We start from the raw sequence: 49,499 nt of genomic DNA, 5'->3' as shown, positions 1-49,499 counted from the left end.
TTTACCGTAATGCTCTGTCTCGTCATACTTGTTTAAGAAAACCTACACTTGTAAGCCTTGACCAGCTCCCACACCTGCCGCGCTGTTATCCGACTCTGTTTCAGAAAGTTGCTCACCACATCGTGGCTGACATCGTCCAAATGCTCGGCCAGGTTGAAACAAGTGTAGTTGATCGGCGTGCAAATCAAGTATTCTACGTAACGGTATTTCGTAATCATACCTGTTAACATAACCTATACGACTAGGGTTGCGAAAGTCCTAATGTATTAAATTTCACAAGGTTGTTGTGTGAAAACATGAGTAGTTTTAAACTCATCGAAGCAAGTACAAAAGTTATATTAAAATTTAAAATTTAATTGCAGCAGCATAAGTTTTTTTATTAGATCCCAATATTAATCAACGCCTTATATTGGCTTGACAGGCGTTGATTTCCCTCCCCGTCGCTCATTGTCTCTCCATATTAGATTTATCCCTAAGAATGTCCATTTATAACAGGGCATTGATTCAATTTTATTAAGTATTTTATTCGGCTGGATATATCTAAAAAAATTATCTAAGCTCGATTAGTCTCTGTTTAATATAGTTTGCAATGGATTCCTTTAGGGTATTTTTGCTTAGTGCTTGCTGGTAGGCTTCGCGGGTAAGTTTTAGATTACCGAGCTTTTCTTGTGATAGGGCTAGACCCAGCCAATTTTCGGCTTTTTCCGGATTGATGGTTACCAGCCTTTGGTAGACTTTAGCTGCATTATCAAAAGATTGCAGTTGTTGATAGGTCGCCGCCAATAAAGATAAATAAGTTTCAGTGGAACTGTTTGTTACTTCAATACGCTGTAGAGTTTTAAGCGCACCGTTGGGATTTTTTTGTTGCAGGTATAGCTGAGCACGGGTGTTAATAAATTGTAAGTTATCAGGAAATAAGGCAAGACTTTGATCTAGAAACTCGGCAGTTTTGCTAGCTTGTCCCTGATTATGTAATGTTTTAGCTAATAATAAGCGAGCCTTCAGATGTCGCGGATCAAGCTTAAGGGCTTGTTCCAGTTTGTAAGTTGCCGAGTAGTCTTCAGAATTATTTTCTGCTTGGCGATATAGTAAATCCGCTTGCTCTTTAGCGGTTGTTAACTTGACCAGCGCCGGTGGTTTGGCGCTGGTGGGAGTTTTTTTTATAGGCGACTCGGAGATAATCTCAGGCGCCGTCTGAACTACTGGAGCCGTTTGGACCGTTTGAGTTGGCGGCGTGGGTTGAACCATTGGTGCTACTGTTTCGGGTTGAGCAACAGAGGCTGGCTGATTTGTTGTATTTTCGGACGGTTTAAGTTCGATTTTTGGCGTAGGGTCGGTAACGGCGTTTGGCGCAGCCAATACCTTTTCATAAGGTGCAATAGGAACCGGATCTTTTTTAATATTGTCGGTAACAATTACTGGAGGAGTTTTAGTCAGTGTTTTACTGTATTTATAAGCCGAATAAATGCCGCTCATCGCAATAATAGCCAATAGGCTCCACGCCAGGAAAGGTGTTTTCGCCGCCGCGGGTTGCGTTACCTGAATATTGTGTTGCAGAGTTGGTGCTGCATTATTGGGCGTGTTGCGACTTTCCAGGTCGCGCAGCATTTGATTGATCAGACTCATAATATAGATGTCATGGGTGTCCATAAGTAGCTTGCAATTGCTAGTATCAATAACAGCAAGTAGCGTTTACGGATGCCAAAAAGTTTAAATTTTGTGTTGGCATCTTCGGTATCTAACGCGGCTAGATAAACCTGTTTTACACCTATTGATGAATGGCCTTTGCCATAAGCAGAGAGCATCGCTTTATTAGCTAAAATATTAATCAGTCTTGGTATACCCCGGCTATAGTGGTGTATGGCTCGGATAGCTAATCTGGAAAAAATGCTGATATTGCCCATGCCAGCAATACGTAGTCGGTGTTGAATGTAATCAGCAACGTTCTGTGACGTGAGAGGTTTAAGTGCGTAACTAAAGGTGATGCGCTGTCTGAGTTGCCGTATGGCTTTATTATGCAGTTGTTCGTCAAGTTCGGGTTGACCAAATAATACAATTTGCAACAGCTTTTGTTTTTCGGTTTCCAGATTAGTGACAAGTCTCAACGCTTCTAATGTTTCAATCGACATGGATTGAGCTTCATCGATAATCAGTACCGGTTTTTTTCCGTTAACAGCATTATTAATAAGAAAATCGTTGATTAGACTCATTAGCCCGTTTAGCCCAATGTGACGGGAATATTCAATACCCATTTCATTCGCAATTGCCATGAGTAAACCCACTGGTGGTAAATGAGGATTGGGAATGTATGCGGTTTCGAAAGGTTCCGGTAATTCATTGAGTAATTTGCGACAAAGCATGGTTTTACCTGTACCGACGTCACCGGTAATTTTGATAAATCCTTCGCCGTTATGCAAAGCAATCAGCAATACGTTAAGTGCTTCTAAATGGGAGGGCAGTTCACAAAAGAACTGTGTGTCGGGCGTTAAGCCGAATGGCTGACTATTGAGACCAAAGTGTGTTTTATACATAAATAACTTTTAAAATATTTTTTATGGAGATAGTGCCATTATTGCAGGTTGGGTACGCTTGATTCATGTCCCTATTAACACCAGGCCGCATTTATAAAGGTATTTTAGGTGATGCAAGAGCGATATATCTGTCCATATTTTTGTATAATTTATTTCCAACGCGGCTGTGAATCAAGCCTTTCAATGCGTTGTTTACTGGAATTTATCTCCTTTTGCCAGTCCGTATCGCTGCCAATAAAGGAGGCTTTAAGCAATATAATCAGTTCTGATTTTTGGCTGGAGCCCGTGTTGACTCTAAACAGGTTGCCGATATATGGAATTGCTGCTAAACCGGTAACACCTTGCTTATTTTCATTATCATTCTCTTGCATCAGGCCACCTAACACAATAACCTGGCCGTTTCTAGCCTTGACTATGCTATCAGATTCTCTGACAGTGGTGAGTGCCAACGGTAAAGCGCCTATGGCATTGCCAAAAGTTTTACTTACTTCTTTAACCTGGGTAATGGAAGGGTGGATATGCAGAGTAATGTCCTCATTGTCATCTATCTGCGGTGTAACATCTAGGGCTATGCCGGAAAAGAAAACATCCAGCTTGGGATAAGGTGTGGTGATAATGTTTGTGTTGGTGCCGGTAGGAGAGTTACTGGTTTGAATATCATAGGCGAAATATTCATCCTGGCCGACTTTAATAATGGCTGTTTGATTATTTAAAGTCGAAATCCTTGGGCTGGATAAAACATTAGTTTTTCCTTGGGTCCCCATCAATTCGACAAATGCGCGGAAATCACCGGAATGAGCGCCTAAGGTAAAAACAGAAGTAAACAAGCTAGGATCCATAACGCCGCCTATACCAGTTAAAAGCGGGGCTTTGTTGATGCCTTCTTTAACGATACTTTCCCAGTTAACACCATCTTGATGTTTATCATCTAGGGTAACTTCCAGTATTTTGGCTTCAAGAATGACTTGCCGGCTGATTTGAGTTTGGGTGGCAGACAGGAAGCTTTCGATTTCCCTTAACTGCATGGGTTTTGCACGGACAATCACGATGCCCGATTGCTGGTTAATATCTACAGTTGCTTGTGGATCGACTTTAATAAGGCTATGTAAAGAGTCTTTCATTTCGCGCCAGAAGTCTGTGTTTGTTGTCGTGCGAACTGAACTACTTGATGAGCTGGAGTTCTGAGAATATCCCATTGAACTGTTTCCCATTGGGCTGTTCCCCAAAGGGCTGCCGCCTTGATTACTGCTGCCTTGTTGGCTCCCTGTGGAGCCTTGTGAGTTGTTTTGACTGGCTTGTTTGCCGGATGATACGCTGGTATTTGAATTGCCAACCCTGAGCAAATCCAGCCGGTCTATTTTAAAAGTCTTGGTTTGCAAAGTTGCAGGATAGATGATGTACCCCATATCATTTTTTTTGTAATCATAGCCATAGAGTTTTTGCGCTGCATCAAGAACTTGTGCAATAGTTACATTCTTTAAGTCCAGCGAGATTTTGCCGGTTACTTCGGGATGTACCATCATGTTTTCTTCGGTATCTACAACCAAGCCCATAAAAAATTCACGGGCATCCACTTCATAAACGGAAATATTTAGGCGTGTTTGCTGCGCCGTGTTTTGTGAGGTGGACAGGGTTTGATCGAAATCAGGGATCAGTGCATCGGTAACGGCTGACGGAGCTTTTGCATTATTACGCGCTTGCGGAGCGGCATCAGAAAATGCATTGGCAACATTGGATGACTTTGTTGGTTGAAGTGGAGCGCAGGATACCAGTAGTAATGTCAATGCCGTGGTAATGACTAGATGATTGTTATTCATTTTAGTGTGTACTTGGTATTTATTGTGTTTTGTAGAGACGTTGCACCAGTTGCAAGGTCTTAAGTTCGCCATTTTGAGTGATGGTGACCGAGTTTTTGTGAATACTGATGATTTTAACCGTGATTGAGCGCGCCGGTGCATAGGCTGGTTCCGGATGTTGAGCAGCATTTGGTCGTTGGTGGATACCGGTTTCTATGGGCTGGCTCTGTCCCTGAAGCTGAGGAATGTCCATGCTCCCCATTGCGGTTGCAAGCAGCGGAGCAATCATGTTTCCTAGCGGAGACATTATGTTTTCTTGCGCGGGATGATTTGTTTTCGTGTTTGCGTATTCCATTGCATTATTAAACAGCTCATTTTTTTTATCAGTAATTGGCAAGGTGCTAGCAGGAGCTGTTAGCGCAGGTTTTAAAACCGGAGTTTGTTCAATTACTATGGTCTGACCTTGTTTAGCAGAGACACCGTTAATGGTTACTCGTCTTGATTTTGATGAAATCCAGATGGCCGATAAAACCAAGTCATCGTCGCTATCGGCAGTATCAGGGGATGTTGCCGACGGCAATGGATAGGCCGGTTGGGTCGGATCGCGGAATTCAGCGCTGCATGGCATGGTAGCTAGTCCTGCAAGCAATAGTATTATTTTAAACACCAAGCCAGCTCTCCTTAAAGCTAAGTGTGTAAGCTCTCAGTGTCGTTTCCGCTGTCGGGTAATCTTTAACCTGATAGTCGATGCTTTCCCAGACAAAACGCCAAGGTAGAGACTCCAATGCTTTTAAGTAATTGAGAGTATTTAAATAACTGCCGGAAAAAGTGATTGTCAGTCCGTGTTTGTATATCGGGTTTGCTTGCGATTGTTTGGATTCAAGTAGAGTAGTTACCGGTAATGTATCAAGCTTTATCAGGGTTAATTCATTGTTCTTGGTAAGTATATCGCTTAATGCGACAGCCATTAATTGTGGAGGGACAAGGCTTTTGTCGTGCATTATAAGTTCTTGCAGGCGGTTATATTCGGCTTTTAATTCAACCAGCTTATTACGGTTAGCCAAGTTAGGGTCTGTATGGGAGCTGTTTTCAAGCTTGATTGTTGCCAGTTGTTGAGCGGTTAATTGCTGCTTAAGGTCGGTCAGTTGCAGCAGAAGCGCCTGATGTTTTTTTTGAGTCGGTTGGTAGAAGAAGCTATCCCAGCCGACCCATAAGCCAATCAGTATTGCCACGACCACGATGATTTTTTCACGTTGGGTCAGCGCTTCAAATTTTTCTTGAAGATTATCGAGCATGATCTTTTTTATCTGGCGCTTCCAGAATGGTATTGAGTTTAAAATCCATTTGATCCGGTATCTCTTCTGATTTCTGCATAATCAGTTTGGCGAAAGTGTGTCCATTAAAGATAGGTTCTTTTTGCAATTGTTGCAGAAAATAAGGGATTTTCTCCGGTTTAAAAGTGCTACCTTCAATGTTGATAATCTGCCGTTGTTCGTTAAGATACAGTGCGCTGAGCCAAACATCAGGAATCGACTGGTTGGAGAGCGCCTGGAAGTAGCTTGAAAAGCCGGGTGATTGATCGGTAATTTTACTCGATAGCAACTGCATGGTTTGTGTTAACTCGTCCAGCATGTTTTGCCATTGCGCGACTTCTTCTGCGAGTTGTGCGTCGATGTCCTGCTTGGGGATTTTCGATGAGATGAGATTTACGCGAGTTTGTTCGGCCTCTAGATTCTGGCGAAACTGTTGTATTTGAGTTTCGGTGCTTTTTAAACTCCATATTACGTATCCACTGAAACCGGCAAACAGCAGGGCTACAACCGATAGGCCGGCCCAGTATAAGTTAATGCCTGATTTCTTCCGTCCCTGATTAAGGATATCCTGATATAAGTTGACTTGTTGTATCATGCGGCTGCTATTGCATAACGTAATGTTGCGCCGATAACTGGAGCACAAAGCGATTGAGTCTGTGCATCCACTAGAATATCGCAATCGATAACAGTCGATAAATCTATCATCCGGGCGACAATGCCAAGATTACTGCTCAGGCTGTCAAGCAAGTTATGAGTGTTTTCTGCCAAGGGAATGACGGCTAATGTTGAAATAGGCGGAATCCCGTAATAACTTTCCACATAATCGAGTGAGCGTTGTATTTCCAGTGCAAGGTTGTTATGAGCATTTGCGGTCACACTTTCGCTGGAAAATGGATCGTCTAATCCCAGTTTTTTATAACCGATTTCAAATTTACGCGAAACATAAATAGTCGCGTCTTTTTGTATCAGTAAGGTGCCGGAAAACTCCAACAGGTACAAAAGGGCAATGCCGCGTTCGTTTTCCGGTAATTGCGCTGCCAGATTACGTAAGGTTGTTTCATGAATATCAACCACTTTGAGCTGTAATCCTGCCTTGGTGCATTTTTCGACTTGTTCTCTGATGATGTCAATAGGGCTGGCGATGACTTCCAGCATTTTGCTGCTATTTGCGCGAACAGCTATGGGTACTTGATAGTAATCAATGACAGCTTTGTCAACGGGGAAGTCAATGAGATCATGAATTTTCCAGCGAATGGCCTCAATAATTTCGTTTTCAGCGACAGCGGGAGCTTCAATGTTGATGCGGCGGTAATTGTCAGTAGTCAGTACCAAATGGCAGTCATATTCGGCAAGATTATGTTGCGCAGCAAGTTCTCCGAGTAGGTCTTGTTGATCTTCAGGTTTCCTGGCGTCAATGAATTCACAATGTATAAGTGTTAGCGTACTGCTTTCCGAAAACTTCGAAACAGCAACAGAGATGCCGTTCTGTAAAAAACTGATACCGACAATACCCTTGCAAACGTTTTCTTTTCTAAAGAACCTTTTTAACAGTTGCACGATAGGTAATCCGAATCGATTTTATAAGAAAAGTGCTATAAACTTCACAGTTTACATAAAATTAACTGATATTTCTCATTTTATTTTTAAGTTCCGCTTTTCCAAGGTAGCTATTAAAATAAATGAACATCACACGTCTTCGCTTAAGGACAGCACTATTTCTTGGACTGATTTAGGGTCTATTTTGAAACCGCGCATTTCTAAAACACCTTTGGTATTAAGCGAAATGATCAGGTAAAGAGCTTCGGGATAAGATGCCAGCTTTAAATCGATGGCTGATGGTATGGCTGGCGCGGTCGGGTGGGAATGGTAAATGGCAAATAGTTCTTCCCCTTGATCACGCATTTCGGCCATGGCTGAAATTTGCTGTCCGGCATCAAGCTGGAAACGCTGCTGAGGCTGTTCAGCAATGTTCTTTATGGGATAGCAAGTGCTCGGCAGTCCGTTTTTGCCGCCAATAAGTCCGCATATTTCAAGGTCTGGCGAAATTTGCGCAAAATGCAGCAATTTATTGGTTATTTTGCGGGGAATTTGGATGTGTTCTTGGGTCATAATATTCGGTCTCAGGTTGTCAAATCTGTTTGAAACAGATTTGAAGGATATCAGGGCTGGGCAGCCTGATATGAGTTCCATTGTCCATAAGTTACACGGGGTTGCCCGGATAAGTCTGTATAGGTTTGTACCTTATCATAATGTAAATCTTTAAAAAGAGTTTGAACTTGCTGCAACTGGTTGTAGCCATGTTCAATCAGCAAATGCCCGCCAGGTTCCAGATAATTACGAGCAGCATCGGCAATAATTCTAATGTCGCGAAGTCCATTTTCTTCGGCGCGCAAGGCTGTTTGCGGTTCAAACCGGACATCGCCTTGCTGTAGATGGTTATCGTCTGCTGCAATATATGGCGGGTTGCTGATGATCAGGTTAAATTTTGTATCTGTAATGTCGGTAAACCAGTCGCTTTGATAAAACTGAATATTGTTGATATGGTGTTTGGCGGCATTGAGTTGAGCGATGTGTAATGCAGCCAAGCTAAAATCAATGGCGCTGACCTGTGCATGCGGACATTCAGCCGCCAGTGTAATGGCAATAATGCCTGAACCCGTACCTAGGTCAATGATCTTGAAAGGTTCGTCGGCCGGTATCAGTTTTAAACTGAGTTCAATAAGCAGTTCGGTGTCCGGTCTGGGAATCAATACGTCCGGTGTGACTTGGAAATCCCGCGACCAGAATTCCCGGTTGCCGGTGATATAGGCAATAGGTATGCCTTTTTGACGTTGTTCAAGCAACGTCCTGAAAATGTTTAAGTGCTCGGATTGCAGTTGCTGGTCCGGCCACGCGCGAAGGTAGGAGCGTGGCTTGTTAAGCGCCATGCACAATAAAACTTCCGCATCTAATAAGGCTGAATCGGAAACTGCTGCTAATATGCCGACAGCGTCATGCAGCACCGATTTAATACTTTGCATTGATATTAGTCTTCGCCTAGCTGGGTGAGCAGTTCGGCTTGATGTTCGCTGATCAGCGGCTGAATGACTTGCTCCAGTCCGCCCTGCATGATGTCGTCCAGTTTATACAGGGTCAGGTTGATGCGGTGATCGGTTAATCGTCCTTGAGGGTAGTTGTAGGTACGGATGCGTTCGGAACGGTCACCGCTGCCGACTTGCAGTTTTCGGGTGGCCGATTGTTCCGCGTGGTGTTTTTCCTGCTCGGCGGATAATAGGCGGGATGCCAATAAAGACATGGCTCGGGCGCGGTTTTTGTGTTGCGAGCGCTCGTCCTGGCATTCCACGACGACACCCGTTGGGACGTGGGTAATGCGTATTGCAGATTCTGTTTTATTGATGTGCTGCCCGCCCGCTCCAGAGGCACGGAAGGTGTCGACTTTAAGGTCGGCGGGATTTATGTCGATAGCATCGACTTCGTCGACTTCCGGCATGATTGCGACGGTGCAAGCCGAGGTGTGGATACGGCCTTGCGACTCGGTTTCAGGTACGCGCTGCACCCGGTGTGCACCGGATTCAAATTTTAATTGGGAATAAACATCTTTGCCGGCAACGCGCAGTATGACTTCTTTGTATCCGCCGTGGTCGCCGTGGCTTTCGTTGATAATTTCTGTTTGCCAGCCTTTGCGCTCGGCATAACGCTGGTACATGCGGGCAAGATCGCCGGAGAAAATCGCCGCTTCATCGCCGCCTGTTCCGGCTCGTATTTCTATGAAAATGTTACGATTATCGTTGGGGTCTTTGGGAAGTAATAACACTTGCAATTCATGTTCGATTGCGTCCAGCTGGTTTTCTGCGTCGCTCACCTCTTCTTTAGCCATTTCCCTTAACTCGGGGTCGTTGTCATTGGCCATTTCTTTGGCTGACGCCAAGCTTTCCATGGTTTGTTGATAGCGTTTATAGCAATCAACCAGTGGGTTAATTTGGGCGTATTCCTGGCTCAGGGAGCGGAATTTGTTTTGATTGCCCTGTACTTCAGGTTCCGAAAGTAGGGCGGCAATTTCATCATAGCGTTCGCACAGATTTTCGAGTTTATGTTGTATGGATTGTTTCATTGAGAATTGGTTAATTTAAAGATTTCACGGGCTGCGGCAATCAAATCGTGGCGTTCGTTTTCGGCGGCGGTTCTGATTTGGGCGCTGGGCGTATGAATAAGTTTGTTGGTCAGGCTGTGGGCCAGCCGGTTAAGGACAAGTTCTGCGGGAGCCCCGCTTTTTAATGAGGCCATGGCTTTTTGCAAGGCTTCGTCACGGGCTTGTTCGGCCTGGTGGCGATAATCCTGAATAGTGGATTGAGCGCCTTGGGCACGTAACCAGGTTAAAAAATAATCAACTTGAGTGTCGATTATTTCTTCGGCTTGTTCTGCCGCCAAACGACGGGAGTTCATATTTTGATCTATGATGTTTTGTAGATCGTCAATGGTATAAAGATACACATCCCTGAGTTGCTCAACCTCCGCTTCAATATCCCGAGGCACCGCAAGGTCTACCATGAACATCGGTTTGTGCTTGCGCTTTTTGAGGGCGCTTTCAACGCGGCCCTTGCCGAGTATAGGAAGTTGACTGGCGGTTGACGAGATAACGATGTCGGCTTCGGCCAGATGTGCAGGCAATTCGGATAAGGCGATCGCATAGCCGTTAAACTGCGAGGCCAATACATGGGCTTTATCATAAGTGCGGTTGGCGATAATGATGCGGCCAATGCCTTGTTGGGACAAATGTCGAGCGGTCAACTCAATGGTCTCACCGGCCCCTATTAGAAGGGCGGTTTGTTCGCTGAGTTTGTCGAATATTTGTTGCGCCAATTGCACAGCGGCAAAGGCAACCGATACCGGGCTGGAGCCAATGGCGGTGTCTGTGCGTACTTTTTTGGCGGCAGTAAAAGTATGCTGAAAAAGTTTACCCAGGCGCTTGCCTAAAGTCCCTGCTTCATAGGCGGCCTGATAAGCCGTTTTCATTTGCCCCAGAATTTGCGGTTCACCCAGAATCATGGAATCCAGGCCGCAAGCGACCCGAAACATATGGCGGATCAGGTCGCTATCGGTATGGCAATATAGATAAGGCGTAAAATCGGCGGCACTGATTTGTTTGCTTTGAGCGACCCAGTCAATCAGGATTTGTTTATTTGCTGTGGTTGATGTGCAGTAAAACTCGGTGCGGTTACAGGTTGACAGTATGGCGGCTTCATTAATTTCTTTGATGCGCCACAGCTCCTGCAACGAAGATTTTAGAATTTCGGCAGGGAATGACAGTCGCTCACGGATTGAAACCGGTGCGGTATTGTAATTAATCCCAACTGCAAGAAGTGTCATGTGATTAGGTTCATGGTAAAGGGCTCAAGGTTCAATATATACGGTCGGTTTTTAAATCACGAACTTTTTACCTTGCGCCTTAAGGTATGTATTATGTCAGTGTATTCTAAGAAATATAATGGCTTTATCCAAATGGAATAAATCAGCTATCCGACTCGACTGATTTTTCTGATAATCTATAGTGAAAATATTTGTAGGCAATAAATAGGACGATTGTGTGTTAATTTTTAGATTGTTTTCAGTGATAATCCTCGTTTTTCTTAATGGCTGCGCCAGTTCGCCTGAAAAATCGAGTGCTCAGGAAGAAGTGGTTGAGCCTGTCAAAATAGCCGAGCCCAAGAAAAAAACGCAACAAAATGAAGTAAAGACAGCGATAAATCCTGATGTGATGTATATGCTAATGGCGGCAGAGCTTGCGGGGCAAAGAGGTCAATATGCCGTTGCGCTGGAAGGATATATGGAAGCTGCCAAGCGTGTTAATGATCCAAGATTTGCAGAAAGGGCAGCAAAAATTGCTATGTATATGAAAGATAGCAATAAAACGGACGAGGCTATTTCTTTGTGGTTAAAGGAAGACCCTAAAAATCCTACGGCAAGAAAAGTTGCTGCATTATCAGCCTTGAGGGCCGGCAATAAACAAGCTGCTGTTGAGCACTTAAATGCAGTACTGAAAGGCGATCCAGCTGGATTTGAAAAGACTGCGCTTGAATTGGCGAATGTTCTGCAAAGGGACGGCAAGTCAGATTTTTTTTATCAGGTACTGGAGGCTTTAGCGGAGAAAAATCCTGATCAAGCGGTGGTTTATTTTGTGCAGTCATTATTAGCTATGGAAATGAAAAACGGTGCGCTGGCTGAAAAGAAAGTGCAGCAAGCTTTGGATATTCAGCCGGGATGGGATAAAGCTTTAGTATTTCAGGCGCAGATAGCAGTGTTTTCCGGGGATTTAAGTAAAGCAAAAATTTTGCTAAGAAATGCATCAATTAAATATCCTGAAAATGACAAATTTAAAAAACTGCTAGCCCAAGTCTTGATAAAGGCGGCGGAATATGATGCAGCAGGTGAGGTTTATCAAGCCATAGTCTTGTCCAATCCGAAAGATGCTGAGAGTCAGCTTGCACTGGCATTAGTGGATTTGCAATTGAATCATGACAGTAAGGCCGAAGATATCTTTAAGCAGTTACTGGATCAACCTGAATGGCGGAACCAGGCTAGTTTTTATTTAGGAAAAATAGAAGAAAAACGTGGGCATACACAAAAAGCGTTGGCATGGTTTGATAAAGTGGCTGAAGGGCCGTTGGTTTTTGAGTCGGCGATTTCGGCAGTTTCATTACTGGTAAAGGAAAAGAAGTTTGACGAAGCCGATTCGCGATTGAATCTATTGTCGGACCAGTTTCCAAAACAAAAGCTACGCATTATTTTGATGAAGGCCGGGTTGTATAGTCAGCAAGAGCAATATGAAACAGCTTTCAAACTGTTGACTGATGCGTTAGTCGGTGAGCCTGATCAAAGAGACTTGCTTTACACGCGTGCGTTGATGGCTGAGCGGATTAAGAGGCCGGATGTGCTGGAAGCAGATTTGAAAAAAATATTAGCTAAGTATCCCGATGATGCAGAGGCATTGAACGCATTGGGCTATAGCCTGCTGGGCCATGCTGAGCGTTATGCCGAGGCAGAAAGATATTTGCAGAATGCGCTTAGGTTACAGCCGAATGAGGCGGTGGTTATGGACAGTTTTGGCTGGCTCCAGTTTAAACTTGGCAAGCCTGAGCTGGCCTTGGATTATCTTGAACGGGCCTATGCAAAGCAAGAGGAGGCAGAAATAGCGGCTCATCTTGCCGAGGTACTGTGGACCTTAGGCAGAAAAGAGGAGGCTAAAAAGGTATTTAATAAAGCTATTAAAAAAGCTCCGGAAGATGAATATTTATTGAGTTTTCAAAAGAGACTGTTGGAAGGCGAAGAATAGGGTGTTACGTTTTAAAGTGGGGTTATTGGCCAGCGGGTGTCTGGTCCTTTTATTGTCGGCTTGTTCGGTTGTTCCTGTTGAGCCGAGCGTTCATTATTCAAGGGTGGCGATGCTTCCTCTTTATGATCTGGAGCGCTGGTCATTTGAAGGTCGATTGGCGTTAACGGGACAAAATGATTCCTGGTCGGCCAATATAAGTTGGGAGCATAGTCCTGAGGCGGAGAAAATAAAGTTATTCGGCCCCTTGGGTCAGGGGGCGGTGTTGATCTCGTTAAAAGGAAATGTTGTTACCATTGATCGAGGTGGGGATGATGTGCAGTCATCGACGCAGCCGGAAGAGTTCATTAATCAACAACTGGGTATGTTTGTTCCTGTGCGGTCATTACGGTATTGGGTAGTGGGTTTGCCGGAGCCGTCGCTTTCCTATAAAGATACCGATAGCGGATTTAATCAAGCGGGATGGTTGAGTGAATACAAACAAATGCAGTCCGTTGATGATGGCACTATGCCGCTCAAAATGATGGTCATGAATAATCAGGTCAAGTTAAAGTTAGTCATCGATCACTGGGTTTTAAATGACGCAAAATCAAATTAATCAATCCGCATGGGCGGAAAAATGGCCCGCGCCGGCAAAATTGAATTTAATGTTACGGATAACCGGACAAAGAAGCGATGGTTATCATTTGCTGCAAACAGTTTTTCAATTCATAGAACTATGTGATTGGATAACATTTCACCCGGTTGATGATGGGCGGGTTAGTTTGCAAGAACCTATCCCTGGAGTTCCTGAATCGGATGATTTGACGGTTAGGGCTGCAAAGTTGTTAAAAGCAGAAACGGGCTGTGAGCAAGGTGTGCGCATTGAGGTCAAAAAAAATCTGCCTATGGGCGGAGGGCTTGGCGGCGGCAGTTCTGATGCGGCAACGACGTTGGTCGTGCTAAATGTGTTATGGGGGCTGCAATTGTCAATGGAAAGGTTGATGGAATTGGGCTTGACCTTGGGTGCAGATGTGCCCGTGTTCGTATATGGCTATTCGGCATGGGCAGAAGGTGTTGGGGAAAAACTCAAGAGAATAGATATTCCCGAACAGTGGTTTGTGGTGATAAAGCCAAACTGTCATGTAGATACTAGAGAAGTATTTTTATCTAAAGATTTGACAAGGAATAGTAAATCGATCAGAATAGCCGACTTTATAGCGGGCCAACACCAAAACGATTGTCTTGGGGTAGTTCGTGAGCGTTACCAGTTTGTTAAAGACGCTTTGGTTGAATTGTCTGAATTTTCTGAGGCAAGGCTAACCGGGACGGGGGCTTGTGTTTTTGCGCAGTTTGATTCAGAAGCAGCTGCCGCCAGTGCTTATCGGTCACTTCAAAAGAAGTGGCAGGTATATCTGGTGAAAGGAGTGAATGAATCGCCTTTGTTTTCAAAGCTAAATAATGGTAGCTATATATCTTGATTATTGGGTCGTCGCCAAGCGGTAAGGCACGGGGTTTTGATCTCCGCATACCAAGGTTCGAATCCTTGCGACCCAGCCAATTACCTCCGCTAAGTTAAATTCTATTTGGGAGTGCTTGATGAGTGACACCTCTATTATGGTGTTTTCTGGAAATGCTAACTTGGCTTTGTCAGAGGGTATAGTAAAGAAACTCAATATGCGCCTTGGAATGGCGACTGTCGGTAGATTCAGTGATGGGGAAATTGCTGTAGAAATTGAAGAAAATGTTCGTGGAAAGGATATTTTTGTTATTCAACCGACTTGTTCTCCAACCAATGAAAATTTAATGGAGTTGCTGGTGATGATGGATGCTCTTCATCGGGCTTCGGCATCACGAATAACTGCGGTAATGCCGTATTACGGTTATGCGCGGCAGGACAGAAGATCGCGGTCGGCTCGAGTGCCGATTAGCGCAAAGCTGGTTGCAAAGATGATTGAGCAAGCAGGTGCGGATCGGGTGTTGACGGTTGATTTGCATGCGGATCAGATTCAGGGTTTTTTTGATATACCTGTTGATAATGTTTACTCGTCGCCTATCCTTCTTGGGGATGTGTGGCGGCAAAAATATAAAGACTTGATTGTTGTTTCGCCAGATGTTGGTGGCGTTGTCAGGGCTAGAGCGCTTGCAAAGCGCTTGGATGATGCTGATCTGGCGATTATAGATAAGCGTAGGCCCAAGGCTAATGTTGCAGAGATTATGCATATAATTGGCGATGTTGATGGGCGTAGTTGCGTATTGATCGATGATTTGGTTGATACGGCCGGAACATTATGTCATGCAGCTGAAGCATTAAAGAAGCATGGTGCGATCAAAGTGGTTGCATATTGCACTCATGCGGTATTATCCGGTTCTGCTTTAAAAAATATAAACAACTCGGAGCTTGATGAATTGGTTGTTACTGATACCATTCCTCTGAGTCACCAGGCTGTAGAATCGGGTAGGATAAGACAGTTAAGTGTAGCAGAAATGCTGGCTGAAACCATAAGGCGTATAGCTGCTGGCGAATCAGTTAGTTCGCTGTATGTAGATTGACGATTGTGGATTGTAAAATTTAATTTGTTGTGCTTGATGGCACGGGGTTGAGAGGAAAATGTCTAACGTATTTGAGTTTGTTGCCGAAAGTCGTGGGCAATCAGGTAAGAGCGCGGCCAGAAGAGTGCGTCGCACGGGTAATGTGCCTGCGGTAATATATGGTGGGCATGGCGAGCCTCAAATGCTTTTGCTGAGTCACAATGAGGTGATTAAACATCTGGCGCATGAAGCGGTTTATTCGCATATTTTAGATATTAATGTTGATGGAAAAACTGAAAAGGCTGTTCTGAAGGGTGTTCAGCGTCATCCTGCCAAGTTTCAAATCTTACATATGGATTTTCTTCGGGTGACGATGTCGGAGGCATTAAAAGTGCATGTGCCATTGCATTTTATCAATGAGCAAATATCTGTTGGTGGAAAGAAAGGTGGTATTGTGGCTCATGCCATGATTGATGTTGAAGTTTCCTGTCTGCCGGGGATTCTGCCTGATTATATTGAGGTGGATCTGGGTCGTCTGGATATTGGTGAGTCGGTTCATCTCTCTGATATAGTTTTGCCTGCTGGTGTTGAAATTGTAGCTTTGGCTCAAGGTCCTGAGCATGATCATCCGGTTGCGTCAATGATGGCTTCAAAAGCAAGCAAAGATGATGTTGCTTGATAGTTTGTAAAATAGCAGATGATTAAGCTTATAGTTGGCTTGGGTAATCCGGGTCGGCAGTACGAAAAAACCCGGCATAATGCCGGGTTTTTGTTTTTAGATAGATTGGTATCTAGTTCGAATTGTGATTGGGTGAGGGAGGCCAGATTTGATGGGTTTCTGGTGGAGATTGGGGTCGCGGGTAGCAAGGTATTGTTATTAAAGCCGGATACGTTCATGAATCGAAGTGGTCAGGCTGTAGGTAAGGTTGCTCGATATTATAAAGTGGTGCCGGATGAGATTCTTGTTATTCATGATGAGCTTGATTTTGATGTTGGTGTGGTAAGGCTAAAAAAAGACGGGGGGCATGCTGGTCATAATGGTTTGCGAGATATCATTGCGCATTTGGGTTCAAAAGAGTTTTATCGCTTAAGGATCGGAATTGGGCGGCCTCCGGCTGGGAAAGTTGTTGCGGATTTTGTGTTGTCAAATCCTCCTAAAAATGAATGGAGTTTGATGTTGTCGGGTTTTGATCTTGCTTTTAGTTATCTGGATCAGATAATTGCGGGTGATATGCCTGTAGTGATGAATAAATTGAATTCGAAGTAAATGATTAATTGACAGTATGTGTTTGATGATAGATAATATCTGGGTTATCTGATAACGGAGGGGTTCCCGAGCGGCCAAAGGGATCAGACTGTAAATCTGCCGGCTCTGCCTTCGGAGGTTCGAATCCTCCCCCCTCCACCATCTAATTAAAAAATATCCGCGGGTGTAGTTCAATGGTAGAACTCCAGCCTTCCAAGCTGATCACGTGGGTTCGATTCCCATCACCCGCTCCATATTCAAAAAATAAGCTCATATAGCTCAGTAGGTAGAGCACTTCCTTGGTAAGGAAGAGGTCACCGGTTCAAATCCGGTTATGAGCTCCATATATTGTGTTGATTATTAGAGGTGTATTTTAATGGCCAAAGAAAAATTTTCACGTAGCAAGCCCCACGTAAACGTCGGCACAATCGGTCACGTCGATCATGGTAAAACTACTTTAACGGCAGCTTTAACAAAAGTAATGGCTGAGCTTCAAGGTGGAGAGGTTAAGGCCTTTGATCAAATTGATAATGCACCGGAAGAGCGTGCGCGTGGTATCACTATTTCAACGTCGCACGTCGAATATGAGTCAGCAACGCGTCATTATGCGCACGTTGATTGCCCGGGCCATGCTGATTATGTAAAAAATATGATTACCGGCGCGGCGCAAATGGACGGCGCTATTTTGGTCTGTTCGGCGGCTGACGGCCCAATGCCGCAAACAAGAGAGCACATCCTATTGTCAAGACAGGTAGGCGTGCCTTACGTCGTCGTGTTCTTGAATAAAGCGGATATGGTTGATGATGCAGAGTTGATTGAGTTGGTCGAAATGGAAATTCGAGAGTTGTTGGATATGTATGAATTTCCAGGGGACGATACGCCTATCATCGTTGGTTCTGCATTGAAAGCACTGGAAGGTGATACCAGTGAGATTGGTGTTCCTTCCGTAGTTCGATTGGTTGAAGCATTAGATACCTATATTCCATTGCCGGAAAGAGCGATAGATGGTGCATTCTTGATGCCGATAGAAGACGTATTTTCGATTTCCGGTCGTGGTACGGTGGTGACCGGTCGTATTGAACGTGGCATCGTTAAAGTGGGTCAGGAAATTGAGATTGTCGGCATCAGACCTACCGTATCCACCACTTGTACTGGTGTAGAAATGTTTCGCAAGTTGCTGGATCAAGGTCAGGCGGGTGACAACGTAGGTATCTTGTTGAGGGGAACAAAAAGAGATGACGTTGAGCGTGGGCAGGTTTTAGCGCACAAAGGTACAATTAAGCCGCATTCTCATTTTAATTCAGAGATTTATATCTTGTCTAAAGATGAGGGTGGTCGTCATACCCCTTTCTTTAATGGCTATCGTCCGCAGTTCTACTTCAGAACCACTGACGTAACAGGTGCTGTTGAGTTGCCTGAAGGCGTTGAAATGGTTATGCCTGGTGATAATATTTCAGTTAAAGTGAAACTGATTTCACCGATTGCCATGGATGATGGCTTGCGTTTTGCAATCCGTGAGGGTGGGCGCACGGTCGGTGCGGGCGTCGTTGCATCAATACTTGAATAATAATATTATTTAGTGTATTATAACAGTTTATGTAAGGCTTGTCTGAATAGGTCAGTAGTTCAATTGGTAGAATAGCGGTCTCCAAAACCGCGGGTTGGGGGTTCGAGACCCTCCTGGCCTGCCATTCAGATTAAAGCATATCAAATCTATTTTCATAGTAAATAACATATGAATACTCAGGTAGAAGCATCGGCATCGGTTTTTGATGTTGTTAAGCAAGTATTTTCCGTTGTCTTTGTGGTTGCTGGTGTGGCTGCATTCTATTATTTCTCAGAATTTCCGCTTTTATACCGAGTTCTTGGTTTGGTTGTTGTAGCGCTGGTTGTGGTTGGTACAATGCTTACTACAGGAGTGGGGCGAAATGTTTGGGGATTCGTTTTGGAATCCAAGCAAGAAGTCAGAAAGGTTGTTTGGCCAACTCGAGATGAGACTTTTCGTACTACCTTGTTAGTATTTGGGATGGTTTTTATTGTTGGCTTGATTTTGTGGCTACTGGATATGTTTTTGTTTTGGGGTGTGCGTCTTTTGACTGGTCAAGGAGGGTAGATATATGGCGCTACGCTGGTATGTTGTACATGCCTACTCAAATTTTGAGAATAAAGTTAAGCAGGCATTAGAAGAAAGAATTAAGAGGGAAGGATTAGAGCAGTATTTCGGAAAGATCTTGGTGCCTACCGAAGAAGTTGTAGAAATGCGTATGGGGCAGCAGAGAAAAAGCGAAAGAAAATTCTTTCCCGGATATGTGTTAGTGCAAATGGATTTGACTGATGAAACTTGGCATTTGGTGAAAGATGTGCCGAGGGTGCTGGGTTTTATAGGTGGAACTTCTGATCGTCCTGCGCCGATATCTGAAAAAGAGGCGATGGCTATTCTCAATAGGGTAGAGGATGGGGTAAATAAGCCACGGCCTAAGACGATGTTTGAGGCTGGTGAGGTAATTAGAGTTATTGATGGGCCGTTTAAGGATTTTAATGGTGTCGTTGAAGAAGTTAATTACGAGAAAAGCAAAATAAAAATATCAGTGCTCATTTTTGGGCGCTCAACATCTGTTGAACTTGGCTTTGGGCAAGTAGAAAAAAGTTAATTAAGTTTTAAGTGCTTAGTGTTTTTAAAATCACTGTCTGAGCAAGGCAGTGATTTTTTGTGTCTAGGGGAGCTGAAAAGCGTTTGTACCCATATTTGGAGTAAATAATGGCTAAAAAAATAACCGCGTATATTAAGTTGCAGGTTAAAGCGGGCGAAGCAAATCCAAGTCCACCAGTAGGTCCTGCATTGGGTCAACGAGGTGTTAACATCATGGAGTTTTGTAAGGCGTTTAATGCTAAAACACAAGATACAGAAAAAGGTTTGCCTTTGCCTGTAGTCATTACTGTTTACAGTGACCGTAGTTTTACGTTTATTACAAAAACCCCGCCAGCTTCAATTCTTTTGAAGAAAGCAACAGGCATTAAAAGCGGGAGCAGTAATCCTAATACCAAGAAAGTTGGTACGGTGACTCGCGCGCAATTGGAAGAAATTGCTAAGACAAAAATGGAAGATTTGAATGCGGCAAATCTGGAAGCCGCAGTAAAAACGATTGCGGGCAGTGCGTATAGCATGGGTCTGAATGTGGAGGGATTATAATGGCTAAATTATCAAAAAAAGCGAAAGTTATCAAAGGGAAAGTTGATAAAACTAAGCAATATTCAATCACTGAAGCGGTTCAGTTGCTGAAAGAGTTAGGAACTGCAAAGTTTAGCGAAGCTATTGATGTTAGCGTTAATTTAGGTGTGGATCCTCGCAAGTCCGATCAAAATGTTCGCGGTGCAACGGTGTTGCCGAATGGTACGGGCAAAACAGTTAGGGTTGCAGTTTTTACCCAGGGTCCTAACGCTGATGCGGCAAGAGAAGCGGGAGCCGACATAGTGGGTATGGATGACTTGGGTGAGTTGGTAAAAAAAGGCGAAATGAATTTTGATGTGGTCATAGCGTCTCCTGATGCAATGAGAGTGGTTGGTCAACTAGGTCAAATTTTAGGGCCTAGAGGCCTGATGCCTAATCCTAAGGTTGGAACTGTCACTACCGACGTTGCCACTGCTGTAAAAAATGCAAAATCTGGACAGGTACGTTATCGGACCGATAAGTCAGGGATTATCCACTGTACGTTGGGTAAAGTTACATTTGAGGCGGATGCTATTCAAGGTAACTTAGAAGCATTGCTTGCAGATTTAAGAAGGCTAAAGCCTACTGCTGCTAAAGGAATATACATTAAGAAGATAACCTTATCTTCGACCATGGGTCCTGGCTTGTGGTTGGATCAAAGCAGTATTTCAATTTAACGTTGTAAAAGACTTTGGGTTGCCGACCCGTTCGGTAACCGTCAAAGACCGCAGGTGTTGTAAAACTTAATATTTCCTGCGTAGACGGAAGCTGGAACCTAAAAGCTGGGGAAAGGGACCGTAAGGGGTATTCAATAGAATGCTTTTTATTAATTCTGGGGATAAATTCCGGAGGTAAGCTGTGGCACTAAATTTAGATAGCAAAAAAGCTGTCGTAGAAGAAGTCGCTGTATTCGCCGCTAAAGCTCATTCTGCAATTGCAGCAGAATATCGTGGATTGACAGTTACGGAATTAACCGAGCTGCGCAAAACTGCGAGAGAGACAGGCGTTTATCTGCGTGTAATAAAAAATACACTGGCAAAACGAGCTGTAGCCGGAACTGAATTTGAATGCATGCAAAGCGCGCTAGTAGGGCCGTTGTTAATTGCGTTTTCTATGGAAGATCCAGGTTCTGCGGCGCGTTTAATCAGTAATTTTGCTAAGACTCACGACAAGTTAATTACCAAGATAGTTGCTATCGGTGGACAGTCGTTTGGTGGATCTGAGCTTGCGCGGCTAGCCAGTCTGCCTACTCGCGATCAAGGTATTGGTATGCTGATGTCAGTAATGAAAGCGCCTACAGAGAAATTTGTGCGTACTTTGGCTGCAATTAGAGATCAGAAAGAAGCGGCATAGTAGAAATCGTTACAGTTTAACGTTTCTATCACCACAACCAGTTTAAAACTTATTATTTTAGAGGAATACACAATGGCAATTTCGCAAGAAGATATCTTGGAAGCGGTCTCAAAAATGAGCGTTATGGAAATCGTTGACTTGATTTCTGCGATGGAAGAAAAGTTTGGCGTATCTGCGGCTGTAGCTGTAGCGGCGGCGCCTGCAGCAGCGGCTGCTGCAGTTGAAGAGCAAACTGAATTTGACGTTGTTCTGACATCTTTCGGTGAGAACAAAGTTTCGGTTATTAAAACAGTACGTGGTATCACAGGATTGGGCTTGAAAGAGGCCAAAGACGCGGTTGAAGGCGTTCCAACAACATTGAAAGAAGGTGTTTCTAAAGCTGAGGCAGAAGATGCACAAAAACTGCTTGTTGAAGCGGGCGCTACTGTCGAAATCAAATAAATTTTGACTCAATTGCAAAGACGCTGGAGTCAGTGTCTTTGCTAAGTATGGCTGGTGGCAATCTTGTCATCGGCCTTTTACTGTTTGCTCTAATTGCACGGTAGAAAATTATCTATGACGAAAAGGTTTGGAAGCGATATGTCCTACTCTTTTACAGAAAAAAAGCGTATTCGAAATAACTTTGGGAAAGGTACTGAGGTACTGGATGTTCCCTATCTTCTGGCAACGCAAATTAATTCATATGCGAGCTTTTTGCAATCAGGTGTTACAGCTGAAAAGCGTGAAGACAGTGGGTTGCATGCTGCATTCTCCAGTGTTTTTCCAATTGAAAGCCACTCTGGATATGCAGTGTTGGAGTATGTGAAGTATAGATTGGGGGAGCCTGTTTTTGATGTAAGAGAATGTCAGCAAAGAGGCGCTACCTATGCGGCACCCTTAAGGGTATTAGTTCGCCTGATTATCTATGATAAAGAAGCTTCTGTGCATGCAAAAGTGGTTAAGGATATCCGTGAACAGGAAGTTTACATGGGTGAGCTACCTTTGATGACGGACAATGGAACATTTGTGATCAATGGAACGGAGCGGGTAATTGTCTCTCAATTACATCGTTCACCAGGTGTTTTCTTTGATCATGATAAAGGAAAGACTCATTCATCAGGAAAACTATTATTTAATGCGCGGGTTATTCCTTACCGTGGTTCGTGGTTAGATTTTGAATTTGACCATAAAGATTGCGTTTTTGTACGGATTGATCGACGTAGAAAAATACCTGCAACTATCTTGCTTAGGGGATTGGGCTACGATAACGAAGAGATGATTAAGATTTTCTTCGAAATGAATAAATTTACCATTGATGCTCAAAAGTGTATTTTCCATATCGTTCCTGAGCGTATGCGTGGAGAAATTGCAGCCTTTGATATTAAGAGTCAAAACGGTGAAGTCCTCGTTGAAGAAGGCCGTCGCATTACTGCTAAGCATATCCGTGAAATGATAAAGTCCGGGTTAACCGAAGTAGAAGTGCCTAAAGATTACTTGGTTGGCAAAATATTAGGAAATAACCTGATTGATAGATCTACAGGTGAGTTAGTCGCTAATGTGAACGACGAACTTACTGTAGCAATAATAGATCGATGCATTGAAAGTGGTATTACCGATCTGAACACGCTATTCGTCAATGATTTGGATAAGGGTCCATACATGTCGAATGCCATGAGATTAGATACCACAAGCAATACTCTTGAGGCATTGGTTGAAATATATCGGATGATGCGCCCGGGTGAGCCACCGACTAAAGATTCGGCAGAAAATTTGTTTCAAAATCTGTTCTTTACCGATGAGAGGTATGACTTGTCTACGGTCGGACGGATGAAATTTAATCGTCGTTTAGGTCGTCAAGAAACAACAGGTCCAGGTACTTTAACTAAAGATGACATCATTGATGTACTCAAAGAACTAATAGACATTCGTAATGGCAATGGCAATGTTGACGATATTGATCATCTAGGCAACAGACGGGTTCGTTCTGTTGGTGAAATGATCGAGAACCAGTTCCGTGTAGGATTGGTTCGCGTTGAAAGAGCAGTTAAAGAACGCTTAACATTGGCAGATTCTGAAGGTTTGATGCCGCAGGAAATCATCAATGCAAAGCCGGTTTCAGCTGCGGTAAAAGAATTTTTTGGCTCCAGCCAGTTGTCGCAGTTTATGGATCAGAACAATCCATTATCTCAGGTGACACATAAACGCCGCGTATCGGCTTTAGGGCCAGGCGGTTTGGCAAGAGAGCGAGCTGGGTTTGAGGTCCGTGACGTACATGCAACGCATTATGGTCGCGTATGTCCAATTGAGACGCCTGAAGGACCAAACATTGGTTTGATAAATTCGTTATCGGTCTATGCACGTACTAATAATTATGGTTTCCTGGAAACGCCTTATAGAAAAGTAGTCGATGGTAAGGTAACTGACCACGTTGATTATTTGTCAGCGATTGAAGAAGGCGAGTTTGTTATTGCTCAAGCCAGTGTTGCTGTTGATGCAAACGGAAAACTAGTTGAAGGGCTAGTGTCATGTCGCCATAAAGATGAATTTACTTTGGCCATGTCGGACACCGTGCAATATATGGACGTGTCTTCTAAGCAGATTGTATCTGTGGCGGCTTCCATTATTCCTTTTCTTGAGCACGACGACGCTAACCGCGCATTGATGGGTTCCAACATGCAGCGCCAAGCCGTTCCTACGCTAAGAGCTGAAAAGCCATTGGTGGGTACAGGAATGGAAAGGACAGTTGCAAAAGACTCGGGTGTAACGGTAGTCGCTGCGCGTGGCGGAAAGATCGAAGCTGTTGATGCGGCCAGAATCGTAGTGCGTGTAAATGATACAGAGACTGAAACAGGTACGCCGGGCGTTGATATTTACAACTTGATTAAATATACCCGTTCAAACCAGAACACTTGTATTAACCAAAAACCATTGGTAAAGCCGGGAGACATCGTTAGGGCCGGCGATATTATGGCGGATGGTCCGTCTACGGATATGGGTGAGCTAGCTTTAGGGCAAAACATGTTGGTCGCGTTTATGCCATGGAATGGATACAACTTTGAGGATTCGATTCTGGTTTCAGAGCGTGTCGTTAAAGAAGATCGCTTCACTACGATTCATATTGAAGAGAAAACTTGCGTAGCACGTGATACAAAACATAGTCCGGAAGAAATTACTGCGGATATTCCTAACGTCAGCGAAGAAGCATTATCCAAACTTGATGAGTCAGGAATAGTTTATGTCGGTGCTGAAGTAAAAGGCGGTGACATTCTGGTCGGTAAGGTAACGCCGAAAGGTGAGACCCAATTAACACCGGAAGAAAAGCTATTACGTGCAATTTTCGGAGAGAAAGCGGCCGATGTAAAAGATACCTCGCTACGTGTGCCCGGAAGTATTGAGGGTACAGTAATTGATGTTCAGGTATTTACTCGTGATGGAGTCAAGAAAGATAAGCGCGCGCTGGATATTGAGCAGGAAGAAATTAAACGATACAGAAAAGACCTTGATGATCAGCTGAAAATTCTTGAAGAAGATATTTTTGCTCGTGTTGCCAGGCTTTTGATTGGAAAAGTGGCCCAAGCAGGTCCTGGTCAGTTGAAAGCGGGCACTGAAATAACACAGGTTTATCTTAATGGTTTGAAGCATTCCGAGTGGTTGAAAATTCGTATGAAAGATGAAGATATCAATCTTCAGCTCGAAACTGTTGTCGCCCAAGTAGAACAGCAAAGAAAAGACTTTGATGAGAAGTTTGAAGTCAAGCGTAAAAAGATCACTATGGGTGATGATTTGGCGCCTGGTGTGTTGAAGATGGTCAAGGTTTATTTGGCGGTTAAAAGACGTATTCAGCCAGGTGATAAGATGGCCGGGCGTCATGGAAATAAAGGTGTTATTTCTATGATTAGGCCGATTGAAGATATGCCCTATACCGCTGACGGAAATCCGGTCGATATTGTCTTGAATCCATTAGGCGTACCATCGCGAATGAACGTCGGACAGGTGCTCGAAACGCACTTGGGTTGGGCGGCAAAGGGTTTGGGCATCAAGATCGGAAAAATGCTGGAAGCTCAGTATGATCAAGAAAAGGCCAAGGTTACTGCGATAAGGGATTATCTAGATAAAATCTATAACAGCAGCGGTCGTAAAGAAGATCTGGCTTCATTTTCCGATCAAGAAATTCTGGAAATGGCGACTAATCTTGTCGGCGGTGTGCCTATGGCGACTCCTGTATTTGATGGCGCAAGTGAAGACGAAATTCGTACCATGTTGAAGTTGGCGGATTTGCCGGAACATGGGCAGGTTACGCTTTATGATGGCTTGACAGGCGAACCGTTTGAACGCGAAGTCACGGTTGGTTACATGTATATGCTGAAGTTGAACCATTTGGTTGATGACAAGATGCATGCACGGTCAACAGGGCCTTACAGTCTGGTTACGCAGCAGCCATTAGGTGGTAAAGCGCAATTCGGCGGACAGCGTTTCGGGGAAATGGAGGTCTGGGCACTCGAAGCTTATGGGGCTGCTTATACATTGCAGGAAATGTTGACAGTTAAGTCTGATGACGTAACCGGTAGAACGCGTATGTATAAAAACATTGTCGATGGCGATCATAAAATGGAAGCCGGTATGCCGGAATCATTTAATGTTTTAATTAAAGAAATCCGCTCATTGGCTGTCAATATAGAATTGCAGCGGGATTAGTGTGTAGGTCGGGTCGTCTACTGTTTGTTGGTGGTTAACCCGACTAATACCGCACCCGTGGGTTGTGGTGTATAACGATGCGCCTGACCTAACTTACGGCCTGTTTTGGCATATGCCAAAAAGTATTTAAAGAGGATAAGCTCTTGAAAGATTTAATGAATTTCTTAAAACGTCAAGGTCGTGCCGATGATTTTGATGGAATTAGCATTGGTTTGGCATCACCGGATATGATCCGTTCTTGGTCATATGGCGAAGTAAAAAAGCCGGAAACGATTAACTACCGTACCTTCAAGCCTGAGCGTGATGGTTTGTTTTGCGCCAAGATTTTTGGTCCAGTCAGTGATTATGAATGCCTTTGCGGTAAATATAAAAGACTAAAGCATCGCGGTGTAATTTGCGAAAAATGTGGCGTTGAAGTTACCTTGTCTAAGGTTCGTCGTGAAAGAATGGGGCATATTGATTTAGCTAGTCCTGTTGCTCATATTTGGTTCTTAAAATCACTGCCTTCCAGAATTGCGTTGTTATTGGATATGACGCTACGCGAAATTGAACGTGTATTATATTTTGAATCCTTCGTCGTTTTAGATGCAGGTATGACACCTTTAGATAAAGGTCAATTGCTTACTGATGATGATTATTTAGATGCGGTTGAATTGCATGGAGATGATTTTGTCGCAAAAATGGGGGCAGAAGCAATCTATGATTTGCTTAAATCAATCGATTTAAAAGAGCAAGTTGAAATCCTGCGTGAAGAAATAAACTCGACCAATTCAGAAACCAAGATCAAGAAGTACTCAAAACGCCTAAAAGTTATGGATGCGTTATTGAGTTCAAAAAATCGTCCGGAATGGATGATTTTAAAAGTGCTGCCGGTATTGCCACCGGAATTGCGCCCGCTTGTGCCTCTGGATGGCGGTCGATTTGCAACCTCTGATTTGAATGATCTCTATCGCCGGGTTATCAATAGAAACAACCGCTTGAATCGGTTGTTGGATTTGAATGCTCCAGACATTATTGTTCGTAACGAAAAACGCATGCTGCAGGAGTCTGTTGATGCGTTACTCGATAATGGTCGCCGTGGTCGTGCGATTACCGGTACTAATAGAAGGCCGCTTAAATCGTTAGCGGATATGATTAAAGGTAAACAGGGACGTTTTAGACAAAACCTTTTAGGCAAGCGCGTCGATTATTCAGGTCGTTCGGTCATTGTGGTGGGTCCAACATTAAGGCTGCACCAATGTGGTCTGCCTAAAAAAATGGCATTGGAATTGTTTAAGCCATTTATATTTAGCAAGCTGCAATTTCGCGGTCTAGCTACAACCATTAAAGCTGCGAAAAAAATGGTTGAGCGGGAAGGGACTGAAGTTTGGGATATTCTTGAAGAAGTTATCCGTGAACATCCTATCTTATTAAACCGTGCGCCTACATTGCATCGACTTGGTATTCAAGCATTTGAGCCTACTTTGATTGAAGGTAAAGCGATCCAATTACATCCGTTGGTTTGTAGTGCATTCAACGCCGACTTTGACGGCGATCAGATGGCTGTGCATATTCCGTTGTCTATTGAAGCTCAGTTGGAAGCTAGAACATTGATGATGGCGACAAATAACATTTTGTCTCCAGCAAACGGTGAGCCGGTTATCAATCCGTCACAGGACGTGGTGTTAGGGCTTTATTACATAAGCCGTGAAAAAATTAACGCAAAAGGTGATGGCAGTATATTTGTCAGTGTCGGCGAGATTCATAAGGCGTTGTTAACTAAAACGGTTGAGTTGCAGTCTAAAATTCAATTGCGTATCACAGAAAAAGTGGCAAATGAAAATGGCGATTTTGAGGATAAGACTTATCGCGTAGAAACTACCGTGGGTCGTGCGTTAATTTGGGAAGTGGTGCCAGATCGTACGCCATTTGAGTTGGTTAACTGCGATATGACTAAAAAGAATATATCTCGGTTAATTAATTATAGCTATCGCTATTTGGGTAACAAAGATACTGTCATACTTGCCGATCAGTTAATGTATTTGGGATTTAGATATGCAACGATTTCCGGTGTTTCATTTGGTATCGAAGATATGGTCATACCAGCCAAAAAAGTCGATATCATTAAAGCTTCCGATGCTGAAGTTAACGAAATTCAAAGCCAGTATGCTTCGGGCTTAGTGACCGATGGCGAGCGATATAATAAGGTTGTTGATATCTGGTCACATGCCAATGATCAAATAGCTAAAGTAATGATGGACGGGCTTGGTGAAGAGTCAGTTGTTAATGCTGAAGGAAAAACAGTAAAACAAAAGTCATTCAATTCTATTTTTATGATGGCTGAGTCGGGAGCGCGGGGTTCTGCTGCTCAGATTCGTCAGTTAGCGGGTATGCGTGGCTTGATGGCAAAGCCTGATGGCTCTATTATTGAAACGCCTATTACCGCTAATTTTAGAGAAGGTTTGGACGTATTACAGTACTTTATTTCTACACATGGTGCTCGTAAAGGTCTGGCAGATACTGCGTTGAAAACTGCTAACTCCGGGTACTTGACACGCAGGCTGGTCGATGTTGCTCAGGATCTGGTAATTAACGGTGAAGATTGTGGTACATCTAACGGTTTGATAATGACTCCGATTATTGAAGGTGGTGATGTTGTAGAGCCTTTGTCAGAGCGTGTATTAGGTCGTGTTGCTGTCAATGACATCATGGATCCGGCTGGAGAAATTATAGTGGCGCCTAAAGGCACCTTATTGGATGAGCACTGGGTGTCTGTTCTTGAGGCGCATAGTATTGATCAAGTGTTGGTTCGCTCGATTATTACTTGTGAAAATAGGCATGGTGTTTGTGCAGCCTGTTATGGACGTGATTTGGGACGCGGTCATATGGTCAATATTGGTGAGGCAGTGGGTGTTATTGCTGCGCAATCAATCGGCGAACCAGGTACTCAGTTGACTATGAGGACTTTCCATATTGGTGGCGCTGCATCTAGATCTGCTGCTATCAGTAATGTTCAGGTTAAATCGGCCGGTACTGTACGCCTTAATAATTTGAAATCTGTGATTAATCGTGAAGGTAATCTGGTCGCGGTTTCAAGATCGGGTGAAGTTGGCGTGGTTGATGATTATGGTCGAGAGAAGGAGCGTTATAAAATTCCTTATGGGGCCGTACTTTCCGTACAGGAAGGCTCGCGAATTAATGCAGGCGATATAATTGTTAATTGGGATCCGCATACACATCCGGTTATCACTGAAGTAGATGGTGTGGTCGAGTTAATTGATTTTGTCGATGGTGTCACTGTACAAAAGCAATCTGATGAGGTTACCGGCTTGAGTTCATTAGTCGTCACCGATCCAAAACAGCGAGGAAGTGCGGGTAAAGAGCTACGCCCAATGGTAAGGCTTTTTGATGGTGATGGGCAGGCAATTTATTTGCCGGGAACTGAAATACCTGCGCAATATTTCTTGCCTGCAGGAGCGATTGCGGGAATTAAGGACGGCGGGGAAGTAAAAGTCGGTGACGTTTTAGCAAGGATTCCACAAGAATCAAGTAAAACAAGAGATATTACTGGTGGTTTGCCGCGAGTTGCCGATTTATTCGAAGCTCGAAAAACAAAAGATCCGGCAATTCTTGCCGAGACAAGTGGCACCATCTCGTTTGGAAAGGAAACAAAAGGTAAGCAACGAGTCATAATCACAGATCCTGCTGGTGAGCAAATTGAAACATTGATACCCAAATGGCGCCATATTACAGTCTTTGAAGGCGAGTATGTGGAAAAAGGGGAGACAATAGCGGAAGGTGAGTTAACTCCGCATGATATCCTTAGGTTAAGAGGAATTGAGGAATTAGCGAACTATTTGGTCAAGGAAATTCAGGATGTGTATCGTTTGCAGGGCGTGAAAATCAATGATAAACACATTGAAGCGATCATTCGTCAAATGCTTAGAAAGGTTGAGATTACCGCATCCGGCGATACAGGGTTCCTGAAAGGCGATCAGGTTGAACGTGCCGCAATGAGGGAAGAAAACGACAGGATTGAGGCTGAAGGAAAAATTCCGGCAAGCTATAATTCTGTGTTGCTTGGTATTACTAAGGCGTCATTAGCGACGGAATCATTTATTTCGGCGGCGTCATTTCAGGAGACAACTCGTGTATTAACTGATGCGGCGGTTCGCGGCTTAAGTGATGGTTTGCAAGGGTTAAAAGAGAACGTTATTGTAGGGCGTTTAATCCCTGCCGGAACGGGATTAGCTTATCATGAAAGCAGGAAAAACAGATTTGCTCAGCATGAGATAGTGGAAAGTGAAGCACCTCTGGCGGTAGATGCTGGAGATGTGGAAGAGGCCCTTAAGCAGGCGTTGAATATTTAGGATTCATTATATAGTTCATTTTTAAATATGGGCTTGACCTAAGGGGTATTAGCAAGTAATATACTCTGCTCAAATGAGCTAACGTGCTTAGGTCGGGTTGAATTATAATTAACCGTCGACGTTTAATGTGTGCGACGGTTAATTTATTGTCTGGCAGTTTAATTGCATATCGGAGTAAACAAAGTTATGGCCACGATCAACCAATTGGTTCGTAAGCCTCGTGCTAAAAAAATAGAAAAAAGTAATGTTCCTGCGTTGGAGGCATGTCCTCAGCGTAGGGGGGTGTGTACTCGCGTCTATACGACAACGCCTAAAAAACCAAATTCTGCGCTCCGAAAAGTGGCTAGGGTTAGGTTGACAAATGGAGCTGAGGTTAGTAGCTACATTGGTGGTGAAGGGCATAACCTTCAGGAGCATTCCGTGGTTTTGATCAGGGGTGGTCGTGTTAAGGATTTGCCAGGTGTGAGATATCACGTTGTTCGTGGTAGTTTGGATGCCTCAGGTGTGACTAACAGAAAGTGTGGTCGCTCTAAGTATGGAACAAAACGGCCTAAAGGCTAAACGTTGGTTGGTGAGATAAATGTCTAGAAGAAGAGTCGCAACAAAAAGAGAAATCATTCCGGATCCGAGATTTGGTAGTGTAATGCTAACTAAATTCATGAATATGATCATGGAAAGTGGCAAAAAGTCTATCGCAGAAGGGATTGTCTATGGTGCTTTGGATGTGATTGAGGGTAAGGGTCATAGTGAGCCGCTGGAAGTTTTGTCTAAAGCTTTGGAAAATGTCCAGCCTAGGGTTGAGGTTAAGTCTCGCCGTGTCGGTGGTGCGACATATCAAGTGCCTGTTGAGGTTCGGCCTTCAAGGCGTATGGCATTGGCAATGCGCTGGTTGATAGATGCTTCACGTAAAAGAAATGAAAAAAGTATGCCTGCTAAGTTGGCTGGTGAGTTAATGGATGCTTTTGAAAGCAGAGGTTCGGCTGCTAAAAAACGTGAAGACACTCATAGAATGGCGGAGGCGAATAAGGCTTTCTCTCATTATCGTTGGTAATTAACGAACTTTGCTGAGGGTTGTATTGTTGTGGCACGTAAAACTCCGATAGGGTTTTATCGAAATATCGGTATTATGGCCCACATTGATGCGGGCAAGACTACGACTACGGAGCGCATCCTCTATTACACTGGTGTGTCGCACAAGATAGGTGAGGTGCATGATGGCGCGGCAACGATGGATTGGATGGAGCAGGAGCAGGAGCGGGGGATTACTATTACTTCGGCTGCAACGACCTGTTTTTGGGGTGGGATGGAAAATCAATTCCCCTTGCATCGGATAAATATCATCGACACGCCTGGGCATGTTGATTTTACAATAGAAGTTGAGCGTTCATTGCGGGTTTTGGATGGGGCTTGTGCGGTATTTTGCGCGGTTGGGGGTGTTGAGCCGCAGTCTGAAACGGTTTGGCGTCAAGCGAACAAGTATAATGTGCCGCGATTGGCTTTTGTGAATAAAATGGATCGCTCTGGTGCTGATTTTTTGCGTGTAATTGAGCAGATTAAGGTGCGGTTGGGCGGTAAAGCTGTTCCAATGCAGTTACCGATTGGTGCAGAGGATGCTTTTGAAGGTGTTGTTGATCTCATTAAAATGAAAGCGATATATTGGGATGAAACCAATATGGGCATGACTTTTAAGGAGGAGGAAATTCCAGTTGATATGCTAGGTCTCTGTGAGGAATGGAGAGAGCATATGGTTGAGGTGTCTGCGGAAGCAACCGAGGATTTATTGGAAAAATACCTTGAGCAGGGTGGCTTAACAAACGAAGAGATTAGGCGGGGGATTCGCACTCGGACAATAGCGAATGAAATTGTTCCTGCATTTTGTGGTTCGGCCTTTAAAAATAAAGGTGTTCAGGCTATGTTGGATGCGATTGTTGAATATATGCCCGCTCCCACTGATGTTGAGGCTATAAAAGGGCATCTTGAGGATGATGTGGTCGAAGTGGTTCGTGCTGCCGACGATAGCGCTCCTTTTTCAGCGTTAGCATTTAAAATTGCAACAGATCCTTTTGTTGGGACGTTGACCTTTTTCAGGGTGTATTCGGGTGTGCTTAATTCTGGTGATAGTGTTTACAACCCAGTAAAAAAGAAAAAAGAACGGATCGGTCGCATAGTGCAAATGCACGCTAATAGTCGCGAAGAAGTTAGAGAGGTATGTGCTGGGGATATAGCTGCAGCAATTGGTCTCAAGGATGTGACAACAGGCGACACGTTATGTGATCTCAAAGAGGTTGTTGTGCTTGAGCGGATGGAATTCCCCGATCCGGTAATTTCGGTTGCGGTGGAGCCGAAAACGAAGGCGGATCAAGAAAAAATGAGTATTGCATTGAGCAAATTGGCTCAGGAGGATCCGTCTTTCAGAGTGCATGCGGATGAAGAGTCGGGGCAGATAATTATTTCGGGAATGGGTGAGCTGCATCTTGAGATAATTGTCGATCGCATGAAGAGGGAGTTTAATGTTGAGGCTAATGTTGGTGCTCCGCAGGTTGCGTACAGAGAGACAATTCGAGGGACGGTAGAGCAAGAAAGCAAATTTATAAGGCAGTCTGGTGGGCGTGGTCAGTATGGGCATGTTTGGTTACGTATTGAGCCACAAGAGGTTGGTGTTGGTTATGAGTTTGTTAATGAGATTGTTGGTGGGGTCGTACCAAAAGAATTTATACCGGCTGTAGATAAAGGTATCCAAGAGCAGTTGAAGAGTGGTATCCTAGCTGGCTATCCTGTCTTGGATGTAAAAGTGTCTTTATTTGATGGCTCGTATCACGATGTGGATTCGAACGAAATCGCCTTCAAGATTGCTGGCTCCATGTGTTTTAGGGAGGGAGCAAGAAAGGCAAGTCCTGTGTTACTTGAGCCAATAATGAAAGTTGAAGTTGCTACGCCTGAAGAATACATGGGGGACGTGGTGGGTGATATTAACAGGCGGCGTGGGATAATCCAGGGAATGGAGGATACTCCGTCAGGAAAAACACTTAGCTGCGAAGTACCGTTGGCGGAAATGTTTGGTTATGCAACTGATTTGCGTTCGGCAACACAGGGGCGAGCTACATATAGTATGCAGTTTGAAAAATATAATGAAGCACCTGCAAATGTTGCGGAAGCGATTATTAAAAAATCTTCATAAAATTGAATATAATTAAAGGTATTAACTCATGGCCAAAGAAAAATTTTCACGTAGCAAGCCCCACGTAAACGTCGGCACAATCGGTCACGTCGATCATGGTAAAACTACTTTAACGGCAGCTTTAACAAAAGTAATGGCTGAGCTTCAAGGTGGAGAGGTTAAGGCCTTTGATCAAATTGATAATGCACCGGAAGAGCGTGCGCGTGGTATCACTATTTCAACGTCGCACGTCGAATATGAGTCAGCAACGCGTCATTATGCGCACGTTGATTGCCCGGGCCATGCTGATTATGTAAAAAATATGATTACCGGCGCGGCGCAAATGGACGGCGCTATTTTGGTCTGTTCGGCGGCTGACGGCCCAATGCCGCAAACAAGAGAGCACATCCTATTGTCAAGACAGGTAGGCGTGCCTTACGTCGTCGTGTTCTTGAATAAAGCGGATATGGTTGATGATGCAGAGTTGATTGAGTTGGTCGAAATGGAAATTCGAGAGTTGTTGGATATGTATGAATTTCCAGGGGACGATACGCCTATCATCGTTGGTTCTGCATTGAAAGCACTGGAAGGTGATACCAGTGAGATTGGTGTTCCTTCCGTAGTTCGATTGGTTGAAGCATTAGATACCTATATTCCATTGCCGGAAAGAGCGATAGATGGTGCATTCTTGATGCCGATAGAAGACGTATTTTCGATTTCCGGTCGTGGTACGGTGGTGACCGGTCGTATTGAACGTGGCATCGTTAAAGTGGGTCAGGAAATTGAGATTGTCGGCATCAGACCTACCGTATCCACCACTTGTACTGGTGTAGAAATGTTTCGCAAGTTGCTGGATCAAGGTCAGGCGGGTGACAACGTAGGTATCTTGTTGAGGGGAACAAAAAGAGATGACGTTGAGCGTGGGCAGGTTTTAGCGCACAAAGGTACAATTAAGCCGCATTCTCATTTTAATTCAGAGATTTATATCTTGTCTAAAGATGAGGGTGGTCGTCATACCCCTTTCTTTAATGGCTATCGTCCGCAGTTCTACTTCAGAACCACTGACGTAACAGGTGCTGTTGAGTTGCCTGAAGGCGTTGAAATGGTTATGCCTGGTGATAATATTTCAGTTAAAGTGAAACTGATTTCACCGATTGCCATGGATGATGGCTTGCGTTTTGCAATCCGTGAGGGTGGTCGCACAGTCGGTGCGGGCGTCGTTGCATCAATAATCGAGTAAAATATATGTCTAATCAAACTATCAGAATCCGTTTGAAATCATTTGATCATAAATTAATTGATCAATCGGCTGGTGAGATAGTAGAAACAGCAAGAAGAACCGGTGCTCAAGTTAAGGGTCCTATTCCATTGCCTACTAAAAAAGAGCGTTTCACTATTTTGATTTCTCCGCATGTGAATAAAGATGCAAGAGATCAATATGAGTTGAGAACGTATAAAAGATTATTGGATATCGTTGAACCAACAGAAAAAACCGTAGATGCATTGATGAAGTTAGATCTTGCAGCTGGTGTTGATGTTCAAATAAAGTTGAATTAAGAAGCAGGGGAATTGGCAGATGTCAATAGGTCTTATAGGTCGTAAATGTGGTATGACCAGAGTTTTTTGTGAGGATGGTTCTTCAGTGCCAGTTACTGTGCTCCAGATTGACTCAAACAGAGTTACTCAGGTTAAAGGTATTGAGGTTGATGGTTATCGTTCAATTCAAGTAGCTGCGGGCGATAAGAAGTCTTCTAGAGTCAATAAAGCAATGGCAGGTCATTACGCAGCAGCTAATGTAACGGCTGGACGTGGCTTGTGGGAATTTAGACTTGAAGATGGTGAGGGTGAAGATTTATCTGTTGGCTCTCAATTATCATTAGATGTTTTTTCCGCTGGTCAAGTTGTTGATGTGCGGGGTAAAAGTATTGGTAAAGGTTTTGCCGGTGGTATTAAGCGTCACAATTTTAGCATGCAAGATGCAACGCATGGTAATTCGCGCTCTCACAGGGTTTTGGGTTCTATCGGTATGTGTCAGACGCCTGGTCGTGTATTTAAAGGCAAGAAGATGGAGGGTCATATGGGGGCTGAAAAAGTTACAGTTCAGAATCTGACTATTCATTCAATTGATACGGCAAGAAATTTAATTTTAGTAAAGGGCGCTGTGCCTGGCGCTAAAGGCGGGGATGTAATTATTACGCCCGCTATGAAAATGCGAAATAAAGGTTAAGCTATGAGTTTGCAAATACCTGCTTTAAACGAACAAGACTCTTCTGGAAGTGTGGAAGTGACTGAGGCTATTTTTGGGCAGTCATTTAATGAAACTTTGGTTCATCAATTAGTTGTTAGGCATCTGGCAGGCGCTCGTGCGGGGACTAAAGCACAGAAGACACGCTCTGATGTGAGTGGTGGTGGTGCAAAACCATGGAGACAAAAAGGGACTGGGCGTGCAAGATCCGGAACAACACGTAGTCCAGTATGGAGAACGGGTGGCGTTGCTTTTGCCGCAAGACCGAGAAATTACGAGCAAAAACTGAATAAAAAAATGTTTAGGGTTGGTGTTCGTTCAATTTTGTCTGAGTTGCTTAGGCAAAACCGGTTAGTGGTTAGCAATGATATTTTGCCTACTAGCCCCAAAACAAAAGAATTAAATGCAAGAATAAAAGATATTGATGCTAAGCGTGTTCTGATTGTTGTCGAGAGTGTAGATGCAAATTTAGCTTTAGCATCAAGAAACATACCTTATGTAGAGGTGATTGAGGCGGTTAATCTTAGTCCCGTATTATTGGTCTCTGCCGATAAAGTTATCGCTACACCTGGTGCGTTGAAGCAAATAGAGGAGCGCTTGGCGTGAGTTTAAATAAATACCACTTGGCAGGGGTGCTGCAAGCTCCGATTGTATCTGAGAAGAGCACTATTGCTGCAGAAAAAAATAATCAATTTGTTTTTAAGGTGCAAAAAAATGCAACTAAAAGACAAGTAAAAAGTGCAGTGGAGCTAATGTTTAGCGTTGAAGTTGATTCAGTTCAAGTTCTAAACGTTAAAGGCAAGCAGAAAAGATTCGGTGGCTCATTGGGGCAACGATCTGATTGGAAAAAGGCTTATGTAAAACTTAAGCCTGGCCATGATATAGATTTCTCTGCTGCTTAATAATTTAAGTTTTAAAAGATCAATAGGAAACGGTAGAAAGCATGGCTATTGTAAAGTCTAAACCGACGTCACCGGGTTCACGGTTTGTAGTGCGAATCAAAAATGATGATTTGCATAAAGGCAAGCCATATGCGCCTTTGTTAAGTAAAAATAGCAAAAGTGGCGGTCGTAATAATCAGGGGCGTATTACAACGCGTCATGTAGGTGGTGGTCATAAACAACACTATCGAATCATTGATTTTAAAAGAAATAAAGTCGATATTCCGGGCGTTGTTGAGCGCTTGGAATATGATCCGAACAGAACTGCGAATATCGCTTTAATATTATTTAAAGATGGTGAGCGGAAATATATCATTGCTCCTAAGGGGCTTGAAGTTGGACAAGAAATCCTTTCGTCGGAAACTACCGCTATTAAGCCGGGTAACTGTATGCCGCTGAGAAATATACCGATGGGGACAACTGTTCATTGCGTGGAATTAAAGCCAGGTAAAGGAGCTCAGGTTGCTCGAAGTGCAGGTACATCTGTGCAGTTAGTGGCTAAAGATGGTGCTCATGCAACTCTTAGATTACGATCTGGCGAAATGCGTAAAGTTATGGCTGATTGTCGTGCTGTAATTGGCGAAGTTTCAAATTCAGAGCATAGTTTGATATCTCTTGGAAAAGCCGGTGCTTCAAGATGGCGAGGTGTTCGTCCTACCGTTCGTGGTGTTGTAATGAATCCGGTCGATCACCCGCATGGTGGTGGTGAAGGCCGTACATCTGGTGGTAGGCATCCGGTGTCGCCCTGGGGTATGCCAACCAAAGGCTATAAAACCAGAAATAACAAACGTACTGATAATATGATTATCAGGCGTCGTAAGCTTAAATAGAGAGGAATTAGCGTGCCGCGTTCAATTAAAAAAGGTCCTTTTATTGATCATCATCTGCTTAAAAAAGTTGAAGATGCTGTAAGTACAAATAATCGGAAACCGATTAAAACATGGTCAAGAAGATCAATGATTATTCCTGATATGCTGGGTTTGACTATAGCTATCCATAATGGACGTCTACATATACCTGTTCTGATTTCGGAGAATATGGTAGGGCATAAGTTAGGTGAGTTCTCGCCAACTCGTACATATAAAGGCCACGTGGCTGATAAGAAATCTAGATAGGTTGTGTTATGGAAGTTTCAGCAAAATTAAAAAACGCTCCACTGTCTGCGCAAAAAGCGCGGTTAGTAGGTGATCAGATTCGTGGTATGCCTGTTGAAAAAGCATTGAACACATTGAAGTTCAGCTCAAAAAAAGCTGCTGCAATTATCAAAAAGATTCTTGAGTCTGCTATTGCTAATGCAGAGCACAATGAAAGTGCAGATATTGACGAATTAAAAGTGTCGACCGTTTATGTAAATGAGGGGGCGACTATGAAAAGATTCAAGGCAAGAGCTAAAGGACGTGCAAATCATATCCTTAAAAGAACCTGCCATATTACAGTTAAAGTCGCAGAATACGAGTAGGGGCAGAAAATGGGTCAAAAGGTACATCCAACAGGTATACGCCTTGGTATTGTTAAGGATTGGAATTCAAGGTGGTATGCGAGCAGTCAGGATTATTCTGTTTTCCTGCACCAAGACTTGACGGTCAGAGACTATATCAAGAAAAAATTAGCTCATGCTTCTGTAAGTCGTATTCAGATTAATCGCCCACCGAATAACGCGCATATTACAATACATACAGCTAGGCCAGGTATTGTAATAGGTAAAAAAGGTGAAGATATTGAAGCATTAAGGCAGGCAGTATCAAAGATAATGGGGATTCCTGTTCAGCTTAATGTTGAAGAGATTAGAAAACCTGAGCTGGATGCCCAATTGGTTGCTGAGGGTGTGGCCCAGCAACTTGAAAAAAGAATTATGTATCGTCGAGCGATGAAGCGTGCTGTAACCAATACAATGCGATTAGGTGCTGAGGGTATAAAGATCAATGTAGGTGGTCGATTAAATGGCGCCGAGATTGCCCGAAGTGAATGGTATAGAGAGGGAAGAGTTCCTTTGCATACATTAAGGGCCGACATCGATTACGCAACTGCTGAAGCACATACTACCTACGGAATTATCGGCATTAAGGTGTGGATATTCAAAGGTGAGGTATTCGATATGGATGCTCATATAGCATCTATTAATTCAGAATCTAAGAAATAGTTGAAGGGATAGAGAAAATGCTTCAACCTAAAAGAACCAAATTCCGTAAACAACATAAAGGCAGAAATAACGGTACTGCCGTGCGTGGCTCATCAGTAAGTTTTGGCGATTTTGGCCTTAAATCAGTCGAGCGTGGTAGACTTACTGCTCGTCAAATTGAATCAGCCCGTAGAACTATTACTCGGCACGTCAAGCGTGGTGGTAAAATATGGATTAGAATCTTCCCAGATAAGCCAATTACCAAAAAACCATTAGAAGTTCGTATGGGAAAAGGAAAAGGTAGTGTAGAATATTGGGTTGCTCAGGTTAAGCCTGGAACTATGTTGTATGAAATACAGGGTGTTTCTGAGGAGTTGGCTCGTGAAGCATTCGCTTTAGGTGCCGCCAAGTTACCTTTGAAAACACTTTTTACTGCTCGGACAATAATGTAATGAAAGCAAGTGAATTACGCCAAAAATCTAAAGACGAATTAGGGGCAATGTTGCTCGAATTGTCGCGTGAACAATTTAATCTTAAAATGCAGAAAGGTACAGGTCAACTGTCTAAGCCGGATCAAGTAAAAAAGGTTAGGCGTGATGTGGCACGTATCCATACCATATTAAACGAAATGGCGAGCGCATAATAATGAGTGAAAATGTAACTAAATTGCGGACGATCACTGGTAAGGTTGTTAGTAATAAAATGAACAAAACCATTACAGTTTTAGTTGAACGGGTTGTGAAGCACCCTGTTTATGGTAAATATATCAAGCGCTCAACTAAAATGATGGCTCATGATGAACAGAATATTTGCCATGAAGGCGACGTAGTATCCATTACATCATGCAGACCTATGTCTAAGAACAAAACTTTTATGTTGGTTCAGGTCTTAGAAAGCGCTAACAAATAGCATTATTAAGCTATTTAATAAACAGATAATTAGGAATAAATCATGATTCAGATGCAAACTAACCTTGACGTCGCCGATAATAGCGGTGCAAAAAGGGTCATGTGTATCAAAGTATTGGGTGGGTCTCATAGGCGCTATGCGGGCATTGGTGATATCATTAAAGTCAGTATTAAAGACGCTATACCACGCGGAAGAGTAAAAAAAGGTGAAGTTTATAACGCATTGGTTGTTAGAACTCGCAAAGGCGTTCGTAGGCCGGATGGTTCGGTCATTCGCTTTGATGGTAATGCAGCAGTCATTCTGAATAATAATTTGCAGCCACTTGGTACACGCATTTTTGGCCCTGTAACACGTGAGCTCAGAGGCGAGAGATTTATGAAGATCATCTCGTTGGCTCCTGAAGTTTTATAAGGTAGGGTTTGAAAATGCAAAGAATTAAACAAGGTGATGAAGTTATCATTCGTACAGGTAAAGATAAAGGTAAGAGTGGTAGAGTAAGTAAGGTTTTAAAGGATAATAAAGTTTTGGTTGAAGGAATTAACCAGGTTAAAAAGAACCAAAAACCAAATCCAAATGCTGGGGTTTCAGGTGGAATTATTGTCAAGGACATGCCGATTAATATTTCTAATGTAGGGTTATACAACCCTGAGACCAAAAAAGCGGATCGTGTCGGCTTTAAGTTTCTAGAAGATGGAAAAAAAGTCAGATATTTTAAGTCAACAAATGAAGTTGTTGATGTATAGGTGTAGATAAAAATCATGGCTAGACTAGAAACCGTATATAAAGAAAAAATCCTTCCAGCATTAGTTGAGCAGTTTGCCTACAATTCTGTAATGCAGGCGCCGCGAATTACAAAAATAACACTCAATATGGGTGTTGGCGGTGCTGTTGCTGATAAAAAAATATTGCAATCTGCAGTAAGCGACATGGAAAAAATTTCAGGTCAAAAGCCTGTTATTACCTTGGCAAGAAAATCAATTGCGGGTTTTAAAATTCGTGATGATATGCCTATTGGGTGTAAAGTAACTCTGCGTAGCGATAGGATGTATGAATTTTTAGATCGCTTAATTAGTATTTCTATTCCTCGAATTCGCGATTTTAGAGGATTGAGCCCTAAAAGCTTTGATGGGCGTGGTAATTATTCCATGGGTGTTAAAGAGCAAATCATTTTCCCTGAAATTGATTATGACAAAATTGATGCGCTACGCGGTATGGATATAACTATTACAACAACGGCTCAAACTAACGAAGAAGGTTTGGCTTTGTTGAAGCTGTTTAATTTTCCATTTAAGAACTAAAGGGCGCATTAAAATGGCAAAAAAATCAATGATTGCGCGTGAAGACAAGCGCAAAAAATTAGTACAAAAGCACGATGTTAAGCGTAAATCTTTGAAAGAAATCATCAGGGATCCAAACGCTACATTTGAAGATAAAGAATCTGCTCATTTACAACTTCAAAAGTTACCTAGAGACTCGAGTGCATCAAGAGTTCGTAATCGTTGTAATTTAACCGGACGTCCGCATGGTTATTACCGTAAATTTGGACTTAGCCGGAATAAATTAAGAGAAGCGACAATGCGTGGCGATGTGCCAGGTTTGGTAAAGGCAAGTTGGTAAGATCTTTTAGATCAAGTTTGGAGAGATTATAAAATGAGTATGACAGACCCAGTCGCAGATATGCTGACCCGGATTAGAAACGGCCAATCTGCTGGTAAAAAGATCGTTAAGCAGCCTTCATCAAAACTGAAAGTATCTATTGCCAAGGTATTAAAAGAAGAAGGATTCATAGCAGGTTATTCAATGGAAACAATCGGTAGTCATACAGAAATGACTATTGAGTTGAAGTACTATAAAGGCGCTCCTGTAATTGAGAATATTAAAAGAATTAGTAAACCTGGTTTACGAATTTATAAATCTAAGGATGAATTGCCAAAAGTTCTTGGCGGGCTAGGGATTGCTATCGTATCAACATCGAATGGTGTGATGACTGATAGAGCTGCTCGTTCAATTGGACATGGCGGTGAAGTCATTTGTACTGTTTGTTAAAGTGTAGGTCAGGTTATGTCAAGAATTGCTAAGGCTCCAGTAATTATCCCAAGTGGTGTGGATATAAGACTAGAGGGTAATAATGTGACTGTAAAAGGAAGTAATGGTCAATTATCTTATGATATTAATTCAGCTGTTAGTCTTGTTATTGCGGATAACGTAATTCAAGTCAACTGGGATAGAGATGATAAAAAAGCTACTGCTCAAGCCGGAACGGCTAGAGCGACCGTAAACAACATGATTATTGGTGTCTCCGCAGGATTTGAAAAAAAACTAACTCTGATTGGCGTGGGTTATAGAGCCCAGGCCAAGGGTAATACACTCAATCTAGCTCTTGGTTTTTCCCATCCAGTTGATTTTGAAGTTCCTGAAGGTATTTTGGTTGAAACGCCTACTCAAACTGAAATTTTAATTAAAGGAAGTGACAAGCAGTTGGTAGGAGAAGTGGCTGCGAAAATTAGAGCATATCGTCCACCTGAGCCATATAAAGGCAAAGGTGTTCGATACGCTGATGAACATGTTGCAAGAAAAGAAGCCAAGAAGAAGTAGGTAGCGAAATGGATAAGAAACAAGCTCGTATGAAGCGCGCATTAAAATTGCGTAGCAAAATTAAGAAATTAAGTACAACAAGATTGTCAATTCACAAAACTTCGCAACATATTTACGCTCAAGTGATTAGTGCTGATGGATCGACAACTTTGGCCAGTGCATCAACAACTCAGGCTGAAATTAAATCGGCATTAAAAAATACTGGAAATGTAATCGCTGCGGCTGAAGTAGGGAAATTTATTGCGCAAAAAGCAATTGCTGCAGGAGTTTCCGAGGTTGCTTTTGATCGTTCAGGATTTAAATATCATGGTCGCGTAAAGGCATTAGCTGATGCGGCACGTGAAGCCGGTTTGAAATTTTAGGGGAATAAAATGTCTACAGCACCTTCTCAGGTTAGTGCAGATGGTTTGCAAGAAAAGTTAGTTAATGTAAGGCGTGTTGCAAAAGTTGTAAAAGGCGGTAGGGTTTTTGGTTTCACAGCACTAACAGTAGTTGGTGATGGTGAAGGCAGGGTGGGATACGGTGTTAGTAAAGCTCGCGAAGTACCTATTGCGATCCAAAAATCTTTAGAACAAGCGCGTAAAAATATGCGTAAAGTTTCTTTAAAAGGAGATACTCTCCAATATCCTATTATGAATACAACTGGAGCCGCGAAAGTTTATATGCAGCCTGCTTCGGAAGGTACGGGTATTATTGCCGGTGGAGCAATGAGGGCAGTATTTGAAGTGGTTGGAGTTCATAATGTATTAGCTAAATGCATCGGAACTAGTAATCCTATTAATGTTGTTAGAGCAACTATTAATGGTCTTACAGGAATGCATAGCGCTAACCAAATAGCTGCAAAACGCGGCTTATCAGTTGAACAGATAATTGGGTAGTAGTAATGGCTGAAGATAAAATAAGTGTTACGATGATAAAAAGCAAATTTGGACGTTTACCGCGTCACCAAGCCTGTCTAAAAGGTTTAGGATTGCGTAAAATCAACCAGACTGTTGTAGTGCTCAATACCCCTGAAAACCGCGGTATGATAAATAAAGTATCGTACATGCTAAAATTTGAGGAAGTATAATGTTTTTAAATACAATCCGTTCAAGTGAAGGGGCTCGGAAAAAGTCCAAAAGAGTGGGTCGAGGTATTGGCTGTACACTCGGTAAGACTTGTGGAAGAGGGCATAAAGGACAGAAGGCGCGTAGTGGAGGCTTTCATAAGGTTGGTTTCGAGGGCGGTCAGATGCCTTTGCAACGTCGATTGCCTAAAATTGGATTTACTTCGTTGATTAGCAAATACTCAGCTGAAGTTAGGTTAAATGAGCTCGATAGTTTGAATGCTGATGTAATTGATCTTAAGACACTGATTGACGCTAATATTGTTCCGGCGTTTACAAAAAAAGCTAAGATAATAAAGTCTGGTATATTGAGTAAAGCTGTTACGATTAAAGGGATAAAAGTAACTAGTGGGGCCAAAGAATCTATTGAAGCTGCTGGCGGCAAAGTAGAGGTTTAAGTGAGTACATCAAGAGCACAGGTATCTGGGAAGGTCGGCGGTTTTTCAGAACTCAAAGCTAGATTGCTTTTTGTTTTGGGAGCTTTTTTTGTATACAGAGTCGGTGCCCATATTCCTGTGCCTGGAATAGATCCTAAGGCACTTGCTGTAATGTTTGAGCAGCAAAGCGGATCAATCTTGGATATGTTTAACATGTTCTCGGGCGGGGCTTTGATGCGTTTAAGCTTATTTGCATTAGGTATAATGCCTTATATTTCGGCATCAATCATCATGCAATTGATGACAGTTGTTATTCCTGCAATGGAGCAACTCAAAAAAGAGGGAGAGTCTGGTCGCCGTAAGATTTCACAGTACACTCGGTTTGGTACTGTCGTTTTGGCAACTTTTCAAGCAATTGGAATCTCTTTGGCGTTGCAAAATCAGACTGCTGGTGGGCTTTCAGTGGTCTTGAGTCCAGGTATAAGTTTTATAGTTATTACAACTGTTACTTTGGTTACAGGTACAATTTTCTTGATGTGGTTGGGGGAGCAAGTTACTGAGCGGGGAATCGGTAATGGTATTTCTTTGATCATATTTGCCGGTATAGTTTCGGGTTTACCGAAAGCGATTGGTGGAACTTTAGAGTTGGCAAGAACCGGAGAAATGAATGGTGCATTTATTATCTTGTTATTTTTGTTATCGATTTCTGTAACTGCATTGGTGATTTTTGTTGAGAGAGGACAGAGAAGGATTCTTATTAATTACCCAAAAAGGCAGCAAGGTCGGAAAATGTATGCAGGGCAAAGCAGTTTCTTGCCTTTAAAGCTAAATATGGCTGGCGTAATACCACCTATCTTTGCATCGAGTATAATTTTGTTTCCAGCTACTATTGCAGGATGGTTTGGTAATAGCGAGGGCTTTGCTTGGTTACAAGATGTGGCTACTATGTTATCTCCTGGCCAACCGATTTATGTTATCTTTTATGCAACAGCTATTATTTTCTTTTGTTTTTTTTATACTGCTCTGGTGTTTAATTCAAAAGAAACTGCTGAAAATTTAAAGAAATCAGGTGCATTTTTGCCTGGAATAAGACCAGGTCTTCAAACAAGTTCATATATTGATAAAGTGATGACGCGGCTAACGTTAATCGGTGCATTCTATATTACACTTGTATGTTTATTGCCTGAGTTTTTGATTGTTTACTGGAATGTTCCGTTCTACTTTGGAGGAACATCTCTATTAATTATTGTGGTGGTTGTAATGGATTTCATTTCTCAGATGCAAACTCACGTTATGTCCCAGCAATATGATGGTTTGATGAAAAAAGCCAATCTAAAAAAATAAATTATTGCACAAGAGCAGTCTAGGAGTTAGTTGTGAAAGTTCGTGCCTCTGTAAAAAAAATTTGTAGAAAATGTAAAGTTGTAAAAAGAAATGGTGTTGTCAGGGTTATCTGTGAAGACGGAAAACATAAGCAACGACAAGGATAATAATTGTTGTGCCAGAATTTATATAATGTTATAATTTGGCGCTTAACTTTAGAGTACTATCAAGTGGGAGTATCTAGATGGCACGTATTGCCGGGATAAATATACCAGATCATAAACATGCAGTGATTGCTTTAACTGCTATTTATGGTGTTGGTCGTCAAACTGCAAGTGAAATTTGTGTTGAAGTAGGTATAACGCCTTCGATTAAAATAAAAGAGCTGACTGAAGAGCAATTGGAAGCCATTCGTAATGTGGTTTCGAAGATGACAGTGGAAGGTGATCTGCGTCGTGAAGTTTCTATGAATATCAAACGTTTGATGGACCTGGGTTGCTATCGCGGAATAAGACATCGTAGAGGATTGCCTTTAAGAGGGCAGAGAACGAGGACTAATGCTCGTACTCGAAAAGGTCCGCGTAAGGCAATTAGAAAATAAGATATTCCTTTAAGAGGTTGAAGTAAATGGCGAGTCAAAATCGTTCTAGAAAACGTATAAAAAAAGAAGTTGCGGATGGCATAGTGCATGTTCATGCTTCTTTTAATAACACAATCATAACTATCACAGATAGAAAGGGTAATGCTCTTTCTTGGGCAACATCAGGAGGGTCTGGTTTTCGTGGGTCCAGAAAAAGCACACCATTTGCTGCGCAGGTAGCGGCGGAAAAGGCTGGTTCTGTTGCTTTGGAATTTGGCATGAAAAATCTCGATGTTATGATTAAAGGTCCTGGTCCGGGGCGCGAATCTGCAGTGCGTTCTCTGAATAATTTGGGATTCAAAATTAATAATATCGTTGATGTGACGCCAATTCCTCATAATGGTTGCCGTCCGCCGAAAAAACGCCGCGTATAAAAATCTGGAGTAGTTTGTTATGGCAAGATATCTTGGGCCCACCTGTAAATTAAGTCGAAGAGAAGGTACTGATCTGTTTTTAAAAAGCAGAGGAAAGTCTTTAGAAAATAAATGTAAATTAGATCAGCGCCCTGGTCAGCATGGTACTAAGCGCGCAAGAAGTTCAGATTACGCTATTCAGTTGAGAGCGAAACAGCGCTTACGCAGAATATACGGTATTTTAGAAAAACAATTTAGAAACTATTATAAATCTGCAGATTTAAAGAAAGGTGCAACAGGTCAAAATTTGTTGAATCTTTTAGAGTCAAGATTAGATAATGTCGTATATCGTATGGGCTTTGCTTCTACTCGAGCAGAGGCACGCCAGTTGGTTAGTCATAAATCTATCCAAGTAAATAATGTTTTGATTAATGTTCCTTCCTATCAGGTTTCTCCAGGTGATGTTCTTACCATTAGAGAGAAAGCGAAAAAACAACAAAGAATTGTTGATGCTTTAATTGTAACTGAGCAATATGGATTCCCTTCTTGGGTCGACGTTAATTCTAAAACAATGTCAGGTACTTTTAGCTCTCTGCCGGATCGTGTAGATTTAGGTAGTGATATAAATGAGCAGTTGGTAGTTGAGCTTTACTCTAAATAATCGTAGTTTTGAGGGATATAAATGCAGAATTCTATTTCTGGCTTGCTGAAGCCTCGATTAGTTGAGGTTATAAGTAAAACACCTAATCATTCTAAGATTGTTATTGAACCTCTTGAGAGAGGATTTGGTCATTCTATTGGTAATGCATTGCGTCGGGTGTTATTGTCTACAATTCCTGGCTGCGCAGTTACAGATGTTGAAATTGAAGGTGTTCTTCATGAGTACACCACTATAGAGGGTGTTCAAGAAGATGTAATTGATATTTTACTTAACCTTAAGAAGTTGGCGGTTGTGCTTCATTCTAAAGATGAGGTTGAGCTTACACTTTCAAAGCATGGAGCCGGTTGTGTTACTGCGGCTGATATTATAGTTCCACATGACGTAGAAATTATTAATCCAGATTTGATAATAGCCAACCTGACACAGGTTGGCGTTTTAAATATGAAGATCAGGGTGCGTCGAGGAAGAGGTTATGAGCCTGTAAGTGTTCGTAAGTCGAATTCTGAGCATAGTCTTATTGTTGGTGCACTTCAACTTGATGCTTCATATAGCCCAATTGTTAAAGTTGCTTATCAAGTCGAAAGTACTCGCGTTGAGCAGCGTACTAATTTAGATAAATTAATAATTGAACTGGAAACAAATGGAACTGTTGATCCGGAAGAAACGATTAAACTTGCTGCTACGATACTTCATGATCAGTTATCTGTTTTCGTTGACTTTGAAAAAGTAAATGATCAACTTGCAGATGAAGAAGTTGAAGTCGAAGAAATATTTGATCCTGTTCTTCTTCGTCCTGTAGATGATCTTGAGTTAACAGTACGTTCTGCTAATTGCTTAAAAGCTGAGAATATTTTTTATATTGGAGACTTAATTCAACGTACCGAAGTTGAGTTATTAAAGACACCAAATCTTGGCAAAAAATCGTTAACAGAAATAAAAGACATTCTTGCTTTAAAAGGTTTATCTTTAGGCATGCGCTTGGAAAATTGGCCTCCTGAAAACCTTGCAGATCAAACTCACGCAATAACACACTAACATTAGGTCTTACAATGAGACATCGTAAATCCGGTAGAAAATTCAATATGAATAGTAGCCATCGTAAGGCGCTGTTCAGTAACATGGTTAGTTCATTATTTAAATATGAATTAATAAAAACAACCTTACCAAAAGCGAAAGAATTGAGAAGCTATGCGGAGCCTTTAATTACTTTATCTAAAGAAGATAGTGTAGCTAAAAGACGTCTTGCTTTTTCTCGGTTACGTGATCGCGACGTAGTAACTAAGCTTTTTAATGAGTTGGGGCCACGTTATAAAAATAGAGCTGGTGGATATTTACGCATTATGAAATGTGGATTTAGACCTGGTGATGATGCGCCTATGGCTTATGTCGAACTGGTTGATAGACCTGTCGTTACCGTAGAAGATTAATTCGGCTTGACGTAAAAAACTATTTTTAACATGCAATAGCAGTCCTAAGACTTTATAAATCTTGAGTTAAGGTTTTGAGGATTTAATAGAATAATAGGCTCTTTGGGGTTTTTTCATAGCGAAATGCAGCAGATTTTTCGATAATGTTCTGTTTAAGTCTGTAATACAGAAAATAAAACCATATGTCTTGCTCTTTCAATAAATTTCAGTGAAGTTCAATTGCATGGCAGGCTGTAAGATGTATATTGCCAAGAAAGTCCCTATGGTTTGTCGACAAGTATAAGCGTGATAGTTAAAATCCACTATTTACGCTTTGCATACGCGTTAATCGTCAGCTAACCTTAAGAACTCTGGTCTTGGCAAGCAACGCATACTTCAGATTAGATTAGGGCTGACTAATTGCATTTTTTACCAGAAAATACTGTCTAGCATTCTGATAGCATTAATTTGATAGCATTGTCAATTAGGGAATTTCTTCGTTAGTTAGCAACATAGCCGAATTGTTAAAATAATTCAGGCACTCGGCAGGGTGAAACTGATATATAATTTGGCCGATAGTCTGCCAGAGCTTGTGGTCGTGCAACCGCTTTATGCAGTAGTACTTTCAGTTTGGTGAATACCTGCTCAATCGGATTCAGGTCACAGGGTTACAGGCGGCAGATATTTCATCGTTGCGCTCTGGCTTCAATCAGTTCTTGAACGTCCGCGACTTTATGAGCGGTAGATTGTCGCAAATCACGATATCGCTAGGTCTTTAACCCGGGCTCTAACTGCGAGTGTAAATACTCTTTGAAAGAAAGCGTCGTCATTCATGGCCTGATTCAAGCACTAGGGCGCGGTGAGTTGATTAGCTCGCAAGCACCTAAACTTTGATGTTTGCCAGTGTCCAGCCGGGGCTGTATCCTTGCAACGGGAACCGCCTAGAACACGGCCATAGCGGCGGATCATATCAGTCGAGGCACTGGTTTCAGCCAGAACACCCGCTTTCGACACATCGCAAGTTTTTTCTGCCACGCTCACCATTGCTCCCCGGGCCCGCGATGTCTTCACGGTTCCGTTCACTGGCAGCAGCGGTTTTTTTATAGCGATAGCCGGTAGTGTGGTTAAATCTGTAATTTGGCGTGAATATCCAAGCCAAATTCGGCCTTGTTAATCAGTAAGCCGATGACCGTATCATGCAGGATTTCCAACTTCGAAAAGCAGATTGTTTTTCGAGTAAGTCGCTTAATCCAGATTCTGAAATTCAATTTTTTTTGCGTTCAATCTTTTGTGGGTTACGCTTACCGTAAGCGCACGCCCCAACCACATAGTCAGAACTGTTTTTCTCTGAATCAATCTC

59 protein-coding genes, 5 tRNA genes and 1 pseudogene are annotated in these 49,499 nt (G+C 42.8%); 53 read left to right on the top strand and 12 right to left on the bottom strand.

Annotation, left to right across the window (positions count from 1 at the left end):
- Nucleotides 1–227 (top strand): hypothetical protein (locus V7051_RS17870; RefSeq protein WP_333877195.1); only part of this gene is annotated, 227 nt, incomplete at its 5' end.
- Nucleotides 228–549: 322 nt separating this feature from the next.
- Here V7051_RS17870 and V7051_RS17865 read toward each other — a convergent pair.
- The 11 genes from V7051_RS17865 to hemA all read right to left on the bottom strand — a co-directional run bounded on the left by V7051_RS17865 (nucleotide 550) and on the right by hemA (nucleotide 11,007).
- The gene (locus tag V7051_RS17865; protein WP_333877193.1) at nucleotides 550–1,650 is read right to left on the bottom strand and encodes a tetratricopeptide repeat protein; all 1,101 of its coding nucleotides are present in this window, start codon (nucleotides 1,648–1,650) and stop codon (nucleotides 550–552) included.
- Entirely contained in the window at nucleotides 1,623–2,531 is a 909-nt protein-coding gene (locus V7051_RS17860; protein ID WP_333877191.1) for an ExeA family protein, read from the bottom strand. Before V7051_RS17860 ends, V7051_RS17865 begins: the two co-directional genes overlap by 28 nt.
- A gap of 149 nt (nucleotides 2,532–2,680) precedes the next feature.
- On the bottom strand, nucleotides 2,681–4,348 hold the full coding sequence (locus V7051_RS17855; RefSeq protein WP_333877190.1) for a secretin N-terminal domain-containing protein: 1,668 nt from the start codon (nucleotides 4,346–4,348) through the stop codon (nucleotides 2,681–2,683).
- Between the two features lie 19 nt (nucleotides 4,349–4,367).
- Nucleotides 4,368–4,997: a hypothetical protein gene (locus V7051_RS17850; RefSeq protein ID WP_333877188.1), complete on the bottom strand. Its 630-nt coding sequence runs from the start codon at nucleotides 4,995–4,997 to the stop codon at nucleotides 4,368–4,370.
- Nucleotides 4,987–5,622 carry a hypothetical protein gene (locus V7051_RS17845; protein WP_333877186.1) on the bottom strand — a complete coding sequence of 212 codons (636 nt, stop codon included), beginning with the start codon at nucleotides 5,620–5,622 and terminating at the stop codon, nucleotides 4,987–4,989. The genes V7051_RS17850 and V7051_RS17845 overlap by 11 nt, the downstream gene beginning before the upstream one ends.
- Nucleotides 5,612–6,235 carry a hypothetical protein gene (locus tag V7051_RS17840; RefSeq protein WP_333877184.1) on the bottom strand — a complete coding sequence of 208 codons (624 nt, stop codon included), beginning with the start codon at nucleotides 6,233–6,235 and terminating at the stop codon, nucleotides 5,612–5,614. The genes V7051_RS17845 and V7051_RS17840 overlap by 11 nt, the downstream gene beginning before the upstream one ends.
- Nucleotides 6,232–7,197, bottom strand: coding sequence for a pilus assembly protein PilM (gene pilM, locus V7051_RS17835; protein WP_333877182.1), 966 nt, complete (start codon nucleotides 7,195–7,197; stop codon nucleotides 6,232–6,234). Before pilM ends, V7051_RS17840 begins: the two co-directional genes overlap by 4 nt.
- 129 nt (nucleotides 7,198–7,326) lie before the next feature.
- On the bottom strand, nucleotides 7,327–7,749 hold the full coding sequence (locus tag V7051_RS17830) for a M67 family metallopeptidase (protein ID WP_333877180.1): 423 nt from the start codon (nucleotides 7,747–7,749) through the stop codon (nucleotides 7,327–7,329).
- A 50-nt stretch (nucleotides 7,750–7,799) separates the two neighbouring features.
- Nucleotides 7,800–8,660, bottom strand: a complete 861-nt coding sequence (prmC, locus tag V7051_RS17825; protein ID WP_333877178.1) for a peptide chain release factor N(5)-glutamine methyltransferase — start codon at nucleotides 8,658–8,660, stop codon at nucleotides 7,800–7,802.
- A 5-nt stretch (nucleotides 8,661–8,665) separates the two neighbouring features.
- Entirely contained in the window at nucleotides 8,666–9,751 is a 1,086-nt protein-coding gene (prfA, locus tag V7051_RS17820; RefSeq protein WP_333877177.1) for a peptide chain release factor 1, read from the bottom strand.
- The gene (gene hemA, locus V7051_RS17815) at nucleotides 9,748–11,007 is read right to left on the bottom strand and encodes a glutamyl-tRNA reductase (protein ID WP_333877175.1); all 1,260 of its coding nucleotides are present in this window, start codon (nucleotides 11,005–11,007) and stop codon (nucleotides 9,748–9,750) included. The genes prfA and hemA overlap by 4 nt, the downstream gene beginning before the upstream one ends.
- Before the next feature lie 457 nt (nucleotides 11,008–11,464).
- On the opposite strand from hemA, the gene V7051_RS17810 reads away from it, so the two are divergent.
- From V7051_RS17810 to rplQ, 52 genes are all read left to right on the top strand, one after another.
- Nucleotides 11,465–12,970, top strand: coding sequence for a tetratricopeptide repeat protein (locus V7051_RS17810; RefSeq protein ID WP_333877173.1), 1,506 nt, complete (start codon nucleotides 11,465–11,467; stop codon nucleotides 12,968–12,970).
- Between the two features lies 1 nt (nucleotide 12,971).
- The gene (lolB, locus tag V7051_RS17805) at nucleotides 12,972–13,565 is read left to right on the top strand and encodes a lipoprotein insertase outer membrane protein LolB (protein ID WP_333877171.1); all 594 of its coding nucleotides are present in this window, start codon (nucleotides 12,972–12,974) and stop codon (nucleotides 13,563–13,565) included.
- Nucleotides 13,546–14,427, top strand: coding sequence for a 4-(cytidine 5'-diphospho)-2-C-methyl-D-erythritol kinase (gene ispE, locus V7051_RS17800; protein ID WP_333877170.1), 882 nt, complete (start codon nucleotides 13,546–13,548; stop codon nucleotides 14,425–14,427). The genes lolB and ispE overlap by 20 nt, the downstream gene beginning before the upstream one ends.
- A 4-nt stretch (nucleotides 14,428–14,431) precedes the next feature.
- A tRNA-Gln gene (locus V7051_RS17795) sits at nucleotides 14,432–14,506 on the top strand.
- Nucleotides 14,507–14,545: 39 nt separating this feature from the next.
- On the top strand, nucleotides 14,546–15,499 hold the full coding sequence (locus tag V7051_RS17790; RefSeq protein ID WP_333877169.1) for a ribose-phosphate diphosphokinase: 954 nt from the start codon (nucleotides 14,546–14,548) through the stop codon (nucleotides 15,497–15,499).
- A 58-nt stretch (nucleotides 15,500–15,557) separates the two neighbouring features.
- On the top strand, nucleotides 15,558–16,157 hold the full coding sequence (locus tag V7051_RS17785; protein ID WP_333877168.1) for a 50S ribosomal protein L25/general stress protein Ctc: 600 nt from the start codon (nucleotides 15,558–15,560) through the stop codon (nucleotides 16,155–16,157).
- 18 nt (nucleotides 16,158–16,175) lie between these two features.
- Nucleotides 16,176–16,745, top strand: a complete 570-nt coding sequence (gene pth, locus V7051_RS17780) for an aminoacyl-tRNA hydrolase (RefSeq protein WP_333877166.1) — start codon at nucleotides 16,176–16,178, stop codon at nucleotides 16,743–16,745.
- Nucleotides 16,746–16,801: 56 nt separating this feature from the next.
- A tRNA-Tyr gene (locus tag V7051_RS17775) sits at nucleotides 16,802–16,886 on the top strand.
- A gap of 18 nt (nucleotides 16,887–16,904) precedes the next feature.
- Nucleotides 16,905–16,978, top strand: a tRNA-Gly gene (locus V7051_RS17770).
- Between the two features lie 14 nt (nucleotides 16,979–16,992).
- Nucleotides 16,993–17,068: transfer RNA gene (locus tag V7051_RS17765), tRNA-Thr, on the top strand.
- A 32-nt stretch (nucleotides 17,069–17,100) separates the two neighbouring features.
- Nucleotides 17,101–18,291, top strand: coding sequence for an elongation factor Tu (tuf, locus tag V7051_RS17760; protein ID WP_333877164.1), 1,191 nt, complete (start codon nucleotides 17,101–17,103; stop codon nucleotides 18,289–18,291).
- Between the two features lie 48 nt (nucleotides 18,292–18,339).
- Nucleotides 18,340–18,415, top strand: a tRNA-Trp gene (locus tag V7051_RS17755).
- A gap of 44 nt (nucleotides 18,416–18,459) precedes the next feature.
- Complete coding sequence (secE, locus tag V7051_RS17750) at nucleotides 18,460–18,837, top strand: preprotein translocase subunit SecE (RefSeq protein ID WP_333877162.1); 378 nt, start codon at nucleotides 18,460–18,462, stop codon at nucleotides 18,835–18,837.
- A 4-nt stretch (nucleotides 18,838–18,841) separates the two neighbouring features.
- Nucleotides 18,842–19,375, top strand: a complete 534-nt coding sequence (gene nusG / locus V7051_RS17745) for a transcription termination/antitermination protein NusG (protein WP_006890502.1) — start codon at nucleotides 18,842–18,844, stop codon at nucleotides 19,373–19,375.
- Between the two features lie 107 nt (nucleotides 19,376–19,482).
- Nucleotides 19,483–19,914, top strand: coding sequence for a 50S ribosomal protein L11 (gene rplK / locus V7051_RS17740; RefSeq protein ID WP_006890501.1), 432 nt, complete (start codon nucleotides 19,483–19,485; stop codon nucleotides 19,912–19,914).
- Entirely contained in the window at nucleotides 19,914–20,609 is a 696-nt protein-coding gene (rplA, locus tag V7051_RS17735; RefSeq protein WP_333877157.1) for a 50S ribosomal protein L1, read from the top strand. The genes rplK and rplA overlap by 1 nt, the downstream gene beginning before the upstream one ends.
- A 181-nt stretch (nucleotides 20,610–20,790) precedes the next feature.
- Complete coding sequence (gene rplJ / locus V7051_RS17730; RefSeq protein ID WP_333877155.1) at nucleotides 20,791–21,285, top strand: 50S ribosomal protein L10; 495 nt, start codon at nucleotides 20,791–20,793, stop codon at nucleotides 21,283–21,285.
- Between the two features lie 72 nt (nucleotides 21,286–21,357).
- Nucleotides 21,358–21,726 (top strand): 50S ribosomal protein L7/L12, encoded by a 369-nt coding sequence (gene rplL / locus V7051_RS17725; protein WP_333877153.1) that lies wholly within the window; start codon nucleotides 21,358–21,360, stop codon nucleotides 21,724–21,726.
- A gap of 138 nt (nucleotides 21,727–21,864) precedes the next feature.
- Nucleotides 21,865–25,959, top strand: a complete 4,095-nt coding sequence (gene rpoB, locus V7051_RS17720) for a DNA-directed RNA polymerase subunit beta (RefSeq protein WP_333877150.1) — start codon at nucleotides 21,865–21,867, stop codon at nucleotides 25,957–25,959.
- A gap of 155 nt (nucleotides 25,960–26,114) precedes the next feature.
- Nucleotides 26,115–30,308 carry a DNA-directed RNA polymerase subunit beta' gene (gene rpoC, locus V7051_RS17715; protein WP_442919667.1) on the top strand — a complete coding sequence of 1,398 codons (4,194 nt, stop codon included), beginning with the start codon at nucleotides 26,115–26,117 and terminating at the stop codon, nucleotides 30,306–30,308.
- 186 nt (nucleotides 30,309–30,494) lie between these two features.
- A complete protein-coding gene (rpsL, locus tag V7051_RS17710; protein WP_006890494.1) occupies nucleotides 30,495–30,869 on the top strand; it encodes a 30S ribosomal protein S12 in 375 nt (124 codons plus the stop codon).
- 19 nt (nucleotides 30,870–30,888) lie between these two features.
- Nucleotides 30,889–31,359 (top strand): 30S ribosomal protein S7, encoded by a 471-nt coding sequence (gene rpsG, locus V7051_RS17705; RefSeq protein ID WP_333877145.1) that lies wholly within the window; start codon nucleotides 30,889–30,891, stop codon nucleotides 31,357–31,359.
- Between the two features lie 30 nt (nucleotides 31,360–31,389).
- Complete coding sequence (fusA, locus tag V7051_RS17700) at nucleotides 31,390–33,486, top strand: elongation factor G (RefSeq protein ID WP_333877143.1); 2,097 nt, start codon at nucleotides 31,390–31,392, stop codon at nucleotides 33,484–33,486.
- A gap of 28 nt (nucleotides 33,487–33,514) precedes the next feature.
- The gene (gene tuf / locus V7051_RS17695; protein WP_333877142.1) at nucleotides 33,515–34,705 is read left to right on the top strand and encodes an elongation factor Tu; all 1,191 of its coding nucleotides are present in this window, start codon (nucleotides 33,515–33,517) and stop codon (nucleotides 34,703–34,705) included.
- A gap of 5 nt (nucleotides 34,706–34,710) precedes the next feature.
- Nucleotides 34,711–35,022: a 30S ribosomal protein S10 gene (rpsJ, locus tag V7051_RS17690; RefSeq protein ID WP_006890490.1), complete on the top strand. Its 312-nt coding sequence runs from the start codon at nucleotides 34,711–34,713 to the stop codon at nucleotides 35,020–35,022.
- Between the two features lie 19 nt (nucleotides 35,023–35,041).
- The gene (gene rplC / locus V7051_RS17685; RefSeq protein ID WP_333877141.1) at nucleotides 35,042–35,692 is read left to right on the top strand and encodes a 50S ribosomal protein L3; all 651 of its coding nucleotides are present in this window, start codon (nucleotides 35,042–35,044) and stop codon (nucleotides 35,690–35,692) included.
- 3 nt (nucleotides 35,693–35,695) lie between these two features.
- A complete protein-coding gene (gene rplD, locus V7051_RS17680) occupies nucleotides 35,696–36,316 on the top strand; it encodes a 50S ribosomal protein L4 (protein ID WP_333877139.1) in 621 nt (206 codons plus the stop codon).
- On the top strand, nucleotides 36,313–36,612 hold the full coding sequence (gene rplW, locus V7051_RS17675) for a 50S ribosomal protein L23 (protein WP_333877138.1): 300 nt from the start codon (nucleotides 36,313–36,315) through the stop codon (nucleotides 36,610–36,612). The genes rplD and rplW overlap by 4 nt, the downstream gene beginning before the upstream one ends.
- Nucleotides 36,613–36,653: 41 nt before the next feature.
- Nucleotides 36,654–37,481, top strand: coding sequence for a 50S ribosomal protein L2 (gene rplB, locus V7051_RS17670; protein ID WP_333877136.1), 828 nt, complete (start codon nucleotides 36,654–36,656; stop codon nucleotides 37,479–37,481).
- 12 nt (nucleotides 37,482–37,493) lie between these two features.
- The gene (rpsS, locus tag V7051_RS17665; RefSeq protein WP_006890485.1) at nucleotides 37,494–37,766 is read left to right on the top strand and encodes a 30S ribosomal protein S19; all 273 of its coding nucleotides are present in this window, start codon (nucleotides 37,494–37,496) and stop codon (nucleotides 37,764–37,766) included.
- A gap of 8 nt (nucleotides 37,767–37,774) precedes the next feature.
- Nucleotides 37,775–38,110 (top strand): 50S ribosomal protein L22, encoded by a 336-nt coding sequence (gene rplV, locus V7051_RS17660; protein WP_104422825.1) that lies wholly within the window; start codon nucleotides 37,775–37,777, stop codon nucleotides 38,108–38,110.
- A gap of 9 nt (nucleotides 38,111–38,119) precedes the next feature.
- A complete protein-coding gene (gene rpsC / locus V7051_RS17655) occupies nucleotides 38,120–38,791 on the top strand; it encodes a 30S ribosomal protein S3 (protein ID WP_006890483.1) in 672 nt (223 codons plus the stop codon).
- 17 nt (nucleotides 38,792–38,808) lie between these two features.
- Nucleotides 38,809–39,222: a 50S ribosomal protein L16 gene (gene rplP / locus V7051_RS17650; RefSeq protein ID WP_006890482.1), complete on the top strand. Its 414-nt coding sequence runs from the start codon at nucleotides 38,809–38,811 to the stop codon at nucleotides 39,220–39,222.
- Nucleotides 39,222–39,413 (top strand): 50S ribosomal protein L29, encoded by a 192-nt coding sequence (gene rpmC / locus V7051_RS17645; RefSeq protein ID WP_104422822.1) that lies wholly within the window; start codon nucleotides 39,222–39,224, stop codon nucleotides 39,411–39,413. Before rplP ends, rpmC begins: the two co-directional genes overlap by 1 nt.
- Before the next feature lie 2 nt (nucleotides 39,414–39,415).
- Nucleotides 39,416–39,679 (top strand): 30S ribosomal protein S17, encoded by a 264-nt coding sequence (gene rpsQ / locus V7051_RS17640; protein WP_333877130.1) that lies wholly within the window; start codon nucleotides 39,416–39,418, stop codon nucleotides 39,677–39,679.
- 42 nt (nucleotides 39,680–39,721) lie between these two features.
- Complete coding sequence (gene rplN / locus V7051_RS17635) at nucleotides 39,722–40,090, top strand: 50S ribosomal protein L14 (protein ID WP_006890479.1); 369 nt, start codon at nucleotides 39,722–39,724, stop codon at nucleotides 40,088–40,090.
- Nucleotides 40,091–40,104: 14 nt separating this feature from the next.
- Nucleotides 40,105–40,422, top strand: a complete 318-nt coding sequence (rplX, locus tag V7051_RS17630) for a 50S ribosomal protein L24 (RefSeq protein WP_333877127.1) — start codon at nucleotides 40,105–40,107, stop codon at nucleotides 40,420–40,422.
- A gap of 15 nt (nucleotides 40,423–40,437) precedes the next feature.
- Nucleotides 40,438–40,977, top strand: a complete 540-nt coding sequence (rplE, locus tag V7051_RS17625; protein ID WP_333877125.1) for a 50S ribosomal protein L5 — start codon at nucleotides 40,438–40,440, stop codon at nucleotides 40,975–40,977.
- Nucleotides 40,978–40,990: 13 nt separating this feature from the next.
- Nucleotides 40,991–41,296: a 30S ribosomal protein S14 gene (rpsN, locus tag V7051_RS17620; protein ID WP_333877123.1), complete on the top strand. Its 306-nt coding sequence runs from the start codon at nucleotides 40,991–40,993 to the stop codon at nucleotides 41,294–41,296.
- A gap of 33 nt (nucleotides 41,297–41,329) precedes the next feature.
- Nucleotides 41,330–41,725 carry a 30S ribosomal protein S8 gene (rpsH, locus tag V7051_RS17615; protein WP_333877121.1) on the top strand — a complete coding sequence of 132 codons (396 nt, stop codon included), beginning with the start codon at nucleotides 41,330–41,332 and terminating at the stop codon, nucleotides 41,723–41,725.
- Between the two features lie 15 nt (nucleotides 41,726–41,740).
- Nucleotides 41,741–42,274, top strand: a complete 534-nt coding sequence (gene rplF / locus V7051_RS17610) for a 50S ribosomal protein L6 (RefSeq protein ID WP_333877119.1) — start codon at nucleotides 41,741–41,743, stop codon at nucleotides 42,272–42,274.
- An 8-nt stretch (nucleotides 42,275–42,282) separates the two neighbouring features.
- Nucleotides 42,283–42,636, top strand: coding sequence for a 50S ribosomal protein L18 (gene rplR / locus V7051_RS17605; protein WP_333877117.1), 354 nt, complete (start codon nucleotides 42,283–42,285; stop codon nucleotides 42,634–42,636).
- 9 nt (nucleotides 42,637–42,645) lie between these two features.
- Nucleotides 42,646–43,152, top strand: coding sequence for a 30S ribosomal protein S5 (rpsE, locus tag V7051_RS17600; RefSeq protein ID WP_006890472.1), 507 nt, complete (start codon nucleotides 42,646–42,648; stop codon nucleotides 43,150–43,152).
- 5 nt (nucleotides 43,153–43,157) lie between these two features.
- Nucleotides 43,158–43,343 (top strand): 50S ribosomal protein L30, encoded by a 186-nt coding sequence (gene rpmD / locus V7051_RS17595; protein WP_333877115.1) that lies wholly within the window; start codon nucleotides 43,158–43,160, stop codon nucleotides 43,341–43,343.
- Complete coding sequence (gene rplO / locus V7051_RS17590) at nucleotides 43,343–43,777, top strand: 50S ribosomal protein L15 (RefSeq protein ID WP_333877113.1); 435 nt, start codon at nucleotides 43,343–43,345, stop codon at nucleotides 43,775–43,777. Before rpmD ends, rplO begins: the two co-directional genes overlap by 1 nt.
- Nucleotides 43,778–45,100, top strand: coding sequence for a preprotein translocase subunit SecY (gene secY, locus V7051_RS17585; RefSeq protein ID WP_333877111.1), 1,323 nt, complete (start codon nucleotides 43,778–43,780; stop codon nucleotides 45,098–45,100).
- A 32-nt stretch (nucleotides 45,101–45,132) separates the two neighbouring features.
- Complete coding sequence (rpmJ, locus tag V7051_RS17580) at nucleotides 45,133–45,246, top strand: 50S ribosomal protein L36 (protein WP_081466878.1); 114 nt, start codon at nucleotides 45,133–45,135, stop codon at nucleotides 45,244–45,246.
- A 77-nt stretch (nucleotides 45,247–45,323) separates the two neighbouring features.
- The gene (rpsM, locus tag V7051_RS17575) at nucleotides 45,324–45,680 is read left to right on the top strand and encodes a 30S ribosomal protein S13 (RefSeq protein ID WP_006890468.1); all 357 of its coding nucleotides are present in this window, start codon (nucleotides 45,324–45,326) and stop codon (nucleotides 45,678–45,680) included.
- Between the two features lie 26 nt (nucleotides 45,681–45,706).
- A complete protein-coding gene (rpsK, locus tag V7051_RS17570; RefSeq protein ID WP_006890467.1) occupies nucleotides 45,707–46,093 on the top strand; it encodes a 30S ribosomal protein S11 in 387 nt (128 codons plus the stop codon).
- 19 nt (nucleotides 46,094–46,112) lie between these two features.
- Complete coding sequence (gene rpsD / locus V7051_RS17565; RefSeq protein ID WP_333877103.1) at nucleotides 46,113–46,733, top strand: 30S ribosomal protein S4; 621 nt, start codon at nucleotides 46,113–46,115, stop codon at nucleotides 46,731–46,733.
- Nucleotides 46,734–46,754: 21 nt separating this feature from the next.
- On the top strand, nucleotides 46,755–47,768 hold the full coding sequence (locus V7051_RS17560; RefSeq protein ID WP_333877101.1) for a DNA-directed RNA polymerase subunit alpha: 1,014 nt from the start codon (nucleotides 46,755–46,757) through the stop codon (nucleotides 47,766–47,768).
- Between the two features lie 14 nt (nucleotides 47,769–47,782).
- Nucleotides 47,783–48,160, top strand: a complete 378-nt coding sequence (rplQ, locus tag V7051_RS17555; RefSeq protein WP_333877099.1) for a 50S ribosomal protein L17 — start codon at nucleotides 47,783–47,785, stop codon at nucleotides 48,158–48,160.
- Nucleotides 48,161–49,263: 1,103 nt separating this feature from the next.
- On the opposite strand, the pseudogene V7051_RS17550 reads toward rplQ, so the two are convergent.
- Nucleotides 49,264–49,499, bottom strand: a pseudogene (locus tag V7051_RS17550) (IS1 family transposase); the annotation flags it as partial.

Origin of the sequence: Methylobacter sp. (genome assembly GCF_036845245.1) — a bacterium.
In the GTDB taxonomy this organism is placed as follows: domain Bacteria; phylum Pseudomonadota; class Gammaproteobacteria; order Methylococcales; family Methylomonadaceae; genus Methylobacter_A.
The sequence above is the reverse complement of the archived record's forward strand: the minus strand, read 5'-3'. Positions and strand labels throughout refer to the sequence as shown.

What these genes read in the sequence shown, in the direction of transcription:
- V7051_RS17865 (WP_333877193.1), bottom strand. Translation starts at nt 1,650, where the DNA reads ATGGACACCCATGACATCTATATTATGAGTCTGATCAATCAAATGCTG.
- V7051_RS17860 (WP_333877191.1), bottom strand. Translation starts at nt 2,531, where the DNA reads ATGTATAAAACACACTTTGGTCTCAATAGTCAGCCATTCGGCTTAACG.
- V7051_RS17855 (WP_333877190.1), bottom strand. Translation starts at nt 4,348, where the DNA reads ATGAATAACAATCATCTAGTCATTACCACGGCATTGACATTACTACTG.
- V7051_RS17845 (WP_333877186.1), bottom strand. Translation starts at nt 5,622, where the DNA reads ATGCTCGATAATCTTCAAGAAAAATTTGAAGCGCTGACCCAACGTGAA.
- V7051_RS17840 (WP_333877184.1), bottom strand. Translation starts at nt 6,235, where the DNA reads ATGATACAACAAGTCAACTTATATCAGGATATCCTTAATCAGGGACGG.
- V7051_RS17830 (WP_333877180.1), bottom strand. Translation starts at nt 7,749, where the DNA reads ATGACCCAAGAACACATCCAAATTCCCCGCAAAATAACCAATAAATTG.
- prmC (WP_333877178.1), bottom strand. Translation starts at nt 8,660, where the DNA reads ATGCAAAGTATTAAATCGGTGCTGCATGACGCTGTCGGCATATTAGCA.
- prfA (WP_333877177.1), bottom strand. Translation starts at nt 9,751, where the DNA reads ATGAAACAATCCATACAACATAAACTCGAAAATCTGTGCGAACGCTAT.
- hemA (WP_333877175.1), bottom strand. Translation starts at nt 11,007, where the DNA reads ATGACACTTCTTGCAGTTGGGATTAATTACAATACCGCACCGGTTTCA.
- V7051_RS17810 (WP_333877173.1), top strand. Translation starts at nt 11,465, where the DNA reads ATGGAAGCTGCCAAGCGTGTTAATGATCCAAGATTTGCAGAAAGGGCA.
- ispE (WP_333877170.1), top strand. Translation starts at nt 13,546, where the DNA reads ATGACGCAAAATCAAATTAATCAATCCGCATGGGCGGAAAAATGGCCC.
- V7051_RS17790 (WP_333877169.1), top strand. Translation starts at nt 14,546, where the DNA reads ATGAGTGACACCTCTATTATGGTGTTTTCTGGAAATGCTAACTTGGCT.
- V7051_RS17785 (WP_333877168.1), top strand. Translation starts at nt 15,558, where the DNA reads ATGTCTAACGTATTTGAGTTTGTTGCCGAAAGTCGTGGGCAATCAGGT.
- pth (WP_333877166.1), top strand. Translation starts at nt 16,176, where the DNA reads ATGATTAAGCTTATAGTTGGCTTGGGTAATCCGGGTCGGCAGTACGAA.
- tuf (WP_333877164.1), top strand. Translation starts at nt 17,101, where the DNA reads ATGGCCAAAGAAAAATTTTCACGTAGCAAGCCCCACGTAAACGTCGGC.
- secE (WP_333877162.1), top strand. Translation starts at nt 18,460, where the DNA reads ATGAATACTCAGGTAGAAGCATCGGCATCGGTTTTTGATGTTGTTAAG.
- nusG (WP_006890502.1), top strand. Translation starts at nt 18,842, where the DNA reads ATGGCGCTACGCTGGTATGTTGTACATGCCTACTCAAATTTTGAGAAT.
- rplK (WP_006890501.1), top strand. Translation starts at nt 19,483, where the DNA reads ATGGCTAAAAAAATAACCGCGTATATTAAGTTGCAGGTTAAAGCGGGC.
- rplA (WP_333877157.1), top strand. Translation starts at nt 19,914, where the DNA reads ATGGCTAAATTATCAAAAAAAGCGAAAGTTATCAAAGGGAAAGTTGAT.
- rplL (WP_333877153.1), top strand. Translation starts at nt 21,358, where the DNA reads ATGGCAATTTCGCAAGAAGATATCTTGGAAGCGGTCTCAAAAATGAGC.
- rpoB (WP_333877150.1), top strand. Translation starts at nt 21,865, where the DNA reads ATGTCCTACTCTTTTACAGAAAAAAAGCGTATTCGAAATAACTTTGGG.
- rpoC (WP_442919667.1), top strand. Translation starts at nt 26,115, where the DNA reads ATGAATTTCTTAAAACGTCAAGGTCGTGCCGATGATTTTGATGGAATT.
- rpsL (WP_006890494.1), top strand. Translation starts at nt 30,495, where the DNA reads ATGGCCACGATCAACCAATTGGTTCGTAAGCCTCGTGCTAAAAAAATA.
- rpsG (WP_333877145.1), top strand. Translation starts at nt 30,889, where the DNA reads ATGTCTAGAAGAAGAGTCGCAACAAAAAGAGAAATCATTCCGGATCCG.
- tuf (WP_333877142.1), top strand. Translation starts at nt 33,515, where the DNA reads ATGGCCAAAGAAAAATTTTCACGTAGCAAGCCCCACGTAAACGTCGGC.
- rpsJ (WP_006890490.1), top strand. Translation starts at nt 34,711, where the DNA reads ATGTCTAATCAAACTATCAGAATCCGTTTGAAATCATTTGATCATAAA.
- rplC (WP_333877141.1), top strand. Translation starts at nt 35,042, where the DNA reads ATGTCAATAGGTCTTATAGGTCGTAAATGTGGTATGACCAGAGTTTTT.
- rplD (WP_333877139.1), top strand. Translation starts at nt 35,696, where the DNA reads ATGAGTTTGCAAATACCTGCTTTAAACGAACAAGACTCTTCTGGAAGT.
- rplB (WP_333877136.1), top strand. Translation starts at nt 36,654, where the DNA reads ATGGCTATTGTAAAGTCTAAACCGACGTCACCGGGTTCACGGTTTGTA.
- rplV (WP_104422825.1), top strand. Translation starts at nt 37,775, where the DNA reads ATGGAAGTTTCAGCAAAATTAAAAAACGCTCCACTGTCTGCGCAAAAA.
- rpsC (WP_006890483.1), top strand. Translation starts at nt 38,120, where the DNA reads ATGGGTCAAAAGGTACATCCAACAGGTATACGCCTTGGTATTGTTAAG.
- rplP (WP_006890482.1), top strand. Translation starts at nt 38,809, where the DNA reads ATGCTTCAACCTAAAAGAACCAAATTCCGTAAACAACATAAAGGCAGA.
- rpmC (WP_104422822.1), top strand. Translation starts at nt 39,222, where the DNA reads ATGAAAGCAAGTGAATTACGCCAAAAATCTAAAGACGAATTAGGGGCA.
- rpsQ (WP_333877130.1), top strand. Translation starts at nt 39,416, where the DNA reads ATGAGTGAAAATGTAACTAAATTGCGGACGATCACTGGTAAGGTTGTT.
- rplN (WP_006890479.1), top strand. Translation starts at nt 39,722, where the DNA reads ATGATTCAGATGCAAACTAACCTTGACGTCGCCGATAATAGCGGTGCA.
- rplX (WP_333877127.1), top strand. Translation starts at nt 40,105, where the DNA reads ATGCAAAGAATTAAACAAGGTGATGAAGTTATCATTCGTACAGGTAAA.
- rplE (WP_333877125.1), top strand. Translation starts at nt 40,438, where the DNA reads ATGGCTAGACTAGAAACCGTATATAAAGAAAAAATCCTTCCAGCATTA.
- rpsN (WP_333877123.1), top strand. Translation starts at nt 40,991, where the DNA reads ATGGCAAAAAAATCAATGATTGCGCGTGAAGACAAGCGCAAAAAATTA.
- rpsH (WP_333877121.1), top strand. Translation starts at nt 41,330, where the DNA reads ATGAGTATGACAGACCCAGTCGCAGATATGCTGACCCGGATTAGAAAC.
- rplF (WP_333877119.1), top strand. Translation starts at nt 41,741, where the DNA reads ATGTCAAGAATTGCTAAGGCTCCAGTAATTATCCCAAGTGGTGTGGAT.
- rplR (WP_333877117.1), top strand. Translation starts at nt 42,283, where the DNA reads ATGGATAAGAAACAAGCTCGTATGAAGCGCGCATTAAAATTGCGTAGC.
- rpsE (WP_006890472.1), top strand. Translation starts at nt 42,646, where the DNA reads ATGTCTACAGCACCTTCTCAGGTTAGTGCAGATGGTTTGCAAGAAAAG.
- rpmD (WP_333877115.1), top strand. Translation starts at nt 43,158, where the DNA reads ATGGCTGAAGATAAAATAAGTGTTACGATGATAAAAAGCAAATTTGGA.
- rplO (WP_333877113.1), top strand. Translation starts at nt 43,343, where the DNA reads ATGTTTTTAAATACAATCCGTTCAAGTGAAGGGGCTCGGAAAAAGTCC.
- rpsM (WP_006890468.1), top strand. Translation starts at nt 45,324, where the DNA reads ATGGCACGTATTGCCGGGATAAATATACCAGATCATAAACATGCAGTG.
- rpsK (WP_006890467.1), top strand. Translation starts at nt 45,707, where the DNA reads ATGGCGAGTCAAAATCGTTCTAGAAAACGTATAAAAAAAGAAGTTGCG.
- rpsD (WP_333877103.1), top strand. Translation starts at nt 46,113, where the DNA reads ATGGCAAGATATCTTGGGCCCACCTGTAAATTAAGTCGAAGAGAAGGT.
- V7051_RS17560 (WP_333877101.1), top strand. Translation starts at nt 46,755, where the DNA reads ATGCAGAATTCTATTTCTGGCTTGCTGAAGCCTCGATTAGTTGAGGTT.
- rplQ (WP_333877099.1), top strand. Translation starts at nt 47,783, where the DNA reads ATGAGACATCGTAAATCCGGTAGAAAATTCAATATGAATAGTAGCCAT.